Genomic DNA, 55,917 nt, shown 5'->3' on the forward strand with positions numbered 1-55,917 from the left:
AGAGGGTGACGACCGGGCCGGGGCGCACCGCCAGGATGTCGCCGCGCACGCCGAAGTCGCTGAGGGTGGCCTCCAGCAGGGTGGCGTTCTGCTCCAGGGCCTCCGAAGAGATCTGGCTGGAGGCGGGCAGCCGCGGCGGGTCGGCGAGGAGTTCCAGGGCGGGGTGCCGGTAGTTCTCAGCGTTCTGGGGTTGGGGCGGTGGCGTGCGACGGGGGGCGGCCGGGACGGGCGCCGGGGCCGCGGGCGCCACGCGGGAGCGCGCCGGCGCGGCGGCCTCGGCGGGAGGCGCCTCGAGATCGGCCGCGTCGTCGGCGTCCTCGTCGTCGTGGTGCACGGGCGGCGGGGGGCGCCGGGTCGCGGACGGCGCCTGCGGCGGCGCGTCGAAGACCGGCTCCCGCCGGCCGTCCGAGGGGGCCACCCGGGCATCGGGCGCGTGGGTCGCCCAGGGGGCGTCTTCGGGCGCCGCGAAGGCGCGCTGTGCCGCGAGGGCCGGCGAGGCACCCGCATAGGCGAGTGCGGTGGCCGCCGCCGCGCGCTCGGCCCGCCAGTCGGCGAGGCGCGCCGCCAGGGCCGCGCGCCCGCCCATCAGGGCCTGCGCCATCGCCCCGAGGGAAACGATACCGAGGCTCGGCTCGTCATCCTCGTAGCGTCCGTCATGGCTGGCATCGGGCCGGCCGCGCACGGCCTGGCGCGCGGGGGCCGGCGGCGCATCGTAGGCGTCGAAATCCTCCGTATCGAGCTCACCGACCCGGCAGGCACCCGTGAGGCACAGGATCGCGACTCCGGCGAAGAGGAAGCCCGCGAAGGCGTGGAGCGGGGTCGCCACGATGCCGAGCATCATCCGGGCGGCATGCATCAACGCGTCGCCGGCGACGCCGCCGAGACCGGTGGGCAGGGGCCAGCGCGCCGTCGAGGGCAGCGCGCTCGCCACCGCGCTCGCGGCGAAGAATCCGATGATCCAGAGGGTCAGGCGCAGGCCGCCCCGGGGCAGCGCCCGCGTGCGCATCAGCTGGATGCCCCAGAGCGCCGGGGGCAGCACGAAGGCCAGGGAGCCGAGTCCCAGGAGCTGCATCGCCAGGTCCGAGACGACGGCCCCGCCGGTGCCCAGGACGTTGTGGGCCGCATGGTCGGTGGCGTGGTTGAGGCTCGGATCGTCGATCGACCACGTCGCCAGGGCGACCGTCAGCGCGGTGGCACCGGCAAACAGCACGAGACCGCCCAACTCTGTCATTCGCTTGGCCAGGAACGGGCGAAAGCTGTCGACGAAAGTATCGTAGGGCGATGCGGAACGGCGAAGCGAGCGCATGCGGTACCAGACACGATGGGGAACTGTCCGGTGACGGTAGCGTCGGCGGAGTTAACGGCTAGCTAAGGTTGAGACTTCCCTTCGCGCTCCGTCGCAATGCGGTCCTTCGTTGGGTCGTTCCTGCCTCGGATCGTGCCTGCCTCGGGTTATCCCGGTGCGATGGGCGCTGGGCGTGCCGATGGCGCGCCACCGGGCCGGACCCGCCTCGCGGCCCCGCAACGTCGCCCGAAGTCTGCGGACGGCCCGCCTCGACCGGACCCCCGTAACGAGAAAGGCCCCGGTCACGGGGACCGGGGCCTTTCCTTCCGACACCCGTGGGCGCCGGAGGCGTTCGTTGCTGCGGCTTAGTAGTTGTAGGCGCGCTCGCCGTGATCGGCGATGTCGAGGCCCTCGCGCTCCTCGTCCTGGGTCACGCGCAGGCCGATGGTGAGATCGACGAGCTTGTACAGGATGGCGGAGCCGACGCCCGACCAGAGGATGGTGAAGCCGACGGCCTTGATCTGGCTCATCAGCGCGGCGCTGGTCTCGTAGGCGCCGACCGCGAGTTCACCGGGCTTGGAGGTGTAGTCGGGCAGGCCGACGCCGCCGAAGTCCGGGTTCACGAGCAGGCCCGTGGCGACGGCGCCGAGGATGCCGCCGATGCAGTGGACGCCGAAGACGTCCAGGGAATCGTCGTAGCCGAGAGCGTTCTTCACCGTAGAGCACATGATGAAGCAGACCGCGCCGGCGACGAGGCCGAGGATGATCGAGCCCATCGGACCGGCAAAGCCGGCGGCTGGCGTGACGGCCACGAGGCCCGCGATGGCGCCCGACAGCATGCCGAGGAGGGAGGGCTTGCCCTTCAGCATCCACTCGACGAACAGCCAGGAGAGGGCTGCGGCGGCGGTGGCCACGAAGGTGTTGAGCATGGCCATGGCGGCGGTGCCGTTGGACTCGAGGTTCGAGCCGGCGTTGAAGCCGAACCAACCCACCCAGAGGAGCGAGGCGCCGATCGCCGTCATGGTCAGGGAGTGCGGGGCCAGCAGGTCACGGCCGTAGCCGATGCGCTTGCCGAGCATGAGGCAGCCGACGAAGCCCGCGATCCCGGCGTTGATGTGCACCACGGTGCCGCCGGCGAAGTCGAGGGCGCCCCACTTGAAGAGCAGACCGGCATCGGCGTTCACCGCATCGAGGGCCGCCTGGGCGGTCGCCTTCGAGGCGTCGTCGGTGGCAGCGGCCAGCGCCTTGGCGGCGTTGCCGACCGCGTCCGGGCCGCCCCAGTACCAGACCATGTGCGCCATCGGGAAGTAGATCAGCGTGGTCCAGAGGATCATGAACACGACCAGGGCCGAGAACTTCATCCGCTCGGCGAAGGCGCCGACGATGAGGGCCGGGGTGATCATCGCGAACGTCATCTGAAAGCAGATGTAGACGTATTCAGGGATCACGACACCGTTCGAGAAGGTGGCGACGGTGGAATTCGGGTCGATGCCCTTCAGGAAGGCCTTCGACAGGCCGCCGACGAAGTCGTTGAGACCGCCGCCGTTGGTGAAGGCGAGGCTGTAGCCGAAGATCACGAACAGCAGGCAGGAGATGCAGGCGATGGCGAAAACCTGCGTCAGGACGGACAGCATGTTCTTGGTGCGAACGAGACCGCCGTAGAACAGGGCCAGGCCGGGCACGACCATCAGCAGCACGAGGGCGCTGGAGATGAGCATCCAGGCGGTGTCGCCCTTGTTCGGAACGGGCACGGCGCTCGCGGCAGCCGGCACGGCCTCCGCCGTCGGCGTCTGCGCAAGGGATGGCTCGATGAACAGGAGTGCCAGCGCGGCACCCCCCAGCCCGAGCGCCAGGGCATTGCGAAGTTTCATGGAAACGAGACTCCCGATCGCGGTGCGATGCTGATGTGAAGAGGACAGGTCAGGGGCGCCCGGACGCGATCGTCCGGACAGGCGGTCGCCTCAGAGGGCGTCGACGTCGGTCTCGCCGGTGCGGATGCGGACGGCCTTCTCGAGGGGCACGACGAAGATCTTGCCGTCGCCGATCTGGCCCGTGCGGGCGGCGGCCGCGATCGCGTCGATCACGCTGGCGACCAGATCGGAGGCCACAGCCACCTCGATCTTGAGCTTGGGCAGGAAGCTCACGGCGTACTCGGCGCCCCGGTAGATCTCGGTATGGCCTTTCTGCCGGCCATAGCCCTTCACCTCGGTGACGGTCAGGCCGTGGACGCCGATGCCGGTCAGAGCGTCGCGGACCTCCTCCAGCTTGAACGGCTTGATGATGGCCATCACGATTTTCATGGGCGACGCCCCCTTAAGCTACGAGTTGAGTTCGACGAGGTGAACCGGGTGGACAGAAACATGCGCGCGTGGAGGCCACCGGCCGGCGCACGCAAGCGTCGCGACACGATCGGACCGGCCGGTGCGCCCGGGCCGCTTCCGACCCGTTCGCCGGCACCCATATTCAAGGACTATGCCAACGGAACTTTTTCGCCGGATGCGCATCTGCCCAAGAAGTATCCGGTCATTGACTCAGGACGCAGCGTTTCCACGGCCAAGTTTGCCTGCAAAATAGGCAATACGCTGCCGGCGCAGGCAACTCGTGCATCGAAGCAGCGTCTCTTGCAGCTTCGACCAGGCGCGGTCAGGCCTCGGTGCGGCGAGGCCGGATCATGCCTTCCTGGGCCACGGACGCCACCAGCATGCCGTCGCGCGTGAAGATCTGTCCGCGCGCGAACCCCCGGGCCCCATCGGCACTCGGACTGTCCTGGGCATAGAGCAGCCAGTCGTCGGCCCGGAACGGTCGGTGGAACCACAGGGCGTGGTCGAGGCTCGCCGACTGGATCTCCGGGTCAAACACGGTCTGCCCATGCGGGATCAGGGTGGCGTCGAGCAGCGTCATGTCGGAGGCGTAGGCGAGGACGGCGCGGTGGATCGCCGGATCGTCGGGCAGGCGGTCGACGGCCCGCATCCAGACGTGGAAGCGCGGCTCCCGCGGGGCCCGGCGCAGGTAGCGCTCGATCTCGACGGGCCGCAGCTCGATGGGCCGCCGCCGGCCGAAATAGGACAGGATCGGCGCCGGGATCGCGAGCCCGTGCCGGGCGGCGTCGGCGGTGGCAGCGGGCGCCTCCGGGACCTCCTCCGGGGGAGCCACGTCCGGCATGGTCGCCTGGTGGGTCGCGCCCGCTTCCGCGTCGTGGAAGGAGACCGACATCGTGAAGATCGCCCGGCCGTGCTGGTGCGCCACGACGCGGCGCGTGGTGAAGCTGCGGCCGTCGCGGATGCGCTCCACCGCATAGTCGATCGGGGCCTTCGGGTCGCCGCCGAGGAGGAAGTAGGCGTGGAGCGAATGCGGCGGCCGGGTCTCGGGCACCGTGCGGGTCGCCGCCACCAACGCCTGCGCCACCACTTGCCCGCCGAAGACCCGGAACCAGCCCGTCTGCAGGCTCTCGCCCCGGAAGAGGTCCGGCTCCAGGCTCTTCAGGTCGAGGATGTCGAGGAGTTCGGTGACGATGCCGGTCATGCCGCTTCCCTGGTTGCCCGGGGATCCCCGGGCCGCGTGGACGCCACGGCGCCTCGGGCGATCCTTCACATGTGAACCATCGCGCTGGCAAGGATGCGACGGCCGGGATCAGTCAGCCAGGATCTGTGGGCCAGCATTGGAGGGCAAGAAGCGACGGGCAAGGTGCGGCGACGGTTTCGGCGACCGGGCCCGGCGACGATGGCGCGGGCTCGATCCCCAACGCCGCGCGTTGCCCCCGGCGCCGGGGAATGGCACTCCCTCCCGGGCAGCGAGGGTGGCGGGGATCGGCATGGACGGATCGGAGAAGCGCGGAAACCAGCGCAGCGTGGTCATCGCCGGCGCCGGCATTCCCGGGCTGACGCTCGCCCTGGCGCTGGCCCAGGCCAACGGCCCGGCCTTGACGGTCACGCTCTGCGATCCCGGCCTCAGCGCCGGAGCCGCACGCCATGCCGGGCGGGCCTACGCGGTGGCGGCCGGCGGGCGGCGCATGTTCACCCGCCTCGGCATCTGGGATGCGGTGCAGGACGCCGCGCAGCCGATCCACGACATGGTGGTGAGCGACAGTCGCCTGTCAGACCCGGTGCGCCCTGTCTTCCTGACCTTCGCACAGGAGGCGGAAGCCGGCGCCCCATTCGCCCATATGGTCGAGGCCGAGCCCCTCGTGGCCGCGCTGCTCGCGGCGGCCGAGGCGGCCGGGGTGGTGTTCGAGCCCACCGGCATCGTCGAGGCTCTGCCGGCCGGCGGCACGACGCGCATCACCCTCGGCGACGGACGCGTACTGCCAGCCGCGCTCCTGGTCGCGGCGGATGGGGCCCGTTCGCGCCTGCGCGAGGCCGCGAAGATCGGCTGGGTCAGCTGGTCCTATCCGCAGATGGGGCTCGTCGCCACGATCGGGCACGAGCGCGACCATGCGGGGCGGGCCTACGAGCACTTCCTGCCCAGCGGCCCCTTCGCCATCCTGCCCCTGGTGGACGGGGGCGCCCTCGGGCACCGCTCGTCCATCGTCTGGACGGAGCGGGCAGCCGAGGTACCGGCCCTGACGGGCGGCGGACCGGAGGACACCCTGGCCGAGATCGAGCGCCGCTTCGGCCTCAATCTCGGGCGCCTGGCACTGGAGCGGGGCCCGAGCGCGCATCCCCTCGCCTTCGGCATGGCCCGCAGCTTCCGCGGCGAGCGCCTGGCGCTCCTGGGCGATGCCGCGCACGTCATCCACCCGATCGCCGGCCAGGGGCTGAACCTCGGCCTCGCCGGCGCCGCGGTGCTGGCGGAGGCGGTCACCGACGCTCTCCGCCTCGGCCTCGATCCGGGGAGCCCGGATGTCCTGAAGCGCTACGAGCGGGCGCGCCGCTTCGACACCGTCGCGATGGGGGCGGTGACGGACGGGCTCAACCGCCTGTTCTCCAACGATGTGATGCCGCTGCGCCTCGTCCGCGATTTCGGCCTCGGCCTCGTCGACCGGCTTCCCGGTTTGAAGCGCCTCTTCATCGGTGAGGCGGCCGCCGCGCGCGGGCCGCAGCCACGCCTGATGCGCGACGAGGCACTCTGAGACGCGAAACGGCGGCCCCTTCCCTCGGGAAAGGACCGCCGCAATGGGACTGCTCACGCGCCGAAGACGGCGTGCCGGGGCCCGTTACTTGCCCTTGGCGGCCTTGTTGGCCTTTTCCCGCTCGATGCCCTCGAGGATCAGGCGATGCGCCTCTTCCTTGCCGCCCCAGCGCTTGATCTTGACCCACTTGCCGGGCTCCAGATCCTTGTAGTGCTCGAAGAAGTGCTGGATCTGGTGGATCGTGATGTCGGGCAGGTCGGTGTAGTTCTCGATCCGGTCGTAGCGCATGGTCAGGTGGCGCGACGGCACGGCGATGATCTTCTCGTCCTCGCCGGAATTGTCCTCCATCACGAGGACGCCGATCGGACGGGCGCTGATGATGGCGCCGGGGGCGATGGCGCGGGTGTTGGCCACCAGCACGTCGCAGGGGTCGCCGTCACCCGACAGGGTGTGCGGGATGAAGCCGTAATTGCCCGGGTAGTGCATCGCCGTATAGAGGAAGCGATCGACTACAAGGGCGCCGGCCTCCTTGTCCATCTCGTACTTGATCGGGTCACCACCGATCGGAACCTCGATGATGACGTTCACGTCGTCCGGCGGATTCTTGCCAATCGAGACCGCGTCGATGATCATAGGTGTGCTCCCGGAAGCAGGGGCGTCACGGCCCCGTTGCCGGGTGTCTTAAGGCCCTTCCGCCGCGAAGGAAATCGCATCGTGCGGCAGGGGGCGACGTTTGCACGAAATTGTCGGGTACGCCTCAGGAGCGGTCGGACGAGCCGAAACGCCTGCGCCAGGCCGCGACGAGGCGCCGGACCATGCGCTCGATCCAGCGGGCCGCGTGCTCCAGGGGCACCTTCAGGGCGGGCACGTCCTGGCTCAGGAGAGCGAGGCCCACGGGCAGCATCCAGAGGCCGAGGATCGGCAGGATCGAGAAGATGCCGCCGAGGATGAACAGGATCGCAGCCAGGAGGCGAACCCAGAACCGCGACGGCTCGCGCAGCCAATCCACGGCGCGGCGGATGCGGTCCGGCAGCTTCGCGCTGAGATCCGTGACCCGCCTGTCCCAATCCGCTGCCGTCACGCGCATCCGTCGTCCCGCTCGCCCGCCCGAGGATCCGATCCGCCGGACCGGACCGCGGGGGGCGGCGCAGGCTTCGGCGAAGTCAGCTGAAGCGGAAACCGACCTTGGGCAGAACCGTTCCGGCCATCCGGTCGATGGCCTGGCCGATCGCGATGCCGCCCAGCCCGGTGTAGAAGGCGCAGGCCCGCTCGTTCCCCTCGAGCGACCAGACCCCGACCCGGGCCAGGCCGTGATCGGCCAAGTCGTTGGAGACCGCCCGGAACAGGCGGCGTCCGAGCCCGAGACCCTGGTAGGCCGGGCGGATGTAGAGTTCGTCGATCTCGCCGGGGGCCTGGAGAATGCGGCCCCGCGCCGGTCCGTAGACCGCGTAGCCGACGATGCTGCTCTCCTGCTCGACCACCACGAGGGGCCGGCTGCGCTGGGTGGCCCCGAGCCACCACTGCGAACTGCGCTGCGAGATCATCCGCTCCAGGGCGACCCCAGGGATGATCCCCCGGTAAGCCTCGCGCCAGGTCTCATCGAACAGGTCTGCCAAGGGGTCGGCGTCGGCCGGACGGGCGCGGCGAATGCTGGTGGTGCTCGTTCGCATGACGGATCCCCGCGCTCGATGAGGACGATGGACGGTTCGCAATCGGTGTCGACCCCCGCATCGGAAGCGACGATCCGGGCGAAGACAAGGCGACGGGGACCAACGCAAGCGCGATGCCGGTTGCTCCCCGCGCTCCACAGCGCGTTTGCCGCGGCCGCCGCGCACTGGTAGATCAAACCCTCCCCCTTTTCCGCCAGACCGGTCCCCCGTCCCCGTGTTCAACCGTTTCCTCTCGTACGAGACCCGCTACGCCCGGCGCATGGCGCGGATCGCGCGCTTCGAGCGCCCGATCGCCGGCCCGGTCTCGCGGGCGAAAGCCTGGGCGAACATGCTGCTGGTGGATCACGGCGTGTTCCGCTTGGCCTACCTGAACCGCCACCGGATCGGCGCGGGCAAGCTCTGGCGCTCGGCCCAGCCGACGCCGCACCAACTGGCCTGGTTCAAGCGCCAGGGGGTTCGCACCGTGATCTCCCTGCGGGGCGGACGCGAGCACGGGTCCTGGCCGCTCCAGCGCGAGGCTTGCGAACGGCAGGGCCTGACGCTGGTGGAGTTCGTGCTGCGCTCGCGGGAGGCCCCCTCGCGGGAGACCATCCTGGCCGCCAAGGCGTTCTTCGACGGGGTCGAGTACCCGGCGATGATGCACTGCAAATCCGGCGCAGACCGCGCCGGCCTCGCGGCGGCGCTCTACCTCATCCTGCACGAAGGCCTGCCGGTCTCGGAGGCCATGGGCCAGCTCTCGGCCCGCTACGGCCATTTCCGGTTCGCCAAGACCGGGATCCTCGACGCGTTCTTCGCGCTCTACCGCCGGGAGGGCGAGCCCAAGGGCCTGGATTTCCTGACCTGGGTCGAGACCGAGTACGATGCGGAAGCGCTGAAGCGCACGTTCCGCCCCGGCTTCTGGTCCGACCTCGTGGTGGACCGGATCATCAAGCGCGAATAGCCCGACACGAAAAACCCGCCGCGGCCGAGCCGGGCGGGCTTTCGACGAACCGTAAGCCGGGGCGCAGGCGCCCGGCAGGGTCGCTTTAGGCGGCGAGACGGATCGTCGACGGGGCGTTCTCGTTGCTGGCGATGAAGCGGCCGGAATTGGAGAGCGGACCGTTCTTCGGGGTCAGGAGATTGGCAGCCACGAAGACCAGCGAGACGTTGAGAGCGGCGGCGGCGACAACGAGAAGAGCGATCATCGGGTGTGTTCCAGGGCGGTTGCGTTGAGCCAGATATGGCACTGCACCATTTTCCTTGGTATACCAAATTCTACACACCACTCATGCGGCCGACGCAGAGCTTCCCGCGGATCGGCGGTCGGGGCCGCTCTCGCCCCGCAATCTCCGCATCGCTCAACCCTCAGTTCTGCAAGGCTCACCCAACCTCTGCGGTAAGACTCCATCCTCGAACCGATAGTTTTCGCAACGCAGCAATCAGTTGATCGACAGACTTTCGAGATCCGCCGCGAAGGACGAAACGTAGCTTGGACTTTCGCCCGTGAGGATGATCAGCGTCAGGATCAATCCAACCGCACCGAGATACACGACCGCGAAGAGATCCTTGTCTTCGCGACCCGCCAGAACGATGCCGGCGAAGGGGAGCGTCTGAAGGGTGAGTGCCGCCGCAATGTTCATGGACAACCTCGGTTCATAGGCAACCTCGCATTCGGGCCGGCCATCCGTTCGCTTCTTCGCCCGATCGGCGCACGTTCGGCCGGTCGGACGTCGGCACTCCCTGGGTCGGTCCGCCGCGGAGGGAGCGCCTGTGGACGAGCCCGGGTTGGGCTCGTCTCACGCGGGACAATCCGCCTGTCAGGCCGCTTGCACAGGCCGGGCCGCGACGGGGGTCGCGACGGTCTCGTCATTCAGGAAGCGCAGGCGCAGGGGCTTGAGCACGAACATTGCCAGGATTGCCGCAACCACATTGAGGCCGATGATGATCGAGAACACCGCCGACCAGCCGTACTTGGCGGAGATGATGCTGGCGATCGGCACCAGGAACGAGGCAGTGCCCTTCGCAGTGTAGAGCAGGCCGGCATTCGTCGTGGCGAACTTCGAACCGAAGGTGTCGCCGCAGGTGGCCGGGAACAGCGAGTAGATCTCGCCGAAGACCCCGAAATACACCGCCGTGGCGAAGACGAAGATCAGCGGATTCGTGCCGTAGGTCAGCAGGGTGATGATCGCCAGGGCGGCGATCGAGAAGGCGATGAACATCGTGTTCTCACGCCCGATATTGTCCGAGATGAAGCCGAAGAACGGGCGCCCGAAGCCGTCGAAGATGCGGTCGAGGGAGATCGCGAAGGTGAGCGCCACCATCTGCAGACCGAACAGGCTCACCGGCACGTCGGCGACCTTGAAGTCGTGGGCGATCGGGGCGATCTGCGCCGCCGCCATCAGTCCGCCGGAGGCGACCATCACGAAGATCACGTACATCAGCCAGAAGACGGGGGTGCGCACGACCTCGCGCGGCGTGCGATCGAGCCTGGCCTGCGGCAGGCGCAGAGTCTTGCGCTGGACCGGTACCGCCTGAGACGGCTTCCGCAGGAAGAACGACAGCAGGACCACGATGGCCCCCTGACCCAGCCCGAAGAACAGGAACGCGTCCTGGTAGCCGCTGGTGGCGATCATCTTGGCGATCGGGATCACCGTGACGGCCGCGCCCGCACCGAAGCCGGCCGCGGTGGCGCCGGCGGCGAGGCCGCGGCGATGGGGGAACCACTTCAGGGCGTTGCCGACGCAGGTGCCGTAGACGGATCCGGCACCGATGCCGCCGATGACCGCCGCCGCGTAGAGAAGGAAGAGGGAATCGGCGTGGGCGTTCAGGAACCACGCCAGGGCGATCATGATACCGCCGAAGCAGACCACGATGCGCGGGCCGTAGCGATCGACGAACCAGGCTTCGACCGGCACCAGCCAAGTCTCGGTCGCAACGAAGATGGTGAACGCGAACTGGATCGCCGCCCGGCCCCAGTGAAACTTGGTGTCGATGGGGTCGACGAACAGCGTCCACCCGTATTGAAGGTTGGCGATCATCGCCATGCAGAGCACGCCGAAGGCGAGTTGCCACCATTTGGCGGACGGTGAGTCCAGACGTTCCATCCCGAATTCCTTCTTGATCGGATTGTTCACACCGATGCCGCCAGCATGCACCAAAATTCGTTGTATGCAATATACCAGGGAATGAAATGTCGTTTCGGACGTGGGGAGGTAGCGGAACCCCCTTCAGCGACTGCAGGCGTGTATCATCCTGCAGGTTGTTGGCGCGCGGCGGTGCGTCGGGTGCTGGTCGCCGGACGCGAGGGCTCAGCCCGCGCGGCGGCGGCGGCGAGGGTTTCCGGAGGCACGGCTGGCGCCGGCCCCAATGCGGTCATGCTCTGGTCAATAGCCCGGCGGGACGGAGTTCCTATTCCGCGGCGATGCGGCTCGCCTCCCGGTAGGGATGGGCCGGGTAGGTCCCGATGATCCGCAATTCCCGCGAGAAGTATCCGAGTTCGGCCAGGGCGCGTGACAGGCCCGGCTCCTCCGGATGGCCATCCACCTCGGCGTAGAACTGGGTCGCGACGAACTGGCCGTCGACCATGTAGCTCTCGAGCTTCGACATGTTGACGCCGTTCGTCGCGAAGCCGCCCAGCGCCTTGTAGAGGGCCGCCGGGATGTTGCGGACCCGGAACACGAAACTGGTGACCATCGGGCCCGCCTCGGGCGAGACCGGCTCCGGCTCCGGCGAGAACACGACGAAGCGGGTGGTGTTGTGACTCTCGTCCTCGACATCGTGCTCCAGGATGTCGAGGCCGTAGACCTCGGCGGCGAGAGCGGGAGCCAGGGCACCGCGCGTGGGATCACCCGCCTCCGCCACCTCGCGGGCGGCTCCGGCCGTGTCACCGGCCACGATGGGGCGCACGCCGAGGCGCCGGATGATCTTGCGGCATTGTCCCAGGGCATGGACATGGCTGTGCACCGTCCGGATCTGCTCCACCGGCGTGCCGGGCAGGACCATCAGCTGGAAGTGGATCGGCAGGAAGTGCTCGGCCACGATGTGCAGGCCCGAGGTCGGGATCAGGTGGTGGATATCCGCCACCCGGCCGGCGATCGAGTTCTCGATGGGGATCATCGCCCGCGTCGCACGACCCTCCTTCACGGCCGCGAAGGCATCCTCGAAGGTCGGGCACGGCAGCGGCGTCCAGTCCGGGTAGGCCTGAGCGCAGATGATGTGGGAGTTCGCGCCGGGCTCGCCCTGGTAGGAGACGATGTGCTGGGGCATGCGGGCTGGTCTTTCCGAGGCGCTTCAGTTCAGGCGGCGGGCCGACAGGATGGCGCGGGCGCGTTCCAGGTCGGCGGGGGTGTCGACGCCGAGCGGCAGGTCGTCGACGACGATGGCGTCGATGCGCATCCCGGCCTCGAGGGCGCGGAGCTGCTCCAGCTTCTCGCGGGTCTCGAGCTCGCCGGGCGGCAGGGCCATGAAGCGGGCGAGCGCCTTCCGGCGATACGCGTAGAGGCCGATGTGATGGTAGAGCGGCCCCTCCCCCCAGGGCGCCTCGGCGCGGGTGAAGTAGAGCGCGCGCAGACGGCGGGTGCCCACGATGTGGCCGACGAGCTTGACCACGTTGGGGTCACGCCGCTCGGACTCTTCGGTGATGATGGCGCAGAGGGTGGCGATGTCGACGGAGCGGTCTGCCAGCGGCAGGATCGCCGCGCCGATGATGCCTGGATCGATGGTCGGCAGGTCGCCCTGGACGTTGACCACCACGTCGTGGTTGCCGTGCGGATCGATGATCTCCAGGGCCTCGGCCAGGCGATCCGAGCCGGAGGGATGGTCGGCCCGGGTCAGGACCGCCAAGCCGCCCACGGCCTCGATGGTCTCGACGATGGCGGGCGTGTCGGTGGCGACCACCACGGGGCCGATACCGGCCTCCACGGCGCGGCGCCAGACGTGCACGATCATCGGCTCCCCGGCGAGGTCGGCCATCGGCTTGTTGGGCAGGCGGGTCGCGGCCATGCGCGCGGGAATGAGGACGATGGGATCGGACATCGGTCTGGACCCTGCTCCGGCTGGGCCGGTGCTTACCAGCGACGCCCCGAGTTGTCATGCCGGGCGTGTCGTGGCGGAGGTGCCTTGCCGAGCGTGTCTTCCCGAGCGTGTCTTGCCAGAGGTGTCTCGCCGGGCCGCGGGGACCGCGTCCGCCGGCGTGGGAACCGGATGCGCCCGCCCGCGTCTGAAGAAGTGAGGGATGGCGGCGACACCTGCCGGTCTGCGACTACGCGAAGCGCGACTCGACCATTGTCAAGGTCGGGCTTCAGCGGCTAAGCACCCTCGACCGTTTCCAAAGTCCGGCACAGGCACGCGCTGGACTTCGCCCTGAATTCTCCCCCTCAGGCCGGCCGCACCGGAGTTGTCGAGAATGGACTCTTTCGAGCTGAACAAGGTTGCGGGTGCCGCGCTCGGCGCGCTGCTGTTCGCCGTGGGGTCGGGCTTCGTCGCCGAGCTGATCTATCATCCCAAGCCTGCCGGCAATGCCGGCTATGCCCTGCCCGAGCCGCAGGCGAAGGCCGCCGGCGGCGCCGCGCCCGAGGCGAAGGCCGAGCCCCTGCCGATCCGTCTGGCCAGCGCCACCGTCGACAAGGGTCAGGCCGCGGCCAAGAAGTGCTCCTCCTGCCACAGCTTCGAGAAGGGCGGCCCCAACAAGGTCGGGCCGCATCTCTGGGGCGTCGTCGATCGCCAGCGGGCCCACGAGCCCGGCTTCGAGTACTCGGCCGCGCTCAAGGAGAAGGGCGGCACCTGGACCTATGACGAGCTCGATCACTTCCTGACCAATCCGAAGGGCTACGTCCCTGGGACCAAGATGGCGTTCGCCGGCATCACCTCGCCGACCGAGCGCGCCGACGTCATCCTCTACCTGCGCAGCCTCGCCGATACCCCGGCGCCGCTGCCGGCCGCGGAGAAGAAGGCCGAGGGCGACAAGCCCGCCGAAGCCCAGCCGGCTGCTGCCAAGACCGGGGATGCCAAGCCTGCCGAAGCGAAGCCGGCCGATGCCAAGCCCAACCCCGAGTCGAAGCCCGCGGCGGAGGTCCGGCGCGAGCAGGCGCCGAAGCCCGCGGACGCCTCCAAGGCGACCGAGGATCAGAAGCCGGAGGTCGCCAACCCGGCGACGGCCGCCAAGCCAACCGTCGCGGGCGAGGAGGCGAACAAGCCGGCCTCGGTGAAGCCTGCCGATGACACGCCGGTCGGGGCCGCCCCCGCCGCGCCGCCTGCCCCGGCCACCACTCTCCCGGCCGAGAAGCCGGCCCAGCCGTAGGTCGGTCTTCGGCGAGAACCGAAGCCACTCACGGACGCAAAAAGGCCGGGCCATCGCCCGGCCTTTTCGTTTGCTGGTCCAGACCGCGGCGACACGGACTCAAGTTCCTACGCACGCGCGCCCATCGCTTCCTGCGCGCACGCGCCCGCTTGGCGTTCGCGGCCGGTCCGTCCTAGAACACCCGCCTGCCGTCGCCGGTGAGGCGGCGGGACCGCGACCCCGGAATCCGGAGACCGCCTGCCTGTGATGCGCATTGCCCTGATCGGACGCCTCGTCGCCGCCCTCGCCTTCCTGGCCTGTGGCCTGCCCGCCCGGGCCGCCCCCGATCCGGAATCCGCCACGCCGAGAGGCGCCTGGATGCCCGCGATCACACTGATGGGTGAGCCGAAATACGGTCCCGACTTCAAGCATTTCGATTATGCCGACCCGAACGCGCCGACCGGTGGACTCGTACGCCTCGGCGCCCAGGGCGGGTTCGACAACTTCAACTACGTGGTGTCGGGGCTGAAGGGCGACCTCGAGGGCGGGATCGTCCAGATCTACGATACCCTGATGACGGAATCCGCCGACGAGCCATTCACCTCCTACGGCCTCCTGGCCGATGGCGTGCGCCTCGCCGACGACCTGTCCGCGGTCTCCTACCGCCTGCGCGAGGGGGCCCGCTGGCATGACGGCCAGCCGGTGACGCCCGAGGACGTGGTCTGGTCCTTCGACATCCTGAAGGCGAACAGTCCGTTCTATTCGGCCTACTATCAGACCGTGACCAAGGCCGCCGTCACCGGCCCGCGCGAGGTGACGTTCACCTTCTCGGAGGCGGGCAACCGCGAGCTGCCGCAGGTGCTCGGCCAGTTGCGGGTGCTGCCCAAGCACTGGTGGACGGGCAAGGACGCGCAGGGGCGGCCGCGCGACGTCACCCAGACCACGCTGGAGATCCCCCTCGGCTCGGGCCCCTACCGCCTGGCGAAGTTCGAGGCCGGGCGCAGCGCCACCTACGAGCGCGTCGCGGACTACTGGGGCAAGGACCTGCCCGTGAATGTCGGTCGCAACAACTTCGGCACCATGCGGAACGAGTACTTCCGCGATGCGACGGTGCTGATCGAAGCGCTGAAGGGCGATCTGTTCGACTTCCGCGCCGAGAACGTGGCGCGCAACTGGGCCACGGCCTACGACACCTTCCCCGCCGTGAAGGAGGGCCGCCTGATCAAGGAGGAGTTCCCCGATCGCGGCAACGGCAACATGCAGGCCTTCGTGCTGAACACCCGCCGGGCGAAGTTCGCCGATCCGCGGGTACGCCGGGCTTTCAACCTCGCGATGAACTTCGAGGAGATGAACCGGTCTTTGTTCTTCGGCCTCTACAAGCGGATCGACTCCTATTATTTCGGCTCGGAGCTGGCCTCGTCCGGCCTGCCGGAGGGCGACGAGCTGTCGATCCTGGAGAGTGTAAAGGACAAGGTCCCGGCCTCGGTCTTCACCACGCCCTACGCCAATCCCGTCAACGGCACGCCCGACGCGGTGCGGGCCAACCTGCGCGAGGCCGTCGGCCTCCTCAAGCAGGCCGGCTACGAGCTGCGCAACGGCCAGATGACCGACGTGAAGAGCGGTGAACCGCTCAGCGTCGAGTTCCTGGAATTCCAGAGCGTGTTCGAACGGGTCGTGCTGCCCTACGCGGCGCAGCTGAAGCTCATCGGCATCAACAGCTCCCTGCGGGTCATCGACCAGGCTCAGTACCAGAATCGCCTGCGGGCCTTCGACTTCGACATCACCACGAGCTCGTGGCCGGAATCCCTCTCGCCCGGCAACGAGCAGCGCGAGTACTGGGGCTCGGCCTCCGCCGACAAGGCCGGCTCGCGCAACCTGATCGGCATCAAGGACCCGGCCATCGATGCCCTGATCGAGAAGGTGATCTTCGCCAAGGACCGCCCCGGCGTGCTGTCGGCGACCCACGCCCTCGACCGGGTGCTGCTGGCCCACAACTTCGTCGTGCCGCAATGGGGCTCGAACGTCTCGCGCACCCTGCGCTGGAATCGCTTCGGGCATCCGGCGGTGCTGCCGAAATACGGCAGCTCGGGCTTCCCCGCGACCTGGTGGTACGACGAGACGCTGGCGGCCAAGACCGGGGCACCGCGATGAGCGTCGGGCCGACCCGGCGCGCGGTCGTCGCGGGCGCCGGTGCCCTCGGGGCGACCCTGGTGCTGGCGCCCCCGGCCCGAGCGGCGGCCCGCACCAGCCACGGCCTGTCGAGCTTCGGCGACCTCAAATACCCGGCCGACTTCCCGAACTTCGACTACGTCAATCCGGATGCGCCGCGAGGAGGCCGCTTCTCGGCGCAAATCGCCTCGACTCTGGGCAATCAGGCCTCCGACACCTTCAACACCCTGAACATCTACGTCCTGCGCGGCGACGGCGCCGCCGGCATGAACCTGACCTTCGACTCGCTCATGGTCCGCGCCCTCGACGAGCCGGACGCGCTCTACGGGCTCCTCGCCCGCTCGGTCGAGATCTCCGAGGACGGGCTGCGCTATCGCTTCGCCCTGCGGCCGCAGGCCCGCTTCCACGACGGCTCTCGCCTCACCGCCCACGACGTGGCGACGTCGCTGCGCCTGCTGAAGGAGAAGGGCCACCCCGAGATCTCGCAGGTGATCCGCGATCTCGCCGAGGCCATCGCCGAGGACGACGCCACGGTGACCCTGCGCTTCGCCCCCGGCCGCAGCCGCGACCTACCCCTCTTCGTCGCCACATTGCCGGTGTTCTCGGCCGCCTACTACGCCAACCGCGATTTCGAGGCCTCCTCCCTGGAGCCGCCGCTCGGCTCCGGGCCGTATCAGGTCAGTCGCGTGGAGGCGGGGCGCTTCATCGAACTGGAGCGGGTGAAGGATTACTGGGGCGCAGAGCTGCCGGTGAATGTCGGGCAGAACAACTTCGACGCCATCCGGTACGAGTATTTCCGCGATCGCCAGGTCGCGTTCGAGGCCTTCAAGGGCGGCGCCTTCACCTTCCGCGAGGAGTTCACCGCCCGGGTCTGGGCCACGGGCTACGAATTTCCCGCCGTGCAGGAGGGCCGCGTCCGCAAGGAGGTGGTGCCCGATGCCCGTCCGTCGGGCACCCAGGGCTGGTGGATGAACACCCGCCGCGAAGCCTTTCGCGATCCCCGGGTGCGCGAGGCGATCGGCCTGTGCTTCGACTTCAACTGGTCGAACGCCAACCTGATGTACGGCGCCTACATCCGCACGGCCTCCTATTTCGAGAACTCGGACCTGAAGGCCACGGGCCGTCCGGCGCCGGAGGAACTGGCCCTCCTCGATCCCATGCGCGGGGACCTGCCGGCGGAGGTCTTGGGCGAGGCCTGGAGCCCGCCGAGTTCCGATGGGTCGGGCCAGGACCGCGCCCTGCTCAGCCGCGCCGTGGCCCTGCTGCGGGAGGCCGGCTGCACCCGCGACGGCGGCGTGATCCGCCTAGCCTCCGGAAAGCCGCTGGAGATCGAGTTCCTCGACAACGACCCGGTGTTCCAGCCGGTGACGCAGCCCTTCATCCGCAATCTCGGCCTGATCGGCATCCGCGCCAGCATCCGGCTGGTCGATCCCTCGCAGTACCAGGCCCGGGTCAAGGATTTCGACTTCGACCTCACGGCGCGCCGCTTCGCCAGCGGGCTCACGCCGGGGCCCGAACTCCGCGAGGCCTATGGGTCCCGCGCAGCCGGTACGCCCGGCGCGAACAACCTCGCGGGCATCGCGAGCCCCGCCATCGACGCGCTGATCGAGAAGGTCACGGAGGCCACCTCCCGCGCCGACATGATCCACGCCGCGCGCGCCCTCGACCGGGTGCTGCGGGCGGGGCGCTACTGGGTGCCCATGTGGTACAAGGCCGATCACCGGCTGGCCCTCTGGGACGTCTACGGTCGCCCGGCCAAGGGACCGACCTACGATCTCGGCGTGCCGAACGTCTGGTGGTACGATGCCGCCAAGGCCCGGCGCATCGGCCGAACCTGAGGGACACCCGTGCTCGGCTACATCCTGCGCCGCATCGCGCTCATGGTCCCGACGATCTTCGGGATCATGCTCATCACCTTCGTCATCGTCCAGTTCGCCCCCGGAGGCCCGGTGGAGCGGGTGCTGGCCCAGCTCCAGGGCCAGAACGAGGGCAGCCTGTCGCGGGTGACCGGGGGGGCCGGCGACCTCGGCGGCGCCGCACGCAGCGGCGGCGGGGGCGAGGCGAGTGCCCGCTACCGCGGCGCGCAGGGGCTCGACCCGGCCTTCATCAAGAAGCTCGAGCAGCAATTCGGCTTCGACAAGCCGGCACCCGAGCGCTTCGCCAAGATGATCTGGGACTATGTCCGGTTCGATTTCGGCAACAGCTATTTTCGCGATGTATCGGTGCTGCAGCTGATCCGCGAGCGGCTGCCGGTGTCGATCTCGCTGGGTCTCTGGATGACCTTGATCTCCTACGCGATCTCGATTCCGCTGGGCATCCGCAAGGCGGTGCATGACGGCTCGCGCTTCGATCTCTGGACTTCGACCGTGGTCATCATCGGCTACGCGATCCCGAGCTTCCTCTTCGGTATCGCACTGATCATCCTGTTCGCGGGCGGCTCCTTCGCGCAGATCTTCCCGATCCGGGGCCTGACGAGCGAGAACTTCGAGTCCTTGAGCTTTTGGGGCAAGGTGGTCGACTACGCCTGGCACATGACGCTTCCGCTGGCGGCCCTGGTGCTCGGCGCCTTCGCGACCTCGACCCTGCTGACCAAGAACTCCTTCCTCGACGAGATCCGCAAGCAGTACGTCCTCACGGCCCGGATGAAGGGCCTGTCCGAGCGCCGGGTGCTCTACGGCCACGTCTTCCGCAACGCCATGCTCATCGTCATCGCCGGTTTCCCGGCGGCCTTTATCTCGGCCTTCTTCACGGGCTCGCTGCTGATCGAGACGATCTTCTCCCTCGACGGTCTCGGACTCCTGTCCTTCACCTCGATCGTTGGACGCGACTACCCCGTGGTGTTCGCGACCCTGTACATCTTCTCCCTGCTCGGGCTGGCGGTGAACCTGCTCTCCGACCTGATCTACACCTGGATCGACCCGCGTATCGACTTCTCGGCGCGGGCGACGTGACCACCCTCCCCCTCATCATCCGGCACGAACACGCGGGCGACGCCGAGGCGATCGAGCGACTCCATGCCCGCGCCTTCGGCCCCGGCCGCTTCGCCCGCACCGCCTACCGCCTGCGGGAGGGAACCGCACCCGTCGCGGAGCTCTGCTTCACCGCCCTGGTGGCGACCTACCTCGTGGGTTCGGTGCGGGTGGGACCGGCCGAGGCGGGCGATCCCCTTCTCGTGCTCGGCCCCCTCACGGTCGATCCCAGCTTCGAGGGGCGTGGCATCGGCGCCGCCCTGATGACGGCCTGCCTCGACGTGGCGACGGCCGCCGGCCACGGCCTCGTCCTTCTGATCGGCGACGCGCCCTATTACCGGCGCTTCGGCTTCGCGCCGATCCCGCCCGGACGCCTCGTCCCGCCTTCCCCCGTCGACCCGGCCCGCTTCCTCTGGCGCGAGCTCCGGCCCGGCGCGGCCGCGACGATCTCCGGGAACGTCACCGCCCTCCGCCGGCGTTGACCCCGCCGAGGGCGCCGACCCGGCGCCGGCAGGGACGGCACTCCGATGGACACTTCTGCGATTCGGCACGACACGATCACGGCGAACGGCATCGCGCTCCACGTGGCGCGGCTCGGGCGCGGCCGCCCGCTGGTCCTGCTGCACGGCTGGCCGGAATTCTGGCTGACCTGGGAGCCGGTGATGCGGCGCCTCGCCGACCGCTTCGAGCTGATCGCGCCGGATCTGCGCGGCTTCGGTGACAGCCAGAAGCCCGATCTCCAGCCCTCCGACAAAGCCGGCGCCGACGTGCATGCCGCCGACATCGTCGCGCTGCTCGATGCCCTCGGCATCGCCCGGGCCGGCATCGTCGGCCACGACGTCGGAGCCTCCGTCGTGCAGGTCCTGGGTCGGACGGTGCCGGAGCGCCTGACCGGGCTTTTCACCTTCGACTGCCCCTATCCGGGGATCGGGCCGCGCCTCGCCGTCCCCGAGATGCTCGCCGAAATCTGGTACCAGTCCTACCACGTGAAGCCCTTCGCGGCCGCACAGGTCGGGGCCTCGCGCGAGGGCTGCCGGCTCTATATCGGACACTTCCTGCGCCACTGGGCCGGCGGCAACCCGGCCGCCTTCGACGACGTGCTGGAGGCCTTCGTCGACAATTTCCTGGCGCCCGGCAACCTGCAGGGTGGCTTCAACTGGTACGTCAGCGCGCAGGCCGGGCGCCTGGCCATGATCCGCGGCGAGGCTCCGTCCCTGCCGCCGATCACCGTCCCGACCGGCATCCGCTGGGGCGATTCCGACCCGCTGTTCCCCCTCGCCTGGACAGACCGCCTCGGCGAGACCTTCGCGGACCTCGACTTCGCGCCCTTCCCGGGCCTCGGCCACTTCCCGCACCGGGAGGACCCCGACCGGGCAGCCGCCGCGATCGCCCGGTTCTTCGAGCGGCTGCCGGATTAAGCGCTCAGGCCGCCCGGCCGCGCCGACCCTCCACGAGCCACATCGCCAGCACGGCGGCCGCCAGGGCGGCCAACGCCCACAGCCCGAGGGCCAGGGGATAGACCTCGACGCCGCGGATGTTGGCGCTGTCGCTCGGGCGGAAGCCGATCCAGTCGGCACCACTGAGGCGGCCGCTGCGAACCGACTGCAGGCGCGGCACCACGATGCCGCCGGTCTCCGCCACGCGGCGGATCGAGCCGCCGGTGCCCTCGGCCAGGGCCTTGAGGCGCTCGGTGTCGCTGAAGACGTCGGCGAGCTCGCGCGGATTCGGCGGACCGACGCTGACGAAGGCGACGAGATTGCCCGAACGCAGGGTGTGCAGGCCCAGTTCGGCAGCCTCGAAGGTCGTCGCGAACAGGCCCGGTTCGCCGGGCGTCAGGGTCAGGGTGCGCTGGTTGCCGGTCGGGCCCGTCACGGTGACGGGCTCCACCGTGTCGGCCATGGTCTGGCGCTCGACGCGGACCTCCCGGCCGTGGCCGGTGGTCTGGGCCCGCAGAGCCTCTTCCTCCAGGGCCGGCTCCTTCATCAGCCAGTGACCCAGTCGGCGCAGCAGGTCGAGATACGGCCCGCCCTCCTGATAGCCCCGAGCCCAGAGCCAGGCATGGTCGGACAGGAGCAGTGCCACCCGCCCCTTCTCCTCGCGCGACAGGGCCAGGAGCGGCAGGGCGTCCGGGCCCTGCAGGATCGGCTGGATGCCGGGTTTCACCTGGGCGGAGACGATGCGCAGCCAGTCGCCCCAGGCGGGGGGCGAGGCCTCGGAGCCGGGCAATGCCCGGGTGACGGGATGGCGGTTGCCGACGCCCGTGAGGCTCGCCTTGTAGGGTTGCTCGACCACCCGCCCGTTGGGCTCGCCCGGTAGAATCGCGGACAGGCGCGTCCGCGACAGGCTAGAGGGCGAGGCGAATTCGGGGCCGGCCGCGATCAGCAGGGCGCCGCCCTCGCGGACGTAGCGGACGATGTTGTCGAAATAGGCCGAGGGCAGCACGCTCTGGTTGGCGTAGCGGTCGAAGATGATCAGGTCGAAGTCCTTGATCTTCTGGACGAACAGCTCGCGCGTCGGGAAGGCGATCAGGGAGAGTTCGGAGATCGGTGTGCCGTCCTGCTTCTCGGGCGGCCGCAAGATGGTGAAGTGCACGAGGTCGACGTTGGCATCGGACTTCAGGAGGTTGCGCCAGGTGCGCTCGCCCTGGTGGGGCTCGCCCGAGACGAGGAGCACCCGCAGCTTCTCGCGGATGCCCTCGATGGGCAGGACCGCGCGGTTGTTGATCGTGGTGAGCTCGCCCGGAAGCGGCTCCACCTCGATCTCGACCACGTTCGGCCCGCCATGCTCGATCCGCATGGTCAGGGAGAAAGGCTGGCCGGTGGGGAAGGTCCGACGTCCGACGTCCTCGCCGTCGCGGCGCACGGTGACGGTGGCGCTGCCGGTGCCACCGCGCTCCATCACCTCGGCCCGGATGGTCAGGTCGCGCCCGACGATGCCGAAACGCGGTGCCTCGATCAGCTTGATCTGGCGATCGCGCTCGTCCGGATGGCCGGTGACGAGGACGTGGAGCGGTCCCTTGAGGCCCAGGGCCGCCACCGAGGTCGGGATGTCGTGGACCACGCCGTCGGTGAGCATGACGACGCCCGCGAGGCGCTCGGCCGGCACGTCGGCCAGCGCCTGCGACAGGGCGGTGAACAGCCGGGTGCCCTCGTCGCCCTCTTTGGCATCGGGCACGTCGATGAAGCGCGGCTCGATGTTGGTCAGTGCCCCGAAGCGGCGCTGCAACTCGGCGCGGACCGCATCGGTCATGGCCGGCCGGTCGCCGAGGGCCTGCGAGCCCGAACGGTCGACCACGATGGCGGCGATGTCCTTCACCGGCTCGCGGTCCTCGCGCACCAGGGACGGGTTGGCGATCGCCAGGAGCACCAGGGCCAGGGCGAGCGCCCGCAGGATCGCGGTGCGTCCGCGCGCCAGGAAGGCCAGCACGGCGAAGATCACGACGAGCACGCCGAAGCCGATCAGCACCGGCCAGGGCACCAGGGGGGTGAAGCTGAGGCTCAGCATGGGCGCGGGGCCTCCGGTGCGGGGTGCGTCACTGGCCCAGCCGCTCCAGCAGTGCCGGGACGTGGACCTGGTCAGCCTTGTAGTTGCCGGTCAGGGTGTAGATCACGAAGTTGATGCCGCCGCGGAAGGCCATCTCGCGCTGGCGCTGGTCGCCGCCGACGATCGGGTAGAGCGGTTCGCCGCGCTTGCCCACCGCCCAGGCGGCGGCGAGATCGTTGCTCGTGATGACGATGGGCGAGACGCCGTCGCCGGCCCGCGCGGGACGGCGCTCGGAGCCCTCCCCGGCCGGCGGCAGGGTCTCGACCCAGGTCTGGCCGGTGGCGTAGCGGCCCGGAAAGTTGTCGACGAGGTAGAAGGCCTTGGTCAGCACGTGGTCGGGCGGCACCGGCTCGAGTTCGGGCACTTCCAGGGTCGCCAGCATCTTGCGGAGATACGCCCCCTCCAGCGTCGGCGGGCCGCCCGGCCGCGCGGTGAGCGCGTCACGGGTGTCGAAGATCACGGTGCCGCCGTTGCGCATGAAGGCGTCGATGCGCCGGATCGCGGTCTCGCTCGGCTGTGGCCGCCCGGCGACGATGGGCCAGTAGATCAGCGGGTAGAAAGCGAGTTCGTCCTTGGCGGGGTCGATCCCGATCGGGTCGCCAGGCTCCAGGGCGGTGCGGCTCGCCAGCATCTGGGTCAGGCCGGAGAGACCGGCCCGGCTCGCCGTGTCCGCCGCCTCGTCGCCGGTGACGACGTAGGCGAGCCGGGTGGCGAGGGCCGAGTCGAAGGCGCCCGCACGCACCGGCGGAGCCGGCTGGGCCTGGACCGGACCGGGCGTACCGACCAGCGCGCCGAGCGCCAGGCCGGCGAAGAAGAGCGCGGCCGGGCGCGAGACGAAGCCCCGTCCGCGCCGCAGGAAGCCGCCGAGCCAGAGGCCCGCGAGGGTGTCGAGGATGAGGAGCATCAGGGCCAGGGTGAAGAGGGTGGCGCGCAGGTCGAGGGTCTCGGCACCGGCGAGCGAGCCGAGGCGGGCGCCGGAAAGGGCTCCGAAATCGAGGGGCTTCAACCGGTCCGCCGTCACGAGGGCGTTGACGGCGATGCCGCCGTCGGCCGGGCCGTAGAAGCCCGGCGGGTGCTCCAGGGTCGCCGGGCCGGTCTCGTCGGCGGAGACAGCGGTGGCGCCGGCCGGCGGCGCCCCGAGGGCCCCGAACCCGTCGAGGGTGAGGCGCGGCGCCAGCACGGCCGTGGCCCGTGCGGCGGCATCGCCCGCCGGCAGCGCCTTGGCGCCCGCGAGATTCACCACCCGGCGCAGCATGTCGATGAACAGGCCCGACAGGGGCAAATTCGACCAGGTCGTGTCGGCGGTGACGTGGAACAGCACGACGAGGCCCTGGCCGCGCTTCTGGGCCGTGACGATGGGTGTGCCGTCCTGGAGGGACGCCCAGGTCCGGCCCGGCAGGTCGCCGTCGGGCTCGGCCAGGATCTGCCGGCGCACGCCGATATCGGCCGGCGGGGTCAGGCCGGCGAAGGGGCTCTCGGGGGCGAAGGGCGCCAGGGTCCTGGGGCGGTCCCAGGAGAGCGTGCCGCCGAGGGTGCGGCCGCCACGGCGCAGGCGCACCGGCACCAGGGGATCGTTGCCGGCGGCGAGGCGCGGCCCGGCAAAGCGCAGCAGAAGGCCGCCCTCGTCGACGAACTGCTCGACGCGGACGAGGGTCGGACCGTCGAGGGCGCCCACATCGGCGAGGACGAGGACCGAGACCTGGTTGTCGAGAAGCTGTCCGATGGATTCCGCGATGCCCTTGGCGCCCCGGGGCTCCTGCATGTCGGCATAGGGGCTGAGCGCGCGCGACAGGTAGTAGGTCGGCGCCAGCAGCGGCTGGGCCTGGTCGCTGGTCCCGCCGAAGACGAGGCCGACGCGACGGCGCTTGCCGCGCTCGTCCACCAGGGTGACGGCGCCGGCCGAGCGCTCCGCCGCCACCTCGATCCGGCTGATGCTGTTGCGCAGCTCCACCGGCAGGTCGAAACCGACCTCGGCCTCGGTGGCCTCCGGTCCGAAGGTGAAGGCATGCTCGGCCAGGGGCAGGCCCTTCTGGTCGACGGCACGCACGAGACCGGTGTCGCGGCCGTTCGGTGCCGCCCGCAGGACATGGGCGGTGAGCTGGCCGCTGGCTTCGGCGGCCGAGAGCGCGAGCGCCGGCGGCTGGTCGGCCTTCAGGATCGTCAGCGAAGCGTCGGTCCGGCCGACGAGCTCGGCGAAGCTCTTGCCGAACGTCTCTTCGCCCGGGCCGGCGACCCCGTCGCTGATCCAGAGGATCGCCGTGCCGGGGCTACGCTCGAGGAAGGCGGTGAGCGATGCGAGGTGCGCGGCACGGTCGGCGAGATGCGGACGCGGCGCGATGGCGCGCAGGCGCTCGAGGGCGGCGGCCGGGACCTTGGCCTCCAGGGCTGCGGCCGGCTCGGCCAGGGCCGCCACCGCCACAGGCCGGCCGTCGCGGGCCGCGCTCTCGATCGTGTCGGTGGCCACCCGCAGGCGGTCGCGCCAATCGTGGGCGGCGGTGAACCCGTTGTCGAGGACGACGAGGAGCGGCGTGCGCCCCGTGGCGGCACCCGTACCGGACGGATTCCAGACCGGGCCGGAGACCGCCAGGATCAGGCAGGCGGCGGCGAGGAGGCGCAGGATCAGCAGCCAGGGCGGCGTCCGGGCCGGCGTCTCGCGCTTGCCCAGCAGATCGGCCATGATTCGCAGAGGGGGGAAATCGATGCGTCGCGGCCGCGGCGGGGTCACCCGCAGCAGGAACCAGAGAGCTGGCAAGGCCACGAGCGCGGCGAGCGCCAGGGGCGCGGCGAAGGTGAGGGGCAATCCGAGCATGCGGCGATCCTCAGCCGGTCCCGCGCGCCGCGGCGACGAGGGTCAGGAGGCGCAGGGCCGCCTCGCTCGCCGGACGGTCGGTGCGATGGATCGTCAAGGTCCAGCCCTGGGACCGGGCGATCTCCGCGAGGCGATCGCGATGGGCGGCGATCCGGATCCGGTAGGCCTCGCCCCAGGCACCGGCATCGCCGACATTGAGGCTGAGCTTCGATTCCAGGTCGTGCAGGACCGCTTGCCCCGTGAACGGGAAGGTCTCTTCCACCGGGTCGACGATCATCACGAGGTGGCCACGGGTGCCCCGGCCGGCGAGCCGGTCCACCGACGCCTTCACGGCATCGGGCGGCGACAGGAAGTCGCTGATCAGCACAGCCTCGTCGAACCGACCCGGCGTGGCCGGCGGCGGAGCGTCGTCGTCCTGTCCCCTGCCATCGGCGACGAGGGCCTGCGCCATGGTCTCGACGATGCGACGGGAGGCGGTGGCCCGGGTGAGGCCGAGCAAGCCGGTGCGCTCGCCACCCTCGACCAGAGCGTCGGCCAGGGCGAAGCCGAGCACCAGCGCGCGTTCGACCTTGGGCGCCTGCGCCAGGTGCGAGGCGAAGCCCATCGAGGCCGAGCGGTCGATCCAGAACCAGATGTTGTGAGTGGCTTCCCACTCGCGCTCGCGCACGTAGAGCCGGTCGTCCCGGGCCGAGCGGCGCCAATCGATGCGCGCGGCGGCCTCGCCGGCGACGAAGGGCCGGAACTGCCAGAAGCTTTCACCCGGCCCGGCCCGGCGGCGTCCGTGGATGCCGTGGGCCAGGGTCGAGGACACCCGGCGGGATTCGAGAATCAGGCGCGGCATGCGCTCGGCCAGGGCGAGCGCGCTCTCGGTCTCGCGGCGTCCGGGATTGCGTGCGCTCCGGTCGAGGACCTGGGTGGCGCCGCCGCCGGGCCGGGGAATCACCATGCCCTAGAGCTTGCCGGCGAGCTGGGCGACGAGGCCCGAAATGGTCTCGCCGTCGGCGCGCGCCGCGAAGCTCAGCGCCATGCGGTGCTTGAGCACGGGCTCGGCCAACGCCTTCACGTCGGCGATGGAGGGCGCCACGCGGCCCTCGATCAGGGCGCGAGCGCGCACCGCCAGGGTCAGCGCCTGGCTGGCGCGGGGGCCGGGCCCCCAGAGGAGCTTGCCCTTGAGCGTGGGATCGCCGCCTTCAGGGCGCGCGGCGCGCACGAGGTCGAGGATGGCATCGACCACCGCGTCCCCGACAGGCAGCCGGCGCACGAGGCGCTGGGCCGTGAGCAAGGCCTCTGTCGACATCACCGCCACCGGCTTGTGCTCGTCGACGCCCGTGGTCTCGATCAGGATGCGGCGCTCGGCAGCGCGGTCGGGATAGCCAACGTCGATCTCCAGGAGGAAGCGATCGAGCTGGGCCTCGGGCAGCGGATAGGTACCCTCCTGCTCGATCGGGTTCTGAGTCGCCAGCACGTGGAAGGGGCGCGGCAGGTCATGGCGCTCGCCCGCCACCGACACGAAGTTCTCCTGCATGGCCTGCAGCAGGGCAGACTGCGTGCGCGGGCTGGCGCGGTTGATCTCGTCCGCCATGAGCAGCTGGGTGAAGACCGGCCCCCTGACGAAGCGGAAGGAGCGATGGCGATCCGCGTCCTCGTCCAGGATCTCGGTGCCCAGGATGTCGGACGGCATCAGGTCCGGGGTGAACTGTACGCGGCGGGCATCGAGGCCGAGAACGGTGCCGAGGGTCTCGACCAGCTTGGTCTTGGCAAGGCCCGGAAGGCCGACCAGCAAACCGTGGCCGCCGGCCAGGATCGTCACCAGGGCGAGGTCGACGACCTGCTCCTGGCCGAAGATGACCTTGTGGATCGCCTCGCGGGCCTGTCCGACCGAACCGAGACAGGCTTCCGCCGTGGCGACGATGCCGTCATCGAGGGTGGTGGCCGGCTGGGAGCCCTGAATCATGCGTATCGGTCCTGGCTTCTCCGCGTCGGCCGGCAAGGGCCGCACGCGGCGGGAATGCGCCATCAAAGGGCGGGCCGAGCGTCGGCCGTCTGTTCGGGAGTGTGGCGCCCTTTGCGGCACGCTGGCAAGGTCGGCGCGACGACGCAGGGTTCAGGCCTGCGCGGGCGGATGCCGAGCCGCCTGGTGAGAACGTCGCGCCGCCGTTCCCCCGTCAGCCGGATGCGCTATCTTGTGATCGCATGACTGACCCAGCCCCGCCCGCCGCCGATCCGACGATCGACCGCCTCAGCGCCGCCCTCGGCGATGCGGCGCGCCGCGGCCCGCCGCCGGTGGAGCGCTGGAATCCGCCCTTCTGCGGAGCGATCGACATGCGGATCGCCGCGGATGGGACCTGGCACCACGACGGCGCGCCGATCCGCCGCCCGGCGCTGGTCAAGCTCTTCGCCTCGATCCTCCGGCGTGAGCCCGATGGCGGCTACGTGCTGGTCACGCCCGTGGAGAGCGTCGGCATCACGGTCGAGGATGCCCCCTTCGTCGCCGTGGAGATGGCGGCCGAGGGCGACGGTCCGTTGCGGCGCCTCGCCTTCCGCACCAACGTCGACGACCTCGTGCCGGTGGATGCCAACCATGCCCTGCGCTTCGAACAGGATGCGGGCGGTGGCCTGCGCCCCTACGTCCACGTCCGCCGCGATCTCTGGGCGCTGCTGACCCGGGCGCTGACCTACGATCTCCTCGCCCTGGCAGAGGAGCAGGACGGCTGGCTCGGCGTCACGGCCGGCGGCGCCTTTCATCGCATCGCGCCCGCCGAGAGCGCATGAGGCAGGACGCTGCGCTGGCGGACCTCGTCGCACGGGCCGCCGAGTATCTGTCCGTGGAGCCGCCGGGCGATGGCGCTCCGACGGCGAATCCGCGGGGTGACCACGACCTCGACGGCGCGGATACGGCGGTGGTGCCGGCGCGTCCGCACCGGCACGCGGCGGTGCTCGTGCCCGTGCTGCCCCGGGCCGACGGTCCTCACCTGCTGTTCACCGTCCGGGCCGCGCATCTGCGCGACCATTCCGGGCAGATCGCCTTTCCGGGGGGCAAGATCGATGCCGAGGATCCGAGCCCGGCCGACGCCGCCCTGCGCGAGGCGCGCGAGGAAGTCGGGCTTCCTGCCGAAGCGATCCGTGTGCTCGGCTACCTCGATCCCTATCTCTCCGCCACGGGCTTCCTGGTTCTGCCCGTGCTCGGTCTCGTCGACCCGGAGGCGGAGCTGTCCCTGAACCCCGACGAGGTCGCCGCTACCTTCGAGGTTCCGCTGAGTCACCTCCTCGACCCGGCCCAGCGTCGCATCGAGAGCGCGATCTGGCGCGGTCGTCAGCGGCGCTACTACGCCATCACCTACGGCGAGTTCCGGATCTGGGGCGTCACCGCCGGGATCGTCAACAACCTGCAGGAACGCCTCTTCCCCTGAGGCAGCGTCCGCCCCTTCGCCATTCGAGACACTCATGATCCGCCGCGTCCTCGAAGAACTCCTGATCTTCCTCTCGCCGTTCTTGCTCTACGCGCTCTACCTGGCGATCCGCGGACGCCGGCCAGACCACGGCGTGCACTGGGACGGGCAGGCCTTCCGCCTGACCCTGGCGGGCGTGGTGCTCGTCATTCTCTCCCTGGTGGCGACGGGTCTCTTCAGCGAGCGTCATCGCGGCGGCTACGTGCCGCCCCACCTGGAGAACGGCCAGGTCGTGCCCGGACGGTTCCAGTGAGCGGACACGTCCTCGACGAGGCGGGCCTCGGCCATCTCCTCGACCGACCGGAGGTTCGTCGCGTGCTCGCCGCCCTGTCCGCGGAGGGCGAAGCGACCCGCCTCGTCGGCGGCTGCGTCCGCGACGCTCTGCTCGGGCGCTCCGGCGACGACATCGACCTGACCACCACGCTGCTGCCGCAGGCCGTGATCGTCCGCGCCGCGGACGCCGGTCTGCGGGCCATCCCGACCGGAATCGAGCACGGCACCATCACGCTGCTCGCCGGCGAAGCCACCTTCGAGGTCACGACCCTGCGGGAGGATGTCGAAACCGACGGGCGCCATGCCGTGGTGCGGTTCGGGCGTGATTTCGCCCGCGACGCGCAGCGCCGGGACTTCACCATCAACGCGCTCTCGCTCACGCCCGACGGCAGCCTCCACGACACGACGGGCGGGGTCGACGATCTGCGGGCGGGACGCGTCCGCTTCATCGGAGAGGCCCGGACCCGCATTCGCGAGGATGCCCTGCGCATCCTGCGTTTCTTCCGGTTTCATGCCCGATACGGAGTCGGCCTCCCCGACCCGGAGGGATTGTCGGCCTGCATCGCCGCCCGCGATGCCCTGGACGGACTCTCGCGCGAGCGCATCCGGGCGGAACTCCTCAAGCTCCTGCTGGCCCCGGGCGCCGCGGCGGCCGTCGCGATCTTGGACGAGACCGGGCTGCTGATGCGGCTGATCGGCGGATTCGGGGATCGCGGGCGCTTCGCCCGGGCCCTCGCGAAGGGCTTGGAGGCGTCCGCGATCGACCGGCTGGCAGCGCTGGCGATCTGGTCCGATGCCGATGCCGCGCGGTTGGAGATCAGGTTACGGCTCTCGAAGACCGAAACCGCCGCCCTCGCGGCCTATGGCCGGGCCCTCGGCGCTCTGCATGGACGGGCCATCATCGACGCTACGGAGATCCGGAGACTGGCCGCCGCTCACGATCTGCTTGGCCTCGCCCTCGCGCGGACGACCACCCAGGGCGAAAAGATGCCGGCCCTTTCGCCTGAGGCGGAAAACTATCTGGCCGAGCTGGCCGGTGGTCGCATCGCCGCGCCGAAATTTCCCCTCGGGGGCGCCGATCTCGTGGCCCGGGGGGTTCCGCCGAGTCCTGAGATCGGTCGGCGGCTCGCTCTCGCCCGGGCCCGTTGGCTGGATCTGGGCTGCCCGGACGATGCGGCCGCGCGCGAGGCTCTGCTTGAGCACGCGGCCGGGTGAGGTCTCGAAGTCAAAGGCCTTAGAAGTTGAGCGCGACCTTCGCGTCGCGGAGCTGGACGATCTGGCCGGTGAGCTCGTCCTTCTTGGCGAAGTCCTCGGTGGCGTCGCGCAGAAGTTCGACCGCCTCGATGTCGCGATCCAGGGACTCCGGAGAAATTTCCTCGAAGGGGTTCGCGCGCTCGGCGATGACGGTGACGGAGGTCGGGCCGATATCGGCAAAGCCGCCGCGGACCAGGACGCGCTTGCCGGTATGGCCGGCCTCCTTGATCACGATGACGCCGACCTTGAGGGCGGTGAGCACGGGGGCGTGGCCGGGGAGCACGGTCATCTCGCCCTCGATGCCGGGCAGCTGCACGGCTTCGATCTGGCCGGAATAGACCGTCCGCTCGGGACCGACGAAATCGAACTGGAAGGTGGCCATGAGGTCGAGGATCCCGGCTCGGGTTGTCTGTGCGGAGTGACGGCGCGCCGTGCCGCGAAGGCGCGCGCCGTCGAGTTCGTCGTCAGGCCCTGCGGCGATCGGCAACGAAGCCGATCCCGAGGCCCAGCACCGCGCCGATGACGGCGAAGATGCCGATGTGCTGCAGCTGACCCGTGGTCAGGGAGCCGCCGCGGGTTCCCGCCGGCGAATCCCCCTGAACCTCCAGGCTGAACGACCCGATCTTGATCTCGGCGGCCTCGGGCCGGGTGAGATACCCGGTGAGACCGCCGACCACGAGACCGACGAGGAGGAGAACGACTTTCGCGTTCAAGACCTCAGGCCGCCGCGGCGATCTTCTTCGCCTTTTCCTTGGCGTCCTCGATCGTACCGACCATGTAGAACGCCGCCTCCGGCAGGTCGTCGTACTCGCCGTTCACGAGGCCCTTGAAGCCCTTGATCGTGTCGGCCAGCGGGACCTGGATGCCCGGCGAGCCGGTGAAGATCTCGGCCACCGAGAAGGGCTGCGAGAAGAAGCGCTCGATCTTGCGGGCGCGGGCGACGGTGAGCTTGTCCTCTTCCGAAAGCTCGTCCATGCCCAGGATCGCGATGATGTCCTGCAGGGCCTTGTAGCGCTGCAGGGTCTGCTGGACCTTACGGGCGACCTCGTAGTGCTCCTCGCCGAGGACGGCGGGGTTGAGCATGCGCGAGGTGGAGTCCAGCGGATCCACGGCCGGGTAGATGCCCTTCTCGGCGATCGAGCGCGACAGCACGGTCGTGGCGTCGAGGTGGGCGAACGAGGCGGCGGGCGCCGGATCGGTCAGATCGTCGGCCGGCACGTAGATGGCCTGCACCGAGGTGATCGAACCCTTCGTGGTGGTGGTGATGCGCTCCTGAAGGGCGCCCATGTCCGTGGCCAGGGTCGGCTGGTAGCCCACAGCCGACGGGATGCGGCCGAGAAGCGCCGACACTTCCGAGCCGGCCTGGGTGAAGCGGAAGATGTTGTCTACGAAGAACAGCACGTCCTGGCCCTGGTCGCGGAAGTCCTCGGCGATGGTCAGGCCGGTGAGCGCGACCCGCGAGCGGGCGCCGGGGGACTCGTTCATCTGGCCGTAGACCAGGGCGCACTTGGAGCCTTCCGCCGAGCCGTTGTGCTCCTTGGGATCCATGTTCACCTTGGACTCGATCATCTCGTGGTAGAGATCGTTGCCCTCGCGGGTGCGCTCACCGACGCCGGCGAACACCGAGTAGCCGGAGTGCACCTTGGCGATGTTGTTGATGAGCTCCATGATCAGCACGGTCTTGCCGACGCCGGCGCCGCCGAACAGGCCGATCTTGCCGCCCTTGGCGTAGGGGGCGAGGAGGTCGACCACCTTGATGCCCGTGACGAGGATCTGAGACTCGGTGGACTGCTCGGAATAGGCAGGCGCCGGCTGGTGGATGGCGCGCAGGGTGTCCGACTGGATCGGGCCGGCCTCGTCGATCGGCTCGCCGATGACGTTCATGATGCGGCCGAGGGTGTTGAAGCCGACCGGGACCTTGATGGCCTCGCCGGTGTCGGTGACCTCCTGGCCGCGGACCAGGCCTTCCGAGGTGTCCATGGCAATGCAGCGCACGGTGCTCTCGCCGAGCTGCATGGCGACTTCGAGCACCAGGCGGCTGCCGTTGTTCTTGGTCTCCAGGGCGTTCAGGATCTCGGGCAGGTGGCCGTCGAAGTGAACGTCGACCACGGGGCCGATGACCTGGGTGATCTTGCCGACCTTGCTCGAGCCGGCGCCGGGGATCGCGGTGTTCGCCATGTTACGGGTCCTTTGGATACGTTGCGGTCAGGGCGTCGTCTGCGCTTAGAGCGCTTCGGCGCCCGAGATGATCTCGATGAGTTCCTTGGTGATCATGGCTTGACGCGTCCGGTTGTAGATCTGCGTCTGCTTCTTGATCATTTCGCCGGCATTGCGCGTGGCGGAGTCCATGGCGCCGGTGCGGGCGCCCTGCTCGGAGGCTGCATTCTCCAGGAGCGCACGGAACACCTGGACGGTGAGGTTGCGCGGCAGCAGCGTGTCGAGGATCGCCTCCTCGCTCGGCTCGAACTGGAGGGCGGCGTCGGGGGCGGTGGCGCCGGTTGCCGGCAGCTCGGCCGGGATGAGCTTCTGTGCCGTCGGGATCTGTGAGATCACGGAGCGGAAGCGCGAGTAGAACAAGGTCGCAACATCGAACTCTCCGGCATCGAAGCGGGCGATGATGCTATCGGCGATCTCGGCGGCGAACTCGTAGTCGACCGCCTTGTTGCCGCGCAGGTCGCGGTTCTCGATGATCTCGTCGCGAAACTGACGACGGAGAAGGTCGTAGCCTTTCTTGCCGACGGTGATCATCTTCACCGTCTTGCCCTCGGCGATCAGCCGGCGGGCATGGTCACGGGCGAGGCGGGCGATCGAGGAGTTGAAGCCGCCGCACAGGCCACGATCGGCGGTGCAGACGATGAGCAGGTGGGTCTTCTCCGAGCCGGTACCGGAGAGGAGCCGGGGGCCCTGCACGCCGCCGACGAGGTTCGCCGCGAGATTCCCGAGCACCTGGGACATCTTCTCGGCGTAGGGACGCGCGCTCTCGGCGGCCATCTGGGCGCGCCGCAGCTTGGCGGCGGCGACCATCTGCATCGCCTTGGTGATCTTCTGCGTGCCCTTCACCGAGGTGATGCGGTTCCGCAGATCCTTCAAACTCGCCATGGGGTGACTTCCAGATCCATCCGCTGCCGCTCAAGGCGAGGCGCCCGGACGACCCGGGCGCCTGCGCTCGCTCAAGATCCGGTCGCCCGCGGGCGACCGGTTTCGCTGTCGATGCCGCGTCTTAGGCGAGCGACTTGGCGACGCTCTCGACGACGCCCTTCAGCGTCTTGGCGCTGTCGTCCGACAGGTCCTTCGAGTCGCGGATCTTGGTGAGCAGGTCGGCATGCTTGGTGCGCAGGGCCGAGAGCAGGGCGTCCTCGAAGGGACGAACCTTGTTCAGCGGGAGGCTGTCGAGGTAGCCGTTCACGCCGGCGTAGATCACCGCCACCTGCTCTTCCATCTTCAGCGGCGAGAACTGCGGCTGCTTCAGGAGTTCGGTCAGGCGCGAACCGCGGTTGAGGAGCTTCTGGGTCGAGGCGTCGAGATCCGAGCCGAACTGCGCGAAGGCCGCCATCTCGCGGTACTGCGCGAGCTCGCCCTTGATCTTGCCGGCGACCTTCTTCATCGCCTTCGTCTGGGCCGAGGAGCCGACGCGGGAGACCGAGAGGCCGACGTTCACCGCCGGGCGGATGCCCTGGTAGAACAGGTCGGTCTCGAGGAAGATCTGACCGTCCGTGATCGAGATCACGTTGGTGGGGATGTAGGCCGAGACGTCGTTGGCTTGGGTCTCGATGACCGGGAGCGCGGTCAGCGAGCCGTTGCCGGCAGCGTCGCCCATCTTGGCGGCGCGCTCGAGCAGGCGCGAGTGCAGGTAGAACACGTCACCCGGGTAGGCCTCGCGGCCCGGCGGGCGGCGCAGCAGCAGCGACATCTGGCGGTAGGCAACGGCCTGCTTGGAGAGATCGTCGTACACGATCACGGCGTGCATGCCGTTGTCGCGGAAGTACTCGCCCATGGCGCAGCCGGCGAAGGGCGCGATGAACTGCATCGGCGCGGCGTCCGAGGCGGTGGCGGCGATGACGATCGAGTACTCGAGCGCACCGTTGTCCTCGAGCGACTTCACGAACTGCGCGACGGTGGAGCGCTTCTGGCCGATGGCGACGTAGACGCAGTAGAGCTTGGCGTTCTCGTCGGTGCCGGCATGGGCCGGCTTCTGGTTCAGGATCGTGTCCAGGGCGATGGCGGTCTTGCCGGTCTGGCGATCGCCGATGATCAGCTCGCGCTGTCCGCGGCCGACGGGGATCAGGGCGTCGATGGCCTTGAGACCGGTGGCCATCGGCTCGTGCACGGACTTGCGCGGGATGATGCCGGGGGCCTTCACGTCAACCCGACGACGCTCGGTGGTGGCGATGGGACCCTTGCCGTCGATCGGGTTGCCGAGCGCGTCGACGACGCGGCCGAGCAGCGCCTTGCCGACCGGCACGTCCACGATCGCGCCGGTGCGCTTGACGGTCTGGCCTTCCTTGATGTCGCGGTCGGATCCGAAGATCACGATGCCGACGTTGTCCTGCTCGAGGTTCAGGGCCATGCCGCGCACGCCCGACTCGAACTCGACCATCTCGCCGGCCTGGACGCTGTCGAGGCCGTAGGCGCGGGCGATGCCGTCACCGACGGACAGAACCTGACCAACCTCGGTGACTTCGGCTTCCTGGCCGAAATTCTTGATCTGATCCTTCAGGATCGCGGAGATCTCGGCGGCGCGGATGTCCATCGTCGGGCCTCTTGTCTTGGATTGAATGAATGGGGTTGGGAACGGGAAGCGGTCGGGCCTCGAAGGCCCTTACCGGGCTTCCCGCATCGCGAGGCGAATTCCGTTGAGCTTGGTGCGCAGGGATGCGTCCACCATGCGGCTGCCGATCTTGACCACGAGGCCGCCGATCAGGCTGGGGTCGATCTTGAGGTCGAGGTCGATCTCGGAGCGCGCCACGTCGCGCAGGGAGGCCTTGATCTCCTCGACGACGGCGTCGGAGGGACGCTCGGCGACGGTCACCTCGGCGCGGACGATGCCCTTCGATTCGCGCACCAGGGTGCGGAAGGCACGGATCATGTCGGGGAGTGCGAACAGACGACGGTTTGCGGCTGCGAGACGGATGAAGTTGCCGCCGATGCCACCAATGCCGGACTTTTCCAGAAGCGCCACGATGGCGGCTTCCTGTTCGGCACCCGTGAAGACCGGGCTGCGCACGAAGCGGCGCAGGTCGGCACTCTCGTTGAGCATCGCACCGAACTGGTCGAGGCTCGCCGCCACGCCATCGATGTCGCGCTCGTCGCGCGCCAGCTCGAACAAGGCCGACGCGTAGCGTGCCGCTACGCCTGCAACCGGGGAACCCGCCTCGGAACCGTTCTGCGCCACGCGCCGCTCTCTCTTCAATCCTGCCTGAGGGCTCCGGCCGCGTCGCGCCGTGTTCGGCGCGGGCTCTGAAACCGTCAGGATTGGGAACGTGCCGGTCTGCGCGAGCCATGAAAAGCCCGCCCTTCCGGCGCGGCGAGGGCCTAGCATGCGTGTCCGGGGGGCGCAAGACGAGGGCACTTGTGCCGGAGCGTTGTGCAACGCGAGATGCCGAACCCTGTTCCGATGCGGACAAACGGTGGCGAAGGTGAGGCCGCCTCAGCAGGCGATGCGGTCGCAGCGCCGGGTCGCGGCGACCATCCGGGCCAGCGCCTTTGGGCCGGGATGGCCGAGAAGGCCCGTATTGCCCAGAACGTAGGAGGGGGTAGCAGTGAGGCCCAGATCCGCGGCCATGCGCATCTGGGCCTTGAGGGCGAGGCGCACCTCCTCGCTGTCGGCGATGCTCTCGATCTCGGCGGCGGGCACACCGAGCTTGGCGGCGGCCTGGAGGGCGCCGGGCCCGTCGATCTTGCCGGGCTTGGCCAGCAGCGTCCGATAGAGGGTCCAGGCGGCGGCCGATCCGAGCTTGCGCTGGATCGCCAGGGCGACCTTGGCGGCCTGGGCCGATTGTACCGCGAGAATGGGATTGTTGATCAGACCGATTCGCAGCGACGGGTCGCTTTCGCTGAGGGAGACCATGTCGGCTGCCGCCTTCCGGCAATAAGGGCAATTGTAGTCGAAGAACTCGTACAGGGTCGTCTCGGCCTCGGCCGATCCGACATAGGTCACGCCGCGCAGGGCCGGGATCTCACCGACGATCTCGCCGGGCAGGCGCATGTTCGCGACCGGGCGTCCCTCATCGTTGTCCACCTTGAACGCCTGGCCATAGCCCTGAGCCGAACTCTCCCCGGCAATCGCAAGGCCGGCAGCGAAGCCGGTGGAGGCGAGGAGGAATCGCCGGCGGTCGAGGCTCGGTAACGCGAAGCTCATGGGGCGGCCCTGGTAGCGGGGGATCGGGAAAGCATGCGGAAAACCGCCCGGCTTCTAGACCCACCGGTGCCCGACCGCCAGCGCCGCCCCGCCGGTCGGCCTCAGCGCATCGCGCCGGGCCGGTCCCCCGCCGCCCAGGCGAGGGCCTGTTCCAGGCGGTCGTTGCCCCAGAACAATTCGCCGTCATTGGTCAGGAAGGTCGGCGCGCCGAAGATCCCGCGGGAGCGCGCCTCCTCGCCGTTGACGCGCAGCCGCCCCTTGTTGGTCTCCGCCGCAGCCTGCTTCAGGATGATGGTTCCGTCGAGACCGAGGCCGTTGAGGATCGACACCACGGCAGGCGGCTCGGCGATCGACTGGCCGCGGCCGAATTCGGCCTCGTAGACCGCCTTCGAGAAGGGCACGAGCCAGTCGTGGTCCATGCCGTAGGTCGCCGCGCGGGTGGCGCTCAGGCTGTTCTGCGGGAAGGGATCCGGGCGCTTCAGCGACGGCAGGCCGAGGCGCGCCGCCTCGCGCTCGACGTCCCGCCACATGTGACGCCCCTTCGCGGCGTAGAGGTTGAACGGCGAGGAATTCCAGCCCTGCGCGGCGAAGATGGGCCCGACCAGGAACGGGCGCCAGCGGATCTCAACATCGGCCGCTTCTGCCAGGACCTCGATCCGCATGGCCGAGAGGTAGGAATAGGTCGATGCGAACTCGTACCAGAATTCGAGGGTCGGCCTGCGCGGCATGCGTCGAATCTCCGGGATCGAGAATGGTCGTGAGTGTCGCCCGCCTGCAGGCTCGCGACAAGGCGGTTCACGACCACGGCCACGCCGAGCGAACGCGTCGGACGGCACAGCGGTTGCACGGCCCCGCGCTCCGCTGATAAGCCGCCGCAATCACGACGCGGAGGCGCGAAACGCCGACGCACACGACGCCCGAACCGGAAGCGAGCCCATGACCGACGCGAACCCGAAGCCCGTCAACAAGGTCGTGCTCGCCTATTCGGGCGGCCTCGACACCTCGATCATCCTGAAGTGGCTGCAGACCACCTATGGCTGCGAAGTCATCACCTTCACGGCCGATCTCGGCCAGGGCGAGGAGCTTGAGCCGGCTCGCAAGAAGGCGGAACTGCTCGGCATCAAGCCCGAGAACATCTTCATCGAGGATCTGCGCGAGGAATTCGTACGCGACTACGTTTTCCCGATGTTCCGGGCCAATGCCCAGTACGAGGGCGTCTATCTTCTCGGCACCTCCATCGCCCGGCCGCTGATCGCCAAGAAGCAGATCGAGATCGCCGAGAGGCTTGGGGCGGACGCCGTCTGTCACGGTGCCACCGGCAAGGGCAACGATCAGGTTCGGTTCGAGCTCGGCTACTATGCCCTGAAGCCCGACGTCACGGTCATCGCCCCCTGGCGCGAGTGGGATTTGAAGAGCCGCGAGCAGCTGATCGCCTTCGCCGAGCAGCACCAGATCCCGATTTCCAAGGACAAGCGCGGCGAGAGCCCGTTCTCGGTGGATGCCAACCTCCTGCACGCCTCCTCGGAGGGCAAGGTGCTGGAGGATCCCGCTGACGAGGTGCCGGATTACGTCTACTCGCGCACCCGGTCGCCCGAGGAGGCGCCGGATACGCCGACCGTGATCACCATCGGCTTCGAGAAGGGAGACGCGGTCTCCATCGACGGCGAGCGGCTGTCGCCCGCGAGCCTCCTCGCCAAGCTCAACCAGCTCGGTCACGACAACGGCATCGGCCGCCTCGACCTCGTCGAGAACCGCTTCGTCGGCATGAAGAGCCGCGGCATGTACGAGACGCCGGGCGGCACCATCCTGCTCCCCGCCCACCGCGCCATCGAGTCGATCACGCTGGACCGGGGTGCCGCACACCTCAAGGACCAGCTGATGCCGCAATACGCGGAGCTGATCTACAACGGCTTCTGGTTCTCGCCCGAGCGCGAGATGCTGCAAGCCCTGATCGACAAGAGCCAGGACATGGTCACCGGCGAAGTCCGGTTGAAGCTCTACAAGGGCGGCGTCCACGTCATCGGTCGCACCAGCCCGAACTCCCTCTACGACCAGGACCTCGTGACCTTCGAGGAGGGCGCCGTGGCCTACGATCACCGCGACGCGGCCGGCTTCATCAAGCTCAACGCCCTGCGCCTGCGCACGCTTGCCCAGCGCAAGAAGAAGCTCGGCGCCTGAGGCGAACCGGGCCGGGTTCCCTCTCCCAGGGACCCGGCTAGAGCGACGGTGTTGCGGAGAACTCCCGGAGGATCTGCGGCACCTCGCCCGAGATCTCCCGGGCAAGAAACCCTACGGGCCCGACCGATTTCGCGAGGCGGGCGCCTGCCTCACCGTGGAGGTAGACCCCCCAGAGGGCGGCCGTCAGCGGATCGGCGCCCCGCGCAAGGATGCCCGTGATGAGTCCCGCGAGGGCGTCGCCGGAGCCGGAAGTCGCGAGACCGACGCCGCCGCCGTCGTAGTGCCAGTGCGCACCGTCGGGGGCGACGATCCAGCTCTCAGCCCCCTTCATGATGACCACGGCCCGCAGCTGCTCGGCAGCGCGCAGAGCCGCCTTCAGGGGCTCGGCCTCGACCGCCTCGCGATCCCAATCGAGGAGTTGCGCCATCTCGCCCGCATGTGGTGTCAGCACCGGCGGGGCTTGAAGGGCGCGCACCGTCGCGGCATGGGGAGACAGGCCGCAGATCGCGCCGGCATCGAGGACGTAGGCGGTCTCGTTCTGCTCCGCGAGCAGCGTCCGGACCAGGGTCGTCGTGATGTCGCAGGTGTTCATGCCGGGCCCGAGCAGCACCGCGTCGCAGCGCTGCGCCGCCCCGGCGATACGGGGGGCCGCAGCCTCCGCCTCGATCTCGCCCGCGTCGGTCTCCGGGAGGCCGATCACCATGGCCTCGGGCACGGCCAGGGCCATCGCCACGGCGACGCTTCGTACCGAGGCGATCTTCAGTTTGCCCGCACCGGCCCGCAGGGCCGCGACGCCGGCGAGGAAGACAGCGCCCGGCACCTCGGCGCAGCCACCCAGGACGAGAACGCTGCCGCGGTCGTCCTTGCTGCCAGCCTCCGGGGTCGGAAGCGGACGGGCCCGCAGGCAGGCCGCGTCGAGTTCGGTCCCGGTCATCGCACGTCTCCCGTCAGCGAGGGTTCGGCGGTGACGGGGGCGCCGGCCCGCTGCACCGGGGCGACGAAGTTGTAGCGTTCGAGGAGGAGCCGCCCGGTGGATCCGGCCTCGGCTCGGAAGCCGTATTCGGTGACGGAGCAGTTCAACACATCGCCCTCGGCGTCGATGCCCAGGATCTCGGCCTCGGTGAGATTTTCGATGAGGTAGCGCAGACAGAGCACCACGACCTGATGGGCGACGATCAGGACGCGCTTCTCGCCATGGTGCAGGGAGATCGTATCCATGGCGCCGCGCAGGCGCAGGATCACGTCGCACCAGCTCTCGCCGCAGGTCGGACGATAGTAGAATTTTCCGAGGCGGGCCCGCAATTCGGCCTGTTCCGGATGAAGCGCCTCGATGCCGGTTCGGGTGAGCCGGTCGAGCAGACCGAGCTCCTTCTCGCGCAGTCGCTCGTCGACCACGTCGTCGAGCGCGTCCGACGCGATGCCGCCCGCCCGGCGAATGCCCGCAACGGTCTGCTGCGCCCGGAGGTAGGGCGATGTGAGCACCACGTTCGGGCGCTCGCCGTCCGGCATCTCGGAAAACCAGCGCCCGAGCGCGTCGGCCTGCTGACGGCCGCGATCACTCAGGGGAACGTCGACGTCGCGCTCCGCGATGTCGATGCGCTGCAGCCCGGCCTCATGGGCTGCATCGCGCGCGACGTTGCCCGCACTCTCGCCGTGTCGGACAACCCAGATCCGGCTCGGCCAGCGTTGCAGCATCCGTCATCATCCTCGGCTTGTTCTCCGAGGCCAACGTTCCTGCGGGCCGATCCGTTCGCCTCCTGCGTCGTTCGAGACCTCTAAGCCGGCTGCCAGCCCGATGGCGTGCGGCTGAAGTCGCCCGGGCCGAGATCGGCGTAGCGCAGGAAGATCTGGAGCACCGGCTGCATCTCGCGGTGCTCGCTCGGAAGGTCGATGCCCGGGCCGTAGGGCGCCTCGGTGTCGACCGCCGGCACGTCGCGGGCGGCGTCCCAGCGGATCGTCAGGGCCTTGACGCGGGCGACCTGCTCAGCCGTGACGTCGAAGGTGACGTGCTCGGGCGTCTCGCCGGTGGCCGCATCGCGAAAGACGTCGCCGACATCGTCGGAGGCGAGCTTTGCCAGGGTGTTGTGATAGGCGTAGCGCCCTGGCTTGAGGACGGCGTTGGTGGTGAACACCGCGAGCGCATCGCCCAGGGCCCGATGCTCCTCGTCGGCCCCGTCGTCGTCGCCGGTGACGTTGAAGATGTCGCCGTCGCGATCCGTGCTGCCGTAGGGCGCGTCGGGATGGACGATGGGCGCCCCCACACCCTCGGGGTTCCAGGCCACCACCATTCGGCGAATCAGCGCGATGCGCTCGAGAGTGAGTTCGAAGGTCGGCTGGGTCATCGTCCGTCTTTCGCCCGTGGGGCCGCGCAGGGGCACATCGTGGTCGCGGATCAGCACCGCGACGAGGGTCTGGGGCGGCAGGTAGCCGATCCCGTGGCCCCGGGCTACCGCTTGAGGCAGCCCATGAGCCCCGACACGCCATTCATCCGCGCCTGGATCCGGGCGGCCTGAGCCCGGACGCCGCGTGACGGCAAGGCCGGATTGCGCAGGATCGGGTTCGGCAGCACAGCGGCCAGGAGCGCCGCCTCCCCGCGGGTCAGGGCGCGGGCCGGCTTGCCGAACCAGCGCCGGGCGGCGGCTTCGGCCCCGAACACCCCCTCCCCCCACTCGGCGATGTTGAGATAGATCTCCAGGGTGCGCGGCTTGCCCCACAGGGTGTCGGCCACCACGGCCAGAGGTATCTCGAGAGCCTTGCGGATCACCGAGCGGCCCGGCCACAGGAAGACGTTCTTCACCGTCTGCATCGAGATCGTCGAGGCGCCGCGGCTGGGACCCTCCTCGTCGTCGACGACCTCCCGCAGGGCACCCCAATCCACACCGTTGTGCAGGCAGTAGCGCTGGTCCTCCGAGGCGATGACCGCCTGGACGAGATAGGGTGAGATCGCGTCGAGCCCCACCGCCTGGCGGTCGACGGATTGCAGCGTCAACCATCGTCCGAGCATCAGGGTTGAGGGCGGGGTCAGCGCACTATAGACGAGCGCGAGCGACAATAAGAGGACGAGGCCGATGACGGGGAGGAGCAGAATGAGGTTGACGATCCGTCGCAAGCCTCTCGCCCGTTTCCTGCCGGATGCCTCGCGCATCGCCAGCGGACGCGCCGAAACCTGCCGCAACGGCTGCTCGTCGCTCTCCTCCCGATCCTGAATTCGAACCTCCCCCGCCCACGACACGACACCGTCTGACCGAAGGCCCGACCGAACATGACCTCAACGCAAGGATCCCACGCTTCGGTCAAGGCGGATGCCCCGGTCGACGCGTTTTCCCACAGGCTTGCCACGGTCGCGGACACGGTCGAGGCCTACCTCGCCGAGCGACTCACCCCGGAGACGCAAGCCGGCGAGATCACCCGCCCGGTGCGCCTGATGGAAGCGATGCGCCACGCCGTGCTCGGCGGCGGCAAGCGCCTGCGTCCGTTCCTCGCCATCGAGACCGCCCGGATGCTGGGTGGTTCCGAGACCGGCGCCCTCGCGGCCGGCTCGGGCATCGAGCTGGTGCACTGCTACTCCCTCGTCCACGACGACATGCCTGCCATGGACGACGACGACATGCGCCGCGGCAAGCCCACCGTGCACAAGGCCTATGACGAGGCCACCGCGATCCTGGTGGGCGATGCCCTCCAGACGCTTGCCTTCGAGATTCTGGCCGACGCCGCCTGGCAGCCCGACCCTGCCGTGCGCGCCGATCTCGTGCTCGGCCTCGCGAAGGCCTCGGGCCTCGGCGGTATGGTCGGCGGCCAGCTTCTCGACCTTGGGGCCGAGGGTCGCTTCGGCCCCGTCTCCCTCGACGTCGACGACACGCTGCAGCTCCAGGCGATGAAGACCGGCGCGATCCTGGCCTTCTCGGTGGAAGCCGGTGCGATCGTCGGCGGCGCGACGCCGGACCAGCGCAAGGCGCTGCTGCGCTACGGCCACGCCCTGGGCCAGGCCTTCCAGATCGCCGACGACATCCTCGACCGCGAGGCTTCGTCGGAAGCCATGGGTAAGGCCACCGGCAAGGACAAGGATGCCGGAAAGGCGACCCTCGTCGACCGCCTCGGCCTCGACGGCGCCCGTGCTGAGTGCGACCGCCTCGTCGGCGTCTGCGAGGAGGCCGTGGCATCCTGGGGCGACAAGGCCGAGACCCTGCGCCAAGCGGCGCGATTCACCGTGGCGCGCAAGGTCTGACCCCTGATCCGACGGCGGATTGACCGCCCCCGTCCTTCGAACATCTATCGCGAGTTGATCCCATGACCTCCTACAAGCTCCTCCTCCTCCCCGGCGACGGCATCGGCCCCGAGGTGATGGCAGAAGTCGAGAAGGTGATCGGTGCCCTCGACGCGCTGGGTCTCGCCCGCTTCGAGATCGAGCGCGACCTCGTCGGTGGCAGCGCCATCGACGCCCACGGCAAGCCGCTGACCGACGCGGCCCTGGCGCGGGCCGATGCAGCCGATGCGATCCTGCTCGGCGCAGTGGGCGGACCGAAATGGGCGGATGTCGCTTACGAGATCCGACCCGAGGCGGGCCTCCTGCGCCTACGGAAGGATCTCGGCCTCTTCGCCAACCTGCGCCCGGCGATTTGCTACCCAGCCCTCGCCGACGCCTCCGCCCTGAAGCGCGAGCTGGTGGAGGGCCTCGACATCATGATCGTGCGCGAACTCACGGGCGGCGTCTATTTCGGCGAGCCGAAGGAGATCACCACTCTTCCGGACGGTACGAAGCGTGCCGTCGACACCCAGGTCTACACCACGGCGGAGATTGAGCGGATCGCTCACGTGGCCTTCGACCTCGCCCGGAAGCGCTCGGGCCGGGTCGCCTCGGCCGAGAAGCACAACGTCATGAAGTCGGGCGTCCTCTGGAAGGAGGTGGTGACCCGAGTCCACGCCGAGTACAGCGACGTCAGCCTGGAGCACGTGCTCGCCGACAACTGCGCCATGCAGCTGGTCCGCCGCCCGAAGCAGTACGACGTCCTCGTGACCGACAACCTGTTCGGCGATGTGCTGTCCGACGTGGCGGCGATGCTCACCGGCTCCCTCGGCATGCTTCCCTCCGCATCGCTGGGTGCCGTCGACGCCAAGGGCAGCCGCAAGGCCCTCTACGAGCCGGTCCACGGCTCGGCCCCGGACATCGCCGGCAAGGGCTACGCGAACCCGATCGCCATGATCGGTTCGCTTGCCATGTGCTTGCGCTATTCCTTCGGCCTGGGTGAGGCCGCCGACCTCCTGGACACGGCCGTCACCCGCACCCTGGCTTCGGGAGCCCGGACCCGGGACATCGCCGCCGAGGGTACCACGCCGATCAGCACCGCCAAGATGGGCGACGCCATCATTCGCGAGCTGAAGCACGCGGCCGCCTGAACCGGCGACGCTGTCTCCCCGCGTACGGTGCACGAACGAAAACGGGCCCCCGAGAGGGGCCCGTCGCATGTCCAGCCTGGTGGGCGGATCTTAGTAGGGATTGCCGACGCGCGAGACGTAGGAGGTCGGGTCGATCGCGTCGACGGCCGAGAAGTCGACGTTGCGGATCGCGCTCGACCGGGCGCCGATAAAAGGGCCGTTGGTGATCGGATCGGACAAGATGCCGCCACCGAAGCGGTCGTTCCGGCCGTAGGGCGGCGAGTTCAGGTAGCTCGCCGTGATGAACTGCGGGTTGGTCGCCGGGTTGCTGACCGAGCCATTGTTCGCCTCGACCACGTTGCCCGCGTCGAGCCAGCTGCGCGGGCGGATGCGGATCGGCAGCGGCTGGCTAACGCGGTAGCCGGCCGGCGCGTAGCGCCCCTGGGCCTCGGCAGCGGTGTTCGCGCCGACGGCTGCGAGAGTGAGAGCGCCCATCAGGGCAATCGAGACAGAGCGCATGACGCACCTTCGTTGAAGCTGTGGGACTGTAGGCCGGGCTTCCTTAAGAAACTGAGGCCTTCGTATGGGGGGAAGACGTGCCAGCCCGGCCGAGGTTCCCGGATTATGGCCGCGCTTCGTGCGATCGCCGCAGTTTGGCCTCATTTTTTCGTGTGGCCCAACTTTTCCGGGTGGTCCGGCCCGGGATTGATCCGGTCTCGTTTCCGATCTCCTGCGGCGACCCGGGCACGACGGGGGAACGTGGCCCGCATCCCGGATCGCGCCGGGCATCGAAGCCCACGAAGGCGGCCTCGACCTCTGGGGACGCTTGACCCTGTAGAGAGACCCTGTCGAGGAGACAGGTGATGGCGCGCGGCTCCGGCGCCTGTCCGAGGGGCGCGCAGAGCCAACCGTCGAGACGGAGCGTGCCGGGGTTCAGGCTGGCAAAGCCCGTACAGCTACGCTTGCCCTCGCCGCCGAGGGTGAGGTCGAGGGTCTCCACGGGGCCGAACTTCGTCTCGATGGCGCCACGCTCTCCGGTCCGGATCACGGCCAGACCCTGGCCATCCGCGGCCCGTCGGGCCAGGGTGACGAACAGGCCGGGGCCAGACTCGGTCGCGGATGCCTCGGTCAGGATCAGGCGCAGGTAGGGCGCCTCGATCGTGTCGAAGCCGCCCTGCACCAACAGGTCTTCCCGACGACCGTTCGACGGGTTGAGGCGGGCCGCCTCCGCGCGCGGCGCCTCGATGGCTTCGAAGTCGTCGAGGCGGAAGCGGGGCGCCGACAGGGCGAGAGGCATCGCGGGGCGGACGGTCTGGACGGAGGACGGCACGAAGCCGGGCCCAGCCGGTGTCTCCATGGCCTGCGCGGACGGGTCGGGTCCTCCACCTCGTGCCGCAAGACTTAAGATCGCGACCACGGCACCGGCTGCAAAGACCTGCGTGAGGCGGCGGACCGACGGACACGGAAGGCGCAACCGCTCCGCCGCCGTCACATCGGGGCCGCTTCCGTCTCGTTCGAAAACCGTTCGCATCGCCTTCCGGGGTTTTCCGGCGGCCGCGCGCCGCCGGGGCGCACCCTGCTCCGCATTCCTGCAAACCGGGGTTTCCAAGAACGCCGCGGATGCGGCCTTTCCGACGACAGGGTGAATCGTTGGTGTCGACCCATGCGGTTGGCACATGCCGGCTCCGGCTTGCAGCGCGCCCTGCCGATCGCGATCTCTGATCACGGGGCACCATCGCGCGACACAGACAAGGACTCCATGATCCCCCTTTCCGTCCTCGACCTCGCCTTCGTACCCGAGGGTGCGACGCCTGCTGATGCCCTGCGCAACAGCGTGGATCTCGCTCGGCACGCCGAAGACCACGGCTATCGTCGCTTTTGGCTGGCCGAGCACCACAACATGATCGGCGTCGCCAGTGCGGCCACGGCCGTGGTGATCGGGCACGTCGCGGCGGGCACCCGTACGATCCGCGTCGGCGCGGGCGGCATCATGCTGCCAAACCACGCCCCCCTGGTCATCGCCGAGCATTTCGGCACCCTGGAGACCCTGTTCCCCGGCCGGATCGATCTCGGCCTCGGACGCGCGCCCGGCACCGACCCACGTACCACGCGCGCCCTGCGGCGCTCGCCCGACGCCGCCGATACCTTCCCGCAGGATGTGCTGGAGCTTCAGGCGCTCTTCGGCGATCCGCAACCCGGACAGGCGGTGCAGGCGGTGCCCGGAACCGGACTGAAGGTGCCGCTCTGGATCCTCGGCTCGAGCACCTACGGCGCGCAGCTCGCCGCAATGCTGGGGCTTCCTTATGCGTTCGCCTCGCACTTCGCCCCGGAGCAGCTGCTGCCCGCGCTCGCCATCTATCGCGAGCGCTTCCAACCCTCGGCCCAGCTGAGCCGGCCGTACGCGATGATCGGCGTGAACGTCGTGGCGGCCGAGAGCGACGCCGCGGCGCGCCGGTTGTTCAGCTCGGCCCAGCAGCAGTTCACCAACCTCGTGCGCGGCACGCGTGGCCTGCTACGCCCGCCGATCGACGACATCGAGACTTATTGGGCTCCTCACGAGAAGGCACAGGCTTCACGGATGCTGGCCCGCAGCCTCGTCGGCTCGCCGGAGACCGTGCGGCAGGGACTCGCCGCGCTGATCCGCGAGACCGGCGCCGACGAGATCATGGTCGCGGCGGCGATTCACGACCAGGGCGCGCGGCAGCGATCCTACGCCATCCTGGCGGAGGCCCGCGACGCCCTCGGCGCTGCCCCGGCCGCCCTCGTGGCGTAATCGGGGCGCCCGACCCTTGACAGCGGCGGGAGCGAGGCGTCTTGCTCCCGCGCTTGGCGACTCATGCTGCGGTGCGGCGGGTCCCATACGGAGCGGACCGGGATCGGGCCGCGGAACCTTCGCGGCCGGCGGGCCGCCGGCTGCCACGGGCGGCTCGGCGCACGGCAGGGAGGCTTGAGAACGGCGCCGGACCCGGACGCTGCGGCTCGCCAGACCGGCGAGCGTCGCACCGGCCTTGGCGCCCGCGCAGAGCGGAGTGAAGAGCAATGGGTTACAAGGTCGCCGTCGTGGGTGCCACGGGCAATGTGGGCCGCGAAATGCTGGACATCCTGTCCGAGCGCGCCTTTCCGGCGGACGAGGTGGTGGCGATTGCCTCGCGCCGCTCGGCCGGCCAGGACGTCTCCTTCGGCGACAAGATCCTGAAGGTGAAGGCACTCGATTCCTACGACTTCTCGGACACCGACATCTGCCTGATGTCGGCCGGCGGTGAGACCTCGAAGGAATGGTCGCCCCGCATCGGTCAATCCGGTTGCGTGGTGATCGATAACTCGTCGGCCTTCCGCTACCACCAGGACGTGCCGCTGATCGTGCCCGAGGTGAATCCGGAGGCCATCCACGGCTTCTCCAAGCTCAACATCATCGCCAACCCGAACTGCTCCACGGCGCAGCTCGTGGTCGCGCTGAAGCCCCTGCACGATGCGGCCACGATCAAGCGCGTGGTGGTGGCGACCTACCAGTCGGTCTCCGGGGCCGGCAAGGACGCCATGGACGAACTCTTCCAGCAGACCCGCTCGGTCTTCACCGCCGGCGAGATCAAGGCCGAGAAGTTCCCCAAGCGCATCGCCTTCAACGTCATTCCGCACATCGATGTGTTCATGGAAGACGGCTACACGAAGGAAGAGTGGAAGATGGTCGCCGAGACCAAGAAGATGCTCGACCCCAAGATCAAGCTCACGGCCACCGCCGTGCGGGTGCCGGTCTTCATCGGCCACGCCGAGGCGGTGAACGTCGAGTTCGAGCGCCCGATCACGGCCGAGCAGGCCACCGCGATCCTGCGCTCGGCTCCCGGCCTCATGGTCGTCGATAAGCGCGAGCCCGGCGGCTACATGACCCCTCACGAGGCGGCCGGTGAGGACGCCACCTACGTCTCCCGCATCCGCGAAGACGCGACGGTGGAGAACGGCCTCTCGTTCTGGTGCGTCGCCGACAACCTGCGCAAGGGCGCGGCCCTCAACACCGTGCAGATCGCCGAGATGCTGGTGAACCGGAAGCTCTTGAAGCGAGCGCAGGCGGCCGCCTGAGCTCGATAGCATGTGAGACCGGTCGCCGAATCTCAGGGGCCGACAAAGTTGCATTCAGCGCCGTCCCACCCCGTGGGGCGGCGTACGGCGTTTCAGGATCCGGCAACCTGACGCCACCATTCTTTGAATGTTTTCCCATAGGGCCATGCGAGAAAGCAGGTACGTAGCGCCTACAAGCGCGCCATGATGTGAGATCCCAGGCTCGTTCTCAGGAACGCTCAGCCGGCGACGGTTACCCGCTCGATGCTCTGCCACCGGCCGCGAAAGCCGCAAATTTTAGCGATCGTACTCAGATCGTAAGGATTTTTTCCTGCTCAAGCGGCATCTCGCTGTCTGCATCGCCCTCGACGAGATTGGGTTAGGCCCCGGAGATCTGGGCATTACTGACCAGTCTGTTGAGCAATGAAGTCTCGGAGGACGCTTTGCAGCAGCAAATGCGCGGCCGACTTCGCTTGCTCGCCCAGCCTCTCCGGCAGGGAGACAGAAATGCGTTCGTCGTGATCCTGCGTCGATGGAAAGCCGAGACCATCGTCGCATCGCCGCGAGAACCCTGCTGGCCGCCCGGATACGACCCGTTCTGACGGCGATGATGGCTCATCGGTCGGCCTGAATTCGTGCCCCCTCGGCCTCCAAGGCCTCCACATCCCCACCGCTGATCGCCGACAAGCAGCGTGTGATCCGCTCAGGCGTCCAGTCCCACCACGCCACGGCGAGCAGCCGTTCCGCCACCTCCGGCGGCACCCGCATCCGCACGACGGTGGCCGGGTTGCCGGCGACGATGGCGTAGGGAGGCACGTCGCGGGTCACAACGGATTTCGCCGCCACCACGGTGCCGGTGCCGACGGTGACGCCCGGCAGGATGGTGCAGTCATAGCCGAGCCAGACGTCGTGGCCGATGATCGTATCACCGCGATTCGGGAAGTCGGTCTCCTCGGGAAAGCGTCCGGTCCAGGCGCCGCGGAAGATGGCGAAGGGATCGGTCGAGGGGGCTTCGAGGAAGGCTCGGGTCTGCGGTGGTCGTCATGCAGGATCGAACCGCCTGTGATCGCATGCCCGTCGGGAGGCTCCTCGTCATTCCGGGGCGCCGGAGGCGAGCCCGGAATTCGGTTCCATCGACGGTGTCAGGCCTTGCACCACCGGCGGTTCCGGATTCCGGGCTTCGCTGCGCAGCCCTGGAACGGCACGATGGCTCGTCCGCTCTCGTTCCACGACGCGACGCCGGCCGCGACCGGATCGGCCGAAACCGCTTGAAAACCGCGGCGAACCAGCCTACTTTGCGATTATCAGTTCTGGTTGCAGTTGTGAGACTGCGGTTCGGGAGTGGGCCCCACCGGGTCCGCTCTTTTTTATTGCCGCAACGCCTCCCGCGCCGGATCGCCTCGGACAAGGCCGGACTTCAAGCGCAGCATGGCGGACCATTCCAAAACCGACGCGTCGCACAGCGACCTCACCGAGAAGCGCCTGATCACCGAGACGGGCGTGGCTGCGCGGGTGGTGCAGGTGATCGAGGCCTCGATCCAGGGCCTGGGCTACCGAGTGGTTCGGGTGAAGGTGTCGAGTGCCAATGGCTGCACGGTGCAGATCATGGCCGAGCGGCCGGACGGCACCATGACGGTGGACGATTGCGAGGCGGTGAGCCGGGCGATCTCGCCGCTCCTCGACCTCGACGACCCCGTGGGCAAGGCCTACTACCTCGAAGTCTCCTCGCCGGGGATCGACCGTCCCCTGGTGCGGGCTGTCGATTTCGCGCGCTGGGCCGGCTACGAGGCCAAGGTGGAGCTCGCCATGCCGATGGACGGCCGCAAGCGCTTCCGGGGCATCATCGGCGCGCCGAACCCCGACGGGCTCACGGTGCCGATCGACCTGCCCGACGTGAAGGAGGGCTTGCCGAGCCGCATCGATCTGCCGCTGCGCGACCTCGGCGACGCCTACCTCGTGCTCACCGACGAACTCGTGCGCGAATCGCTTCGCCGCGGCGGTCCGCCCGTCCTGGACGCGGACGACGATGACGAAGAGTCGGATGAGATCGAGGCGGAGGCCGAGTTGCCCCCCGCTCCGCTGAAGAAAAAGGTGACCCGGCCCCTGAAGCCGAAGGCCTCGCAGAGGCCCAAGCCCGTCAAGATCGAGACCGAGGAAAGCCTCGCCATCAAGGCGAAGAACAAGGCCAAGCCCGTCCGCACCAAGGCGGTGCGGGTGAAGGAAGATGGCAAGCTCCACTAGTTTTTCCCCCGATCTCCCGGTGCCGCCGTGGCCCGGGATGCGGGATGTGAACGCCCTACGACGAAGAGAAGGACGAAAACCGATGGCCGTCGTCAGCGCCAACAGGCTCGAACTCCTGCAGATCGCCGAAGCGGTTGCCCGCGAGAAGGTGATCGACCGCTCCATCGTCATCGACGCGATGGAAGAAGCGATCGCCAAGGCCGCGCGCTCCCGCTACGGGGCCGAGACGGACGTGCATGCCGAGATTGACCCCAAGACCGGCGCGTTGCGCCTGTCGCGCCACCTCGTGGTGGTGGATCAGGTTGAGAACGATGCTCGAGAGGTCACCCTCGACCAGGCCCGCCGCTACAACCCCGGCGCCCTCGTGGGCGACGTGATCTCCGACACCCTGCCGCCCTTCGATTTCGGGCGCGTCGCCGCTCAGTCGGCCAAGCAGGTCATCGTGCAGAAGGTGCGCGACGCCGAGCGCGACCGTCAGTTCGACGAGTACAAAGACCGGATCGGCGAGGTCGTGAACGGTCTCGTGAAGCGCGTCGAGTACGGCAACGTCATCGTCGACCTTGGTCGCGGTGAAGGCATCGTGCGCCGCGACGAGATGATCCCGCGTGAAACCTTCCGTCCGGGCGACCGCATCCGGTCCTACCTTTTCGACGTGCGCCGCGAGGTACGCGGGCCGCAGATCTTCCTCTCGCGCTCGCACCCGCAATTCATGGCCAAGCTCTTCGGCCAGGAAGTGCCGGAGATCTACGACGGCATCGTCGAAGTGAAGGCGGTGGCCCGCGATCCGGGCTCGCGCGCCAAGATCGCGGTGATCTCGCGGGACGGCTCGATCGACCCAGTCGGCGCGTGCGTCGGCATGCGCGGCTCCCGCGTCCAGGCGGTCGTCGGTGAGCTTCAGGGCGAGAAGATCGACATCATCCCGTGGTCCGAGGACCAGGCGACCTTCATCGTCAACGCGCTGCAGCCGGCAGAAGTGGTCAAGGTGGTGCTGGACGAGGAGGCCGACCGTATCGAGGTGGTGGTACCCGACGACCAGCTCTCGCTGGCGATCGGCCGCCGCGGCCAGAACGTGCGCCTCGCCTCACAGCTCACGGGCTGGGATATCGACATCCTTACCGAGGCCGAGGAGTCGGAGCGCCGTCAGAAGGAATTCGCCGAGCGCACCGCGATCTTCATGGAAGCCCTCGATGTCGACGAGACCGTGGGGCAGCTCCTGGCAGCGGAAGGCTTCCGCAACGTCGAGGAGATCGCCTATGTCGAACCGGGCGAGCTCGCCAACATCCAGGGCCTCGACGAGGAAAGCGGAACCGAGATCCAGGCCCGCGCCCAGGATCACCTCGCCCGCGTCGAATCGGAATTCGATGCCAAGCGGCAGGAACTCGGCGTCCAAGACGAGTTGCGCGAGATCGACGGCATCACCACGCCCATGCTGGTGGCGCTGGGCGAGAATGACGTGAAGACGATCGAGGACCTCGCCGGCTGCGCTACAGACGATCTGGTGGGCTACACCGAGGGGCGTGGCCCCGAGGCCAAGCGGCACGCAGGCTATCTCGACGGTTTCGAGATTTCGCGGGCGGAGGCGGAGGCGATGGTCATGACGGCCCGTGTCCATGCCGGCTGGATCGAGGCGCCGGCCGAGACCGAAGCCGCCGAGACCACCGACGAAGAACCCGCTTCGGCCTGACGACGCGAATCATTGCGCCCCGCGGTCGTCGATCGCGGGGGATATGTTCCGGTCGACGAGAGACTCCCACGCCGCATGACGGGCGAAACCGCAGACGTGACCGACGCCGCTGCAGAACCGGATCCGAGCACGCTGCTCGATCCGGGTCTGGGGCGAGGTCGTGCCAATGCTCTGCGCACATGCCTCGTCACACGCGTGACGCAGGCGCCATCCGGCTTGATCCGCTTCGTGCTCGGACCCGACGGCACCGTAGTGCCGGATCTCCGAGCCCGCCTGCCGGGCCGGGGCGCCTGGCTGACCCCCACACGTGTGGTGGTCAATGAAGCGGTGAAGCGACGTGCGTTCCAGCGCGCCTTCAAGAGCAAGGATGCAGTCGCATCCGATCTCGCCGACCGCATCGCGGAGGGTCTGCGCGCCGACCTGCGTCAGTCGTTGTCCCTGGCCAACAAGGCCGGATGCGTCGTCGCGGGCTTTGCCAAGGTGGAGTCGGCCATCGGCGACAAGGCCGGCGTCGCGGCAGTGATTCAAGCGTCCGACGGCAGCGCCGACGGACGGCGGAAGATCGTCGCGGCATTGCACCGGCGGCATGGCAGTGCCATATCGTGCATTCCCGTCATCGATGACCTGTCCAATGAAGAATTGGACATGGCCTTGGGTCGGGATCATGTGATACATGCGGCTCTCGTCGCAGGAGTCGGAGCTTCCGGCTGCCTTGCGCGTTGGCGTCGGCTCCGCTCCTTCGAGGGTTTGGCGACGACGGCCGAGGAGGCCGGCTCCGCCCGCATTGGGCAGGCCGTTTCCGATCTGCACGACGATTGAAGTGACGGATCTACCCGGCGCACAGCAGTTTGCCGGTTCACGGGACGATGGAAACCCTCAGGGTTTGGACTGAATGAGCGATACGAACAATCCGGGCGACAAGACGCAGGCGAGACCCCCTTCGAAGCCGCTGTCCTTGAAGCGTCCGATCGAGCAGGGAACGGTGCGTCAGAGCTTCTCCCATGGCCGCACCAAGCAGGTCGTGGTCGAGACGGTGAAGCGCCGTGTCATCGGTGCGGCTCCGGCTGCCCCAGCGCGTGAGACGACGCCCGTCGCCCCTGCGACGCGGGTGGCCCCGCCCCCGCCGCCAGCGGCTCCGCGCCCGGCCCAGCGCTCGGCGAACGGCGTCGTCCTGCGGACGCTCAGCGAGCAGGAGCGCGATGCCCGCGCCGCCGCCCTCGCCGACGCCCAGCGTCGCGAGACGGAGGCCCGCAACCGTGCCGAGGCGGAAGCCGCTGCGGAGCGTGAGCGCCTGGCTGCCGAGCAGCGCGAGCGTGAAGCGGCCGAGGCCAAGAAGCGCGAAGAAGAGGCCCGCCGCCGCAAAGAGGACGAGGAGCGTCGTGCCGCCGAGGAGGCGCAGCGCGCCGCCGAAGCTGCGGCGCAGGAGGCAGCCAAGGAACAGGCCGCGCCGGCCTCTGCCCCGACGGTGTCGAAGACCGCTCCGATGCCCGCGGCTCCGACGATCGTTCGCTCGGCGCCCCCCGCAGCCGCTCCGGCGGCAGAGCGTCCCGCCGCTGCCGCTGCGCCGGCCCGTCCGGCCGCAACAGCAACTCCTGCCCGTCCGGCTGCCCGCCCGCCGTTGACGGCGCGTCCGGCCACGGCAGAACCGCGCAAGACCATTACGGCGGACGTGCGCAAGCCGCGCGATCTCAACTTCATGGCTCGTCCCGCTCCGGCGCCGGAGCCTGAGCCCACCGCCCCGACGGCCGCAACGGCCGCTCGTCCGGCCGGTGGTGCCACGCCGGCCCGCACGGCGGGTCGTCCGCAGGCTGCTGAGGAGGAGAGCGAGCAGAAGCGCGTGATCCGCCGCCCGGGCATGCCGCTCAAGATCATCACGCCGCCCAAGACACCGAAGCAGCCAGGTGGTGACCGCAACCGCGGCCGCCTCACGATTGCTACCGCCACCTCGGGTGAAGACGAGCGCACGCGCTCCGTCGCCTCGTTCCGCCGCCGCCAGCAACGCATGAGCGGAAACCGGCAGGTCGAGCAGAAAGAAAAGCTCTCCCGCGAAGTCATCATCCCGGAGACGATCACGATCCAGGAACTCGCCAACCGCATGTCGGAGCGAGCGGTGGATGTCATCCGTCTGCTGATGAAGCAGGGCGAGATCCACAAGATCACCGACGTGATCGACTCGGATTCAGCGCAGCTGATTGCCGAGGAACTTGGCCACACTGTGCGCCGCGTCGCGGAGTCGGACGTCGAAGAAGGCCTGTTCAGCGACGAGCCCGAGCTGGAGGAGGATCTCGATCCGCGTCCCCCGGTCGTCACGATCATGGGCCACGTCGACCACGGCAAGACCTCGCTCCTCGACGCGATCCGCAAGACCACCGTCGTCTCCTACGAGGCCGGCGGCATTACGCAGCACATCGGTGCTTATCAGGTTGCAGCCCCGAGCGGCGACATGGTCACCTTCATCGACACCCCCGGCCACGCAGCCTTCACCTCGATGCGCGCCCGCGGCGCCAAGGTGACGGACATCGTCGTGCTCGTGGTGGCGGCCGATGACGGCGTCATGCCCCAGACGGTGGAGGCGATCTCTCACGCCAAGGCGGCCGGCGTGCCGCTCATCGTGGCAATCAACAAGATCGACAAGCCCGAGGCGAACCCTCAGCGGGTGCGCACCGAGCTGCTGCAGCACGACATCCAGGTCGAGTCCATGGGCGGCGAGACTCTCGAGTTCGAGGTTTCGGCCAAGACCGGCGACGGTCTGCCGGAGCTTCTCGAGGGCCTGCAGCTCCAGGCCGAAATCATGAACCTGCGCGCCAACGAGACGCGTGACGGTGAGGGCACGGTCATCGAGGCCAAGCTCGATCGCGGTCGCGGCCCGGTGGCGACGGTCCTGGTCCAGCGCGGCACCCTGTTCACCGGCGACATCGTCGTGGCCGGTGCCGAGTGGGGCCGCGTGCGTGCCCTCATCGATGACAAGGGCGAGAACGTGCCCTACGCCGGACCGTCGGTCCCGGTGGAGGTGCTCGGCTTCAACGGCACCCCGGATGCGGGCGACCGCGTCGTAGTCGTGCCGAACGAGGCGCGGGCGCGGGAGGTCACCGAGTACCGGGCTCGCCAGAAGCGCGAGCGCCTGGCCGCGCGCACCGGCGGTGCCAACCGCTCGCTCGTGGACATGATGCGCGACCTGAAGGAGGGCGCCGGCCGCAAGGAACTGGCGCTCGTCGTCAAGGGCGACGTGCAGGGCTCGGTCGAGGCCATCAACGGCGCGCTGGAGAAGCTCGGCAACGACGAGGT

51 protein-coding genes and 1 pseudogene (1 of these 52 only partly in view) are annotated in these 55,917 nt (G+C 69.2%); 21 read left to right on the forward strand and 31 right to left on the reverse strand.

Annotated elements, in window-relative coordinates:
- The 4 genes from CRT23_RS17055 to tesB form a co-directional block, all read right to left on the reverse strand.
- The coding region (locus CRT23_RS17055) for a DNA translocase FtsK 4TM domain-containing protein (RefSeq protein WP_181017376.1) at positions 1–1,306 on the reverse strand (1,306 nt) is incomplete at its 3' end.
- 344 nt (positions 1,307–1,650) lie between these two features.
- Positions 1,651–3,156 (reverse strand): ammonium transporter, encoded by a 1,506-nt coding sequence (locus CRT23_RS17060; protein ID WP_055948313.1) that lies wholly within the window; start codon positions 3,154–3,156, stop codon positions 1,651–1,653.
- A 90-nt stretch (positions 3,157–3,246) separates the two neighbouring features.
- Positions 3,247–3,585 carry a P-II family nitrogen regulator gene (locus tag CRT23_RS17065; protein WP_055948310.1) on the reverse strand — a complete coding sequence of 113 codons (339 nt, stop codon included), beginning with the start codon at positions 3,583–3,585 and terminating at the stop codon, positions 3,247–3,249.
- A 343-nt stretch (positions 3,586–3,928) separates the two neighbouring features.
- The gene (gene tesB, locus CRT23_RS17070; RefSeq protein ID WP_103710629.1) at positions 3,929–4,807 is read right to left on the reverse strand and encodes an acyl-CoA thioesterase II; all 879 of its coding nucleotides are present in this window, start codon (positions 4,805–4,807) and stop codon (positions 3,929–3,931) included.
- A 289-nt stretch (positions 4,808–5,096) separates the two neighbouring features.
- On the opposite strand from tesB, the gene CRT23_RS17075 reads away from it, so the two are divergent.
- Positions 5,097–6,353, forward strand: coding sequence for an FAD-dependent monooxygenase (locus CRT23_RS17075; RefSeq protein WP_103710630.1), 1,257 nt, complete (start codon positions 5,097–5,099; stop codon positions 6,351–6,353).
- Between the two features lie 84 nt (positions 6,354–6,437).
- Here CRT23_RS17075 and ppa read toward each other — a convergent pair whose 3' ends face one another.
- From ppa to CRT23_RS17090, 3 genes are all read right to left on the reverse strand, one after another.
- Positions 6,438–6,986, reverse strand: a complete 549-nt coding sequence (ppa, locus tag CRT23_RS17080; protein WP_055948297.1) for an inorganic diphosphatase — start codon at positions 6,984–6,986, stop codon at positions 6,438–6,440.
- A 124-nt stretch (positions 6,987–7,110) separates the two neighbouring features.
- Entirely contained in the window at positions 7,111–7,440 is a 330-nt protein-coding gene (locus CRT23_RS17085; protein WP_103710631.1) for a hypothetical protein, read from the reverse strand.
- 76 nt (positions 7,441–7,516) lie between these two features.
- Positions 7,517–8,023, reverse strand: a complete 507-nt coding sequence (locus CRT23_RS17090) for a GNAT family N-acetyltransferase (RefSeq protein WP_103710632.1) — start codon at positions 8,021–8,023, stop codon at positions 7,517–7,519.
- 214 nt (positions 8,024–8,237) lie between these two features.
- Here CRT23_RS17090 and CRT23_RS17095 point away from each other — a divergent pair, with 214 nt between their 5' ends.
- Positions 8,238–8,963 (forward strand): tyrosine-protein phosphatase, encoded by a 726-nt coding sequence (locus tag CRT23_RS17095; protein WP_055948288.1) that lies wholly within the window; start codon positions 8,238–8,240, stop codon positions 8,961–8,963.
- Between the two features lie 85 nt (positions 8,964–9,048).
- On the opposite strand, the gene CRT23_RS28520 is transcribed toward CRT23_RS17095, so the two are convergent.
- The 5 genes from CRT23_RS28520 to CRT23_RS17115 all read right to left on the reverse strand — a co-directional run bounded on the left by CRT23_RS28520 (position 9,049) and on the right by CRT23_RS17115 (position 13,036).
- Complete coding sequence (locus tag CRT23_RS28520) at positions 9,049–9,207, reverse strand: hypothetical protein (protein WP_156375529.1); 159 nt, start codon at positions 9,205–9,207, stop codon at positions 9,049–9,051.
- A gap of 234 nt (positions 9,208–9,441) precedes the next feature.
- The gene (locus tag CRT23_RS17100; RefSeq protein ID WP_103710633.1) at positions 9,442–9,642 is read right to left on the reverse strand and encodes a hypothetical protein; all 201 of its coding nucleotides are present in this window, start codon (positions 9,640–9,642) and stop codon (positions 9,442–9,444) included.
- A gap of 177 nt (positions 9,643–9,819) precedes the next feature.
- Complete coding sequence (oxlT, locus tag CRT23_RS17105) at positions 9,820–11,106, reverse strand: oxalate/formate MFS antiporter (protein ID WP_103710692.1); 1,287 nt, start codon at positions 11,104–11,106, stop codon at positions 9,820–9,822.
- Between the two features lie 304 nt (positions 11,107–11,410).
- Positions 11,411–12,268 (reverse strand): prephenate dehydratase, encoded by an 858-nt coding sequence (locus tag CRT23_RS17110; RefSeq protein WP_055948280.1) that lies wholly within the window; start codon positions 12,266–12,268, stop codon positions 11,411–11,413.
- A 24-nt stretch (positions 12,269–12,292) separates the two neighbouring features.
- Entirely contained in the window at positions 12,293–13,036 is a 744-nt protein-coding gene (locus CRT23_RS17115; RefSeq protein ID WP_103710634.1) for a 3-deoxy-manno-octulosonate cytidylyltransferase, read from the reverse strand.
- Between the two features lie 370 nt (positions 13,037–13,406).
- Here CRT23_RS17115 and CRT23_RS17120 point away from each other — a divergent pair, with 370 nt between their 5' ends.
- The 6 genes from CRT23_RS17120 (at position 13,407) to CRT23_RS17145 (ending at position 20,835) form a co-directional block, all read left to right on the forward strand.
- On the forward strand, positions 13,407–14,300 hold the full coding sequence (locus CRT23_RS17120; RefSeq protein WP_103710635.1) for a cytochrome c family protein: 894 nt from the start codon (positions 13,407–13,409) through the stop codon (positions 14,298–14,300).
- A gap of 246 nt (positions 14,301–14,546) precedes the next feature.
- Positions 14,547–16,430 carry an extracellular solute-binding protein gene (locus CRT23_RS17125; protein WP_103710636.1) on the forward strand — a complete coding sequence of 628 codons (1,884 nt, stop codon included), beginning with the start codon at positions 14,547–14,549 and terminating at the stop codon, positions 16,428–16,430.
- Positions 16,427–18,286: an extracellular solute-binding protein gene (locus tag CRT23_RS17130; protein WP_103710637.1), complete on the forward strand. Its 1,860-nt coding sequence runs from the start codon at positions 16,427–16,429 to the stop codon at positions 18,284–18,286. The genes CRT23_RS17125 and CRT23_RS17130 overlap by 4 nt, the downstream gene beginning before the upstream one ends.
- Positions 18,287–18,295: 9 nt before the next feature.
- Positions 18,296–19,399, forward strand: a complete 1,104-nt coding sequence (locus CRT23_RS17135; protein WP_103710638.1) for a microcin C ABC transporter permease YejB — start codon at positions 18,296–18,298, stop codon at positions 19,397–19,399.
- A complete protein-coding gene (locus CRT23_RS17140; protein WP_103710639.1) occupies positions 19,396–19,899 on the forward strand; it encodes an N-acetyltransferase in 504 nt (167 codons plus the stop codon). Before CRT23_RS17135 ends, CRT23_RS17140 begins: the two co-directional genes overlap by 4 nt.
- A gap of 45 nt (positions 19,900–19,944) precedes the next feature.
- Entirely contained in the window at positions 19,945–20,835 is an 891-nt protein-coding gene (locus tag CRT23_RS17145) for an alpha/beta hydrolase (protein WP_103710640.1), read from the forward strand.
- A gap of 4 nt (positions 20,836–20,839) precedes the next feature.
- Here the strand turns inward: CRT23_RS17145 and CRT23_RS17150 are convergent, their stop codons facing one another.
- The 4 genes from CRT23_RS17150 to CRT23_RS17165 are packed head-to-tail and all read right to left on the reverse strand — an operon-like array spanning position 20,840 to position 27,723.
- Positions 20,840–22,921 carry a hypothetical protein gene (locus CRT23_RS17150; protein WP_103710641.1) on the reverse strand — a complete coding sequence of 694 codons (2,082 nt, stop codon included), beginning with the start codon at positions 22,919–22,921 and terminating at the stop codon, positions 20,840–20,842.
- A gap of 28 nt (positions 22,922–22,949) precedes the next feature.
- Positions 22,950–25,769, reverse strand: coding sequence for a DUF4159 domain-containing protein (locus tag CRT23_RS17155; protein WP_103710642.1), 2,820 nt, complete (start codon positions 25,767–25,769; stop codon positions 22,950–22,952).
- A 10-nt stretch (positions 25,770–25,779) separates the two neighbouring features.
- Positions 25,780–26,715, reverse strand: a complete 936-nt coding sequence (locus tag CRT23_RS17160; RefSeq protein ID WP_103710643.1) for a DUF58 domain-containing protein — start codon at positions 26,713–26,715, stop codon at positions 25,780–25,782.
- A 3-nt stretch (positions 26,716–26,718) separates the two neighbouring features.
- Positions 26,719–27,723 carry a MoxR family ATPase gene (locus CRT23_RS17165; protein WP_103710644.1) on the reverse strand — a complete coding sequence of 335 codons (1,005 nt, stop codon included), beginning with the start codon at positions 27,721–27,723 and terminating at the stop codon, positions 26,719–26,721.
- A 239-nt stretch (positions 27,724–27,962) separates the two neighbouring features.
- Between CRT23_RS17165 and CRT23_RS17170 the strand changes: the two genes are divergently transcribed.
- Genes CRT23_RS17170 through CRT23_RS17185 form a run of 4 tightly spaced genes read left to right on the forward strand, consistent with a single transcriptional unit; the run spans position 27,963 to position 30,706 of the window.
- Complete coding sequence (locus tag CRT23_RS17170; protein ID WP_103710645.1) at positions 27,963–28,541, forward strand: DUF1285 domain-containing protein; 579 nt, start codon at positions 27,963–27,965, stop codon at positions 28,539–28,541.
- Positions 28,538–29,179 (forward strand): CoA pyrophosphatase, encoded by a 642-nt coding sequence (locus CRT23_RS17175; RefSeq protein ID WP_103710646.1) that lies wholly within the window; start codon positions 28,538–28,540, stop codon positions 29,177–29,179. The genes CRT23_RS17170 and CRT23_RS17175 overlap by 4 nt, the downstream gene beginning before the upstream one ends.
- Positions 29,180–29,213: 34 nt before the next feature.
- A complete protein-coding gene (locus CRT23_RS17180; RefSeq protein ID WP_055948241.1) occupies positions 29,214–29,471 on the forward strand; it encodes a DUF6111 family protein in 258 nt (85 codons plus the stop codon).
- Positions 29,468–30,706, forward strand: coding sequence for a CCA tRNA nucleotidyltransferase (locus CRT23_RS17185; protein WP_103710647.1), 1,239 nt, complete (start codon positions 29,468–29,470; stop codon positions 30,704–30,706). The genes CRT23_RS17180 and CRT23_RS17185 overlap by 4 nt, the downstream gene beginning before the upstream one ends.
- 19 nt (positions 30,707–30,725) lie before the next feature.
- Here CRT23_RS17185 and atpC read toward each other — a convergent pair whose 3' ends face one another.
- The 8 genes from atpC to CRT23_RS17225 form a co-directional block, all read right to left on the reverse strand.
- Positions 30,726–31,127 (reverse strand): ATP synthase F1 subunit epsilon, encoded by a 402-nt coding sequence (gene atpC / locus CRT23_RS17190; protein WP_103710693.1) that lies wholly within the window; start codon positions 31,125–31,127, stop codon positions 30,726–30,728.
- A gap of 82 nt (positions 31,128–31,209) precedes the next feature.
- Complete coding sequence (locus tag CRT23_RS17195; protein ID WP_055948230.1) at positions 31,210–31,458, reverse strand: hypothetical protein; 249 nt, start codon at positions 31,456–31,458, stop codon at positions 31,210–31,212.
- Positions 31,459–31,462: 4 nt separating this feature from the next.
- Positions 31,463–32,923, reverse strand: coding sequence for a F0F1 ATP synthase subunit beta (atpD, locus tag CRT23_RS17200; protein ID WP_055948229.1), 1,461 nt, complete (start codon positions 32,921–32,923; stop codon positions 31,463–31,465).
- 45 nt (positions 32,924–32,968) lie between these two features.
- Entirely contained in the window at positions 32,969–33,844 is an 876-nt protein-coding gene (locus tag CRT23_RS17205; protein ID WP_055948226.1) for a F0F1 ATP synthase subunit gamma, read from the reverse strand.
- Between the two features lie 121 nt (positions 33,845–33,965).
- Positions 33,966–35,495 carry a F0F1 ATP synthase subunit alpha gene (atpA, locus tag CRT23_RS17210; protein ID WP_055948223.1) on the reverse strand — a complete coding sequence of 510 codons (1,530 nt, stop codon included), beginning with the start codon at positions 35,493–35,495 and terminating at the stop codon, positions 33,966–33,968.
- A gap of 69 nt (positions 35,496–35,564) precedes the next feature.
- Positions 35,565–36,137 (reverse strand): F0F1 ATP synthase subunit delta, encoded by a 573-nt coding sequence (locus CRT23_RS17215; RefSeq protein WP_055948220.1) that lies wholly within the window; start codon positions 36,135–36,137, stop codon positions 35,565–35,567.
- 255 nt (positions 36,138–36,392) lie between these two features.
- Positions 36,393–37,103: a DsbA family protein gene (locus tag CRT23_RS17220; RefSeq protein WP_103710648.1), complete on the reverse strand. Its 711-nt coding sequence runs from the start codon at positions 37,101–37,103 to the stop codon at positions 36,393–36,395.
- A gap of 101 nt (positions 37,104–37,204) precedes the next feature.
- Positions 37,205–37,831, reverse strand: coding sequence for a 2-hydroxychromene-2-carboxylate isomerase (locus CRT23_RS17225; protein ID WP_103710649.1), 627 nt, complete (start codon positions 37,829–37,831; stop codon positions 37,205–37,207).
- A 208-nt stretch (positions 37,832–38,039) separates the two neighbouring features.
- Here CRT23_RS17225 and CRT23_RS17230 point away from each other — a divergent pair, with 208 nt between their 5' ends.
- Positions 38,040–39,281, forward strand: coding sequence for an argininosuccinate synthase (locus CRT23_RS17230; protein ID WP_103710650.1), 1,242 nt, complete (start codon positions 38,040–38,042; stop codon positions 39,279–39,281).
- Between the two features lie 37 nt (positions 39,282–39,318).
- Here CRT23_RS17230 and CRT23_RS17235 read toward each other — a convergent pair whose 3' ends face one another.
- The 4 genes from CRT23_RS17235 to mtgA form a co-directional block, all read right to left on the reverse strand.
- Positions 39,319–40,215, reverse strand: a complete 897-nt coding sequence (locus tag CRT23_RS17235; RefSeq protein ID WP_103710651.1) for an NAD(P)H-hydrate dehydratase — start codon at positions 40,213–40,215, stop codon at positions 39,319–39,321.
- Complete coding sequence (locus CRT23_RS17240) at positions 40,212–40,976, reverse strand: histidine phosphatase family protein (protein ID WP_103710652.1); 765 nt, start codon at positions 40,974–40,976, stop codon at positions 40,212–40,214. Before CRT23_RS17240 ends, CRT23_RS17235 begins: the two co-directional genes overlap by 4 nt.
- 80 nt (positions 40,977–41,056) lie before the next feature.
- On the reverse strand, positions 41,057–41,623 hold the full coding sequence (locus tag CRT23_RS17245; protein WP_103710653.1) for a hypothetical protein: 567 nt from the start codon (positions 41,621–41,623) through the stop codon (positions 41,057–41,059).
- A gap of 104 nt (positions 41,624–41,727) precedes the next feature.
- Positions 41,728–42,426 carry a monofunctional biosynthetic peptidoglycan transglycosylase gene (gene mtgA / locus CRT23_RS17250; RefSeq protein ID WP_103710694.1) on the reverse strand — a complete coding sequence of 233 codons (699 nt, stop codon included), beginning with the start codon at positions 42,424–42,426 and terminating at the stop codon, positions 41,728–41,730.
- 117 nt (positions 42,427–42,543) lie between these two features.
- Here mtgA and CRT23_RS17255 point away from each other — a divergent pair, with 117 nt between their 5' ends.
- Positions 42,544–43,506, forward strand: coding sequence for a polyprenyl synthetase family protein (locus tag CRT23_RS17255; protein WP_055948200.1), 963 nt, complete (start codon positions 42,544–42,546; stop codon positions 43,504–43,506).
- A gap of 62 nt (positions 43,507–43,568) precedes the next feature.
- Positions 43,569–44,675: a 3-isopropylmalate dehydrogenase gene (leuB, locus tag CRT23_RS17260; protein ID WP_103710654.1), complete on the forward strand. Its 1,107-nt coding sequence runs from the start codon at positions 43,569–43,571 to the stop codon at positions 44,673–44,675.
- 90 nt (positions 44,676–44,765) lie between these two features.
- Here leuB and CRT23_RS17265 read toward each other — a convergent pair whose 3' ends face one another.
- Positions 44,766–45,173, reverse strand: coding sequence for a hypothetical protein (locus CRT23_RS17265; protein WP_055948194.1), 408 nt, complete (start codon positions 45,171–45,173; stop codon positions 44,766–44,768).
- A 103-nt stretch (positions 45,174–45,276) separates the two neighbouring features.
- Positions 45,277–46,011 carry a hypothetical protein gene (locus CRT23_RS17270; RefSeq protein WP_055948191.1) on the reverse strand — a complete coding sequence of 245 codons (735 nt, stop codon included), beginning with the start codon at positions 46,009–46,011 and terminating at the stop codon, positions 45,277–45,279.
- Between the two features lie 402 nt (positions 46,012–46,413).
- Here CRT23_RS17270 and CRT23_RS17275 point away from each other — a divergent pair, with 402 nt between their 5' ends.
- Positions 46,414–47,427, forward strand: a complete 1,014-nt coding sequence (locus CRT23_RS17275) for an LLM class flavin-dependent oxidoreductase (RefSeq protein WP_103710695.1) — start codon at positions 46,414–46,416, stop codon at positions 47,425–47,427.
- Positions 47,428–47,693: 266 nt separating this feature from the next.
- Entirely contained in the window at positions 47,694–48,728 is a 1,035-nt protein-coding gene (locus CRT23_RS17280; protein ID WP_055948190.1) for an aspartate-semialdehyde dehydrogenase, read from the forward strand.
- A 594-nt stretch (positions 48,729–49,322) separates the two neighbouring features.
- On the opposite strand, the pseudogene CRT23_RS17285 reads toward CRT23_RS17280, so the two are convergent.
- A pseudogene (locus tag CRT23_RS17285) lies at positions 49,323–49,640 on the reverse strand (chloramphenicol acetyltransferase); the annotation flags it as partial.
- A 495-nt stretch (positions 49,641–50,135) separates the two neighbouring features.
- Here CRT23_RS17285 and rimP point away from each other — a divergent pair.
- The 4 genes from rimP to infB all read left to right on the forward strand — a co-directional run.
- Entirely contained in the window at positions 50,136–50,948 is an 813-nt protein-coding gene (rimP, locus tag CRT23_RS17290; protein WP_103710656.1) for a ribosome maturation factor RimP, read from the forward strand.
- A gap of 82 nt (positions 50,949–51,030) precedes the next feature.
- Positions 51,031–52,632, forward strand: coding sequence for a transcription termination factor NusA (gene nusA, locus CRT23_RS17295; RefSeq protein ID WP_055948184.1), 1,602 nt, complete (start codon positions 51,031–51,033; stop codon positions 52,630–52,632).
- Positions 52,633–52,707: 75 nt separating this feature from the next.
- Complete coding sequence (locus CRT23_RS17300; RefSeq protein ID WP_103710657.1) at positions 52,708–53,451, forward strand: RNA-binding protein; 744 nt, start codon at positions 52,708–52,710, stop codon at positions 53,449–53,451.
- Positions 53,452–53,524: 73 nt separating this feature from the next.
- A protein-coding gene (infB, locus tag CRT23_RS17305; RefSeq protein ID WP_103710658.1) for a translation initiation factor IF-2 crosses the window boundary here: on the forward strand, positions 53,525–55,917 show its 5' portion. Its footprint extends 523 nt past the window's final position; only the first 2,393 of its 2,916 coding nucleotides appear in the window; it begins with the start codon at positions 53,525–53,527; its stop codon lies beyond the right edge, outside the window.

The organism is Methylobacterium sp. V23, from assembly GCF_002917135.1.
Lineage (GTDB): Bacteria > Pseudomonadota > Alphaproteobacteria > Rhizobiales > Beijerinckiaceae > Methylobacterium.

What these genes read in the sequence shown, in the direction of transcription:
- CRT23_RS17265 (WP_055948194.1), bottom strand. Translation starts at nt 45,173, where the DNA reads ATGCGCTCTGTCTCGATTGCCCTGATGGGCGCTCTCACTCTCGCAGCC.
- CRT23_RS17240 (WP_103710652.1), bottom strand. Translation starts at nt 40,976, where the DNA reads ATGCTGCAACGCTGGCCGAGCCGGATCTGGGTTGTCCGACACGGCGAG.
- CRT23_RS17065 (WP_055948310.1), bottom strand. Translation starts at nt 3,585, where the DNA reads ATGAAAATCGTGATGGCCATCATCAAGCCGTTCAAGCTGGAGGAGGTC.
- atpA (WP_055948223.1), bottom strand. Translation starts at nt 35,495, where the DNA reads ATGGACATCCGCGCCGCCGAGATCTCCGCGATCCTGAAGGATCAGATC.
- atpD (WP_055948229.1), bottom strand. Translation starts at nt 32,923, where the DNA reads ATGGCGAACACCGCGATCCCCGGCGCCGGCTCGAGCAAGGTCGGCAAG.
- tesB (WP_103710629.1), bottom strand. Translation starts at nt 4,807, where the DNA reads ATGACCGGCATCGTCACCGAACTCCTCGACATCCTCGACCTGAAGAGC.
- CRT23_RS17120 (WP_103710635.1), top strand. Translation starts at nt 13,407, where the DNA reads ATGGACTCTTTCGAGCTGAACAAGGTTGCGGGTGCCGCGCTCGGCGCG.
- atpC (WP_103710693.1), bottom strand. Translation starts at nt 31,127, where the DNA reads ATGGCCACCTTCCAGTTCGATTTCGTCGGTCCCGAGCGGACGGTCTAT.
- oxlT (WP_103710692.1), bottom strand. Translation starts at nt 11,106, where the DNA reads ATGGAACGTCTGGACTCACCGTCCGCCAAATGGTGGCAACTCGCCTTC.
- CRT23_RS17090 (WP_103710632.1), bottom strand. Translation starts at nt 8,023, where the DNA reads ATGCGAACGAGCACCACCAGCATTCGCCGCGCCCGTCCGGCCGACGCC.
- nusA (WP_055948184.1), top strand. Translation starts at nt 51,031, where the DNA reads ATGGCCGTCGTCAGCGCCAACAGGCTCGAACTCCTGCAGATCGCCGAA.
- CRT23_RS17165 (WP_103710644.1), bottom strand. Translation starts at nt 27,723, where the DNA reads ATGATTCAGGGCTCCCAGCCGGCCACCACCCTCGATGACGGCATCGTC.
- CRT23_RS17255 (WP_055948200.1), top strand. Translation starts at nt 42,544, where the DNA reads ATGACCTCAACGCAAGGATCCCACGCTTCGGTCAAGGCGGATGCCCCG.
- CRT23_RS17220 (WP_103710648.1), bottom strand. Translation starts at nt 37,103, where the DNA reads ATGAGCTTCGCGTTACCGAGCCTCGACCGCCGGCGATTCCTCCTCGCC.
- rimP (WP_103710656.1), top strand. Translation starts at nt 50,136, where the DNA reads ATGGCGGACCATTCCAAAACCGACGCGTCGCACAGCGACCTCACCGAG.
- CRT23_RS17085 (WP_103710631.1), bottom strand. Translation starts at nt 7,440, where the DNA reads ATGCGCGTGACGGCAGCGGATTGGGACAGGCGGGTCACGGATCTCAGC.
- CRT23_RS17130 (WP_103710637.1), top strand. Translation starts at nt 16,427, where the DNA reads ATGAGCGTCGGGCCGACCCGGCGCGCGGTCGTCGCGGGCGCCGGTGCC.
- CRT23_RS17170 (WP_103710645.1), top strand. Translation starts at nt 27,963, where the DNA reads ATGACTGACCCAGCCCCGCCCGCCGCCGATCCGACGATCGACCGCCTC.
- CRT23_RS17125 (WP_103710636.1), top strand. Translation starts at nt 14,547, where the DNA reads ATGCGCATTGCCCTGATCGGACGCCTCGTCGCCGCCCTCGCCTTCCTG.
- CRT23_RS17060 (WP_055948313.1), bottom strand. Translation starts at nt 3,156, where the DNA reads ATGAAACTTCGCAATGCCCTGGCGCTCGGGCTGGGGGGTGCCGCGCTG.
- CRT23_RS17155 (WP_103710642.1), bottom strand. Translation starts at nt 25,769, where the DNA reads ATGCTCGGATTGCCCCTCACCTTCGCCGCGCCCCTGGCGCTCGCCGCG.
- CRT23_RS17230 (WP_103710650.1), top strand. Translation starts at nt 38,040, where the DNA reads ATGACCGACGCGAACCCGAAGCCCGTCAACAAGGTCGTGCTCGCCTAT.
- CRT23_RS17115 (WP_103710634.1), bottom strand. Translation starts at nt 13,036, where the DNA reads ATGTCCGATCCCATCGTCCTCATTCCCGCGCGCATGGCCGCGACCCGC.
- CRT23_RS17235 (WP_103710651.1), bottom strand. Translation starts at nt 40,215, where the DNA reads ATGACCGGGACCGAACTCGACGCGGCCTGCCTGCGGGCCCGTCCGCTT.
- CRT23_RS17150 (WP_103710641.1), bottom strand. Translation starts at nt 22,921, where the DNA reads ATGCTGAGCCTCAGCTTCACCCCCCTGGTGCCCTGGCCGGTGCTGATC.
- CRT23_RS17225 (WP_103710649.1), bottom strand. Translation starts at nt 37,831, where the DNA reads ATGCCGCGCAGGCCGACCCTCGAATTCTGGTACGAGTTCGCATCGACC.
- CRT23_RS28520 (WP_156375529.1), bottom strand. Translation starts at nt 9,207, where the DNA reads ATGATCGCTCTTCTCGTTGTCGCCGCCGCCGCTCTCAACGTCTCGCTG.
- CRT23_RS17145 (WP_103710640.1), top strand. Translation starts at nt 19,945, where the DNA reads ATGGACACTTCTGCGATTCGGCACGACACGATCACGGCGAACGGCATC.
- CRT23_RS17205 (WP_055948226.1), bottom strand. Translation starts at nt 33,844, where the DNA reads ATGGCGAGTTTGAAGGATCTGCGGAACCGCATCACCTCGGTGAAGGGC.
- CRT23_RS17245 (WP_103710653.1), bottom strand. Translation starts at nt 41,623, where the DNA reads ATGACCCAGCCGACCTTCGAACTCACTCTCGAGCGCATCGCGCTGATT.
- CRT23_RS17110 (WP_055948280.1), bottom strand. Translation starts at nt 12,268, where the DNA reads ATGCCCCAGCACATCGTCTCCTACCAGGGCGAGCCCGGCGCGAACTCC.
- CRT23_RS17180 (WP_055948241.1), top strand. Translation starts at nt 29,214, where the DNA reads ATGATCCGCCGCGTCCTCGAAGAACTCCTGATCTTCCTCTCGCCGTTC.
- CRT23_RS17100 (WP_103710633.1), bottom strand. Translation starts at nt 9,642, where the DNA reads ATGAACATTGCGGCGGCACTCACCCTTCAGACGCTCCCCTTCGCCGGC.
- CRT23_RS17280 (WP_055948190.1), top strand. Translation starts at nt 47,694, where the DNA reads ATGGGTTACAAGGTCGCCGTCGTGGGTGCCACGGGCAATGTGGGCCGC.
- CRT23_RS17075 (WP_103710630.1), top strand. Translation starts at nt 5,097, where the DNA reads ATGGACGGATCGGAGAAGCGCGGAAACCAGCGCAGCGTGGTCATCGCC.
- CRT23_RS17175 (WP_103710646.1), top strand. Translation starts at nt 28,538, where the DNA reads ATGAGGCAGGACGCTGCGCTGGCGGACCTCGTCGCACGGGCCGCCGAG.
- mtgA (WP_103710694.1), bottom strand. Translation starts at nt 42,426, where the DNA reads ATGCGCGAGGCATCCGGCAGGAAACGGGCGAGAGGCTTGCGACGGATC.
- CRT23_RS17300 (WP_103710657.1), top strand. Translation starts at nt 52,708, where the DNA reads ATGACGGGCGAAACCGCAGACGTGACCGACGCCGCTGCAGAACCGGAT.
- leuB (WP_103710654.1), top strand. Translation starts at nt 43,569, where the DNA reads ATGACCTCCTACAAGCTCCTCCTCCTCCCCGGCGACGGCATCGGCCCC.
- ppa (WP_055948297.1), bottom strand. Translation starts at nt 6,986, where the DNA reads ATGATCATCGACGCGGTCTCGATTGGCAAGAATCCGCCGGACGACGTG.
- CRT23_RS17275 (WP_103710695.1), top strand. Translation starts at nt 46,414, where the DNA reads ATGATCCCCCTTTCCGTCCTCGACCTCGCCTTCGTACCCGAGGGTGCG.
- CRT23_RS17270 (WP_055948191.1), bottom strand. Translation starts at nt 46,011, where the DNA reads ATGGAGACACCGGCTGGGCCCGGCTTCGTGCCGTCCTCCGTCCAGACC.
- CRT23_RS17160 (WP_103710643.1), bottom strand. Translation starts at nt 26,715, where the DNA reads ATGGTGATTCCCCGGCCCGGCGGCGGCGCCACCCAGGTCCTCGACCGG.